This window comes from Pseudomonas sp. GM60, assembly GCF_000282415.1.
GTDB classification, from domain to species: Bacteria; Pseudomonadota; Gammaproteobacteria; order Pseudomonadales; family Pseudomonadaceae; genus Aquipseudomonas; species Aquipseudomonas migulae.
Genome location: NZ_AKJI01000086.1, coordinates 1 through 57,671 on the forward strand (window position 1 = coordinate 1; position 57,671 = coordinate 57,671).

The 57,671-nt window shown below is 54.7% G+C and carries 50 protein-coding genes and 7 pseudogenes (1 of these 57 running past the window's edge); 28 read left to right on the top strand and 29 right to left on the bottom strand.

The window, feature by feature from the left end; genetic code table 11:
- Positions 1–36 precede the first annotated feature (36 nt).
- Entirely contained in the window at positions 37–1,305 is a 1,269-nt protein-coding gene (locus PMI32_RS08760; RefSeq protein WP_008031942.1) for an OprD family porin, read from the top strand.
- 153 nt (positions 1,306–1,458) lie between these two features.
- Entirely contained in the window at positions 1,459–2,664 is a 1,206-nt protein-coding gene (gene pcaF, locus PMI32_RS08755) for a 3-oxoadipyl-CoA thiolase (RefSeq protein WP_008031944.1), read from the top strand.
- Between the two features lie 192 nt (positions 2,665–2,856).
- On the opposite strand, the gene PMI32_RS08750 is transcribed toward pcaF, so the two are convergent.
- From PMI32_RS08750 to PMI32_RS08740, 3 genes are read right to left on the bottom strand one after another with little or no spacing between them, the layout of a single operon-like run.
- The gene (locus tag PMI32_RS08750) at positions 2,857–3,753 is read right to left on the bottom strand and encodes an SDR family oxidoreductase (protein ID WP_008031946.1); all 897 of its coding nucleotides are present in this window, start codon (positions 3,751–3,753) and stop codon (positions 2,857–2,859) included.
- Between the two features lie 26 nt (positions 3,754–3,779).
- Positions 3,780–4,289: a DUF1097 domain-containing protein gene (locus tag PMI32_RS08745; protein WP_008031948.1), complete on the bottom strand. Its 510-nt coding sequence runs from the start codon at positions 4,287–4,289 to the stop codon at positions 3,780–3,782.
- Between the two features lie 41 nt (positions 4,290–4,330).
- Positions 4,331–5,071 carry an SDR family oxidoreductase gene (locus PMI32_RS08740; protein WP_008031949.1) on the bottom strand — a complete coding sequence of 247 codons (741 nt, stop codon included), beginning with the start codon at positions 5,069–5,071 and terminating at the stop codon, positions 4,331–4,333.
- A gap of 135 nt (positions 5,072–5,206) precedes the next feature.
- Between PMI32_RS08740 and PMI32_RS08735 the strand changes: the two genes are divergently transcribed.
- The gene (locus PMI32_RS08735) at positions 5,207–6,097 is read left to right on the top strand and encodes a LysR family transcriptional regulator (RefSeq protein ID WP_008031952.1); all 891 of its coding nucleotides are present in this window, start codon (positions 5,207–5,209) and stop codon (positions 6,095–6,097) included.
- A 169-nt stretch (positions 6,098–6,266) separates the two neighbouring features.
- Here the strand turns inward: PMI32_RS08735 and PMI32_RS08730 are convergent, their stop codons facing one another.
- From PMI32_RS08730 to PMI32_RS30900, 5 genes and pseudogenes are all read right to left on the bottom strand, one after another.
- Positions 6,267–7,301, bottom strand: coding sequence for a fimbria/pilus outer membrane usher protein (locus PMI32_RS08730; protein ID WP_008031954.1), 1,035 nt, complete (start codon positions 7,299–7,301; stop codon positions 6,267–6,269).
- Between the two features lie 41 nt (positions 7,302–7,342).
- Positions 7,343–8,041, bottom strand: coding sequence for a fimbrial biogenesis chaperone (locus PMI32_RS08725; RefSeq protein ID WP_008031956.1), 699 nt, complete (start codon positions 8,039–8,041; stop codon positions 7,343–7,345).
- 65 nt (positions 8,042–8,106) lie between these two features.
- The gene (locus PMI32_RS08720; RefSeq protein WP_008031957.1) at positions 8,107–8,676 is read right to left on the bottom strand and encodes a fimbrial protein; all 570 of its coding nucleotides are present in this window, start codon (positions 8,674–8,676) and stop codon (positions 8,107–8,109) included.
- 221 nt (positions 8,677–8,897) lie between these two features.
- Positions 8,898–9,077: pseudogene (locus PMI32_RS30705) on the bottom strand (site-specific integrase); the annotation flags it as partial.
- Positions 9,078–9,971: 894 nt separating this feature from the next.
- Positions 9,972–10,103: a hypothetical protein gene (locus PMI32_RS30900; RefSeq protein WP_274517651.1), complete on the bottom strand. Its 132-nt coding sequence runs from the start codon at positions 10,101–10,103 to the stop codon at positions 9,972–9,974.
- A gap of 265 nt (positions 10,104–10,368) precedes the next feature.
- On the opposite strand from PMI32_RS30900, the gene PMI32_RS08715 reads away from it, so the two are divergent.
- From PMI32_RS08715 to PMI32_RS30710, 3 genes are all read left to right on the top strand, one after another.
- On the top strand, positions 10,369–10,572 hold the full coding sequence (locus PMI32_RS08715) for a hypothetical protein (protein WP_008031961.1): 204 nt from the start codon (positions 10,369–10,371) through the stop codon (positions 10,570–10,572).
- Between the two features lie 77 nt (positions 10,573–10,649).
- The gene (locus PMI32_RS08710; protein ID WP_008031962.1) at positions 10,650–10,874 is read left to right on the top strand and encodes a hypothetical protein; all 225 of its coding nucleotides are present in this window, start codon (positions 10,650–10,652) and stop codon (positions 10,872–10,874) included.
- 357 nt (positions 10,875–11,231) lie between these two features.
- Positions 11,232–11,531: a hypothetical protein gene (locus PMI32_RS30710; RefSeq protein ID WP_081501783.1), complete on the top strand. Its 300-nt coding sequence runs from the start codon at positions 11,232–11,234 to the stop codon at positions 11,529–11,531.
- A 474-nt stretch (positions 11,532–12,005) separates the two neighbouring features.
- Here PMI32_RS30710 and PMI32_RS08705 read toward each other — a convergent pair.
- The 3 genes and pseudogenes from PMI32_RS08705 to PMI32_RS30330 form a co-directional block, all read right to left on the bottom strand.
- Positions 12,006–12,462: pseudogene (locus tag PMI32_RS08705) on the bottom strand (hypothetical protein); the annotation flags it as partial.
- Positions 12,463–12,703: 241 nt separating this feature from the next.
- Positions 12,704–13,606, bottom strand: a complete 903-nt coding sequence (locus PMI32_RS08700; protein WP_008031964.1) for a universal stress protein — start codon at positions 13,604–13,606, stop codon at positions 12,704–12,706.
- Between the two features lie 128 nt (positions 13,607–13,734).
- Positions 13,735–13,878 carry a hypothetical protein gene (locus PMI32_RS30330; RefSeq protein WP_157214374.1) on the bottom strand — a complete coding sequence of 48 codons (144 nt, stop codon included), beginning with the start codon at positions 13,876–13,878 and terminating at the stop codon, positions 13,735–13,737.
- Positions 13,879–13,993: 115 nt separating this feature from the next.
- Here PMI32_RS30330 and PMI32_RS0129005 point away from each other — a divergent pair, with 115 nt between their 5' ends.
- Positions 13,994–14,149 (top strand): hypothetical protein, encoded by a 156-nt coding sequence (locus tag PMI32_RS0129005; RefSeq protein ID WP_008031966.1) that lies wholly within the window; start codon positions 13,994–13,996, stop codon positions 14,147–14,149.
- Positions 14,146–15,120, top strand: coding sequence for a TerC family protein (locus PMI32_RS08695; RefSeq protein ID WP_008031970.1), 975 nt, complete (start codon positions 14,146–14,148; stop codon positions 15,118–15,120). Before PMI32_RS0129005 ends, PMI32_RS08695 begins: the two co-directional genes overlap by 4 nt.
- Before the next feature lie 264 nt (positions 15,121–15,384).
- Here PMI32_RS08695 and PMI32_RS08690 read toward each other — a convergent pair whose 3' ends face one another.
- Positions 15,385–16,839, bottom strand: a complete 1,455-nt coding sequence (locus tag PMI32_RS08690; RefSeq protein WP_008031973.1) for a TrkH family potassium uptake protein — start codon at positions 16,837–16,839, stop codon at positions 15,385–15,387.
- A gap of 369 nt (positions 16,840–17,208) precedes the next feature.
- Here PMI32_RS08690 and PMI32_RS0129010 point away from each other — a divergent pair, with 369 nt between their 5' ends.
- On the top strand, positions 17,209–17,733 hold the full coding sequence (locus PMI32_RS0129010) for a hypothetical protein (protein ID WP_157214375.1): 525 nt from the start codon (positions 17,209–17,211) through the stop codon (positions 17,731–17,733).
- A gap of 34 nt (positions 17,734–17,767) precedes the next feature.
- Positions 17,768–18,577 carry a GGDEF domain-containing protein gene (locus tag PMI32_RS08685; RefSeq protein WP_050550365.1) on the top strand — a complete coding sequence of 270 codons (810 nt, stop codon included), beginning with the start codon at positions 17,768–17,770 and terminating at the stop codon, positions 18,575–18,577.
- Positions 18,578–18,738: 161 nt separating this feature from the next.
- Here PMI32_RS08685 and PMI32_RS0129015 read toward each other — a convergent pair whose 3' ends face one another.
- Complete coding sequence (locus PMI32_RS0129015) at positions 18,739–19,485, bottom strand: LexA family protein (protein ID WP_081501785.1); 747 nt, start codon at positions 19,483–19,485, stop codon at positions 18,739–18,741.
- Positions 19,486–19,580: 95 nt separating this feature from the next.
- Between PMI32_RS0129015 and PMI32_RS30715 the strand changes: the two are divergent.
- The 5 genes and pseudogenes from PMI32_RS30715 to PMI32_RS08670 form a co-directional block, all read left to right on the top strand.
- A pseudogene (locus PMI32_RS30715) lies at positions 19,581–19,667 on the top strand (transcriptional regulator); the annotation flags it as partial.
- Positions 19,668–19,904: 237 nt separating this feature from the next.
- Entirely contained in the window at positions 19,905–20,540 is a 636-nt protein-coding gene (locus PMI32_RS0129020; RefSeq protein ID WP_050550366.1) for an HDOD domain-containing protein, read from the top strand.
- A 95-nt stretch (positions 20,541–20,635) separates the two neighbouring features.
- The gene (locus PMI32_RS08680) at positions 20,636–22,345 is read left to right on the top strand and encodes a two-component system response regulator (protein WP_008031984.1); all 1,710 of its coding nucleotides are present in this window, start codon (positions 20,636–20,638) and stop codon (positions 22,343–22,345) included.
- A gap of 69 nt (positions 22,346–22,414) precedes the next feature.
- Positions 22,415–26,965, top strand: a complete 4,551-nt coding sequence (locus PMI32_RS08675) for a PAS domain-containing hybrid sensor histidine kinase/response regulator (RefSeq protein WP_008031986.1) — start codon at positions 22,415–22,417, stop codon at positions 26,963–26,965.
- On the top strand, positions 26,965–27,912 hold the full coding sequence (locus PMI32_RS08670) for a diguanylate cyclase (RefSeq protein ID WP_008031987.1): 948 nt from the start codon (positions 26,965–26,967) through the stop codon (positions 27,910–27,912). The genes PMI32_RS08675 and PMI32_RS08670 overlap by 1 nt, the downstream gene beginning before the upstream one ends.
- A 337-nt stretch (positions 27,913–28,249) precedes the next feature.
- On the opposite strand, the gene PMI32_RS08665 is transcribed toward PMI32_RS08670, so the two are convergent.
- The 4 genes from PMI32_RS08665 to PMI32_RS29960 form a co-directional block, all read right to left on the bottom strand.
- Complete coding sequence (locus PMI32_RS08665) at positions 28,250–29,290, bottom strand: DUF1214 domain-containing protein (protein WP_008031989.1); 1,041 nt, start codon at positions 29,288–29,290, stop codon at positions 28,250–28,252.
- A gap of 206 nt (positions 29,291–29,496) precedes the next feature.
- The gene (locus PMI32_RS08660) at positions 29,497–30,996 is read right to left on the bottom strand and encodes an MltF family protein (protein ID WP_008031992.1); all 1,500 of its coding nucleotides are present in this window, start codon (positions 30,994–30,996) and stop codon (positions 29,497–29,499) included.
- Positions 30,997–31,393: 397 nt separating this feature from the next.
- Entirely contained in the window at positions 31,394–32,968 is a 1,575-nt protein-coding gene (locus tag PMI32_RS08655) for an arylsulfatase (protein WP_008031994.1), read from the bottom strand.
- Between the two features lie 412 nt (positions 32,969–33,380).
- The gene (locus PMI32_RS29960) at positions 33,381–34,112 is read right to left on the bottom strand and encodes a purine nucleoside phosphorylase YfiH/LACC1 family protein (protein ID WP_008031996.1); all 732 of its coding nucleotides are present in this window, start codon (positions 34,110–34,112) and stop codon (positions 33,381–33,383) included.
- 361 nt (positions 34,113–34,473) lie between these two features.
- Here PMI32_RS29960 and PMI32_RS08650 point away from each other — a divergent pair, with 361 nt between their 5' ends.
- From PMI32_RS08650 to PMI32_RS08625, 6 genes are all read left to right on the top strand, one after another.
- Positions 34,474–35,343: an AraC family transcriptional regulator gene (locus tag PMI32_RS08650; protein ID WP_008031998.1), complete on the top strand. Its 870-nt coding sequence runs from the start codon at positions 34,474–34,476 to the stop codon at positions 35,341–35,343.
- A gap of 253 nt (positions 35,344–35,596) precedes the next feature.
- Entirely contained in the window at positions 35,597–36,142 is a 546-nt protein-coding gene (locus PMI32_RS29965; protein WP_032828972.1) for a PAAR domain-containing protein, read from the top strand.
- Positions 36,143–36,152: 10 nt separating this feature from the next.
- Positions 36,153–36,935, top strand: a complete 783-nt coding sequence (locus tag PMI32_RS08640; RefSeq protein ID WP_008032002.1) for a hypothetical protein — start codon at positions 36,153–36,155, stop codon at positions 36,933–36,935.
- A complete protein-coding gene (locus PMI32_RS08635) occupies positions 36,920–37,276 on the top strand; it encodes a DUF7079 family protein (RefSeq protein WP_008032004.1) in 357 nt (118 codons plus the stop codon). The genes PMI32_RS08640 and PMI32_RS08635 overlap by 16 nt, the downstream gene beginning before the upstream one ends.
- Before the next feature lie 278 nt (positions 37,277–37,554).
- Positions 37,555–38,304, top strand: coding sequence for a hydroxypyruvate isomerase family protein (locus PMI32_RS08630; protein ID WP_008032007.1), 750 nt, complete (start codon positions 37,555–37,557; stop codon positions 38,302–38,304).
- Between the two features lie 320 nt (positions 38,305–38,624).
- Positions 38,625–40,133: a sensor domain-containing diguanylate cyclase gene (locus PMI32_RS08625; protein ID WP_008032009.1), complete on the top strand. Its 1,509-nt coding sequence runs from the start codon at positions 38,625–38,627 to the stop codon at positions 40,131–40,133.
- A 177-nt stretch (positions 40,134–40,310) separates the two neighbouring features.
- On the opposite strand, the pseudogene PMI32_RS0129025 reads toward PMI32_RS08625, so the two are convergent.
- The 8 genes and pseudogenes from PMI32_RS0129025 to PMI32_RS0129045 all read right to left on the bottom strand — a co-directional run bounded on the left by PMI32_RS0129025 (position 40,311) and on the right by PMI32_RS0129045 (position 44,582).
- Positions 40,311–40,930 (bottom strand): annotated as a pseudogene (locus PMI32_RS0129025) (tyrosine-type recombinase/integrase).
- Between the two features lie 102 nt (positions 40,931–41,032).
- Positions 41,033–41,365: pseudogene (locus tag PMI32_RS29975) on the bottom strand (LysR substrate-binding domain-containing protein); the annotation flags it as partial.
- A gap of 153 nt (positions 41,366–41,518) precedes the next feature.
- Positions 41,519–41,698 (bottom strand): annotated as a pseudogene (locus tag PMI32_RS0129030) (IS5/IS1182 family transposase); the annotation flags it as partial.
- A gap of 340 nt (positions 41,699–42,038) precedes the next feature.
- The gene (locus tag PMI32_RS08615; protein ID WP_008032017.1) at positions 42,039–42,395 is read right to left on the bottom strand and encodes a type II toxin-antitoxin system RelE/ParE family toxin; all 357 of its coding nucleotides are present in this window, start codon (positions 42,393–42,395) and stop codon (positions 42,039–42,041) included.
- Positions 42,396–42,397: 2 nt separating this feature from the next.
- Positions 42,398–42,688 (bottom strand): type II toxin-antitoxin system ParD family antitoxin, encoded by a 291-nt coding sequence (locus PMI32_RS08610; protein WP_008032019.1) that lies wholly within the window; start codon positions 42,686–42,688, stop codon positions 42,398–42,400.
- 210 nt (positions 42,689–42,898) lie between these two features.
- Positions 42,899–43,117 carry a hypothetical protein gene (locus PMI32_RS30725; RefSeq protein WP_008032021.1) on the bottom strand — a complete coding sequence of 73 codons (219 nt, stop codon included), beginning with the start codon at positions 43,115–43,117 and terminating at the stop codon, positions 42,899–42,901.
- Between the two features lie 319 nt (positions 43,118–43,436).
- Positions 43,437–43,943: pseudogene (locus PMI32_RS0129040) on the bottom strand (methyl-accepting chemotaxis protein); the annotation flags it as partial.
- 408 nt (positions 43,944–44,351) lie between these two features.
- On the bottom strand, positions 44,352–44,582 hold the full coding sequence (locus PMI32_RS0129045; protein WP_032828974.1) for a hypothetical protein: 231 nt from the start codon (positions 44,580–44,582) through the stop codon (positions 44,352–44,354).
- 175 nt (positions 44,583–44,757) lie between these two features.
- Between PMI32_RS0129045 and PMI32_RS08600 the strand changes: the two genes are divergently transcribed.
- A complete protein-coding gene (locus tag PMI32_RS08600; protein ID WP_008032031.1) occupies positions 44,758–46,419 on the top strand; it encodes a SulP family inorganic anion transporter in 1,662 nt (553 codons plus the stop codon).
- Positions 46,420–46,440: 21 nt separating this feature from the next.
- Here the strand turns inward: PMI32_RS08600 and PMI32_RS08595 are convergent, their stop codons facing one another.
- The 3 genes from PMI32_RS08595 to PMI32_RS29400 all read right to left on the bottom strand — a co-directional run bounded on the left by PMI32_RS08595 (position 46,441) and on the right by PMI32_RS29400 (position 49,886).
- Positions 46,441–46,629: a ribbon-helix-helix protein gene (locus tag PMI32_RS08595; RefSeq protein WP_008032032.1), complete on the bottom strand. Its 189-nt coding sequence runs from the start codon at positions 46,627–46,629 to the stop codon at positions 46,441–46,443.
- Positions 46,630–46,957: 328 nt separating this feature from the next.
- Positions 46,958–48,412, bottom strand: coding sequence for a tyrosine-type recombinase/integrase (locus PMI32_RS08590; RefSeq protein ID WP_008032034.1), 1,455 nt, complete (start codon positions 48,410–48,412; stop codon positions 46,958–46,960).
- Positions 48,413–48,857: 445 nt separating this feature from the next.
- A complete protein-coding gene (locus PMI32_RS29400) occupies positions 48,858–49,886 on the bottom strand; it encodes a helix-turn-helix transcriptional regulator (protein WP_008032037.1) in 1,029 nt (342 codons plus the stop codon).
- Positions 49,887–49,989: 103 nt separating this feature from the next.
- On the opposite strand from PMI32_RS29400, the gene PMI32_RS29405 reads away from it, so the two are divergent.
- The 4 genes from PMI32_RS29405 (at position 49,990) to PMI32_RS08580 (ending at position 54,185) form a co-directional block, all read left to right on the top strand.
- Positions 49,990–50,844, top strand: a complete 855-nt coding sequence (locus PMI32_RS29405) for a tetratricopeptide repeat protein (RefSeq protein WP_008032040.1) — start codon at positions 49,990–49,992, stop codon at positions 50,842–50,844.
- Between the two features lie 105 nt (positions 50,845–50,949).
- Positions 50,950–51,276: a hypothetical protein gene (locus tag PMI32_RS08585; protein WP_008032042.1), complete on the top strand. Its 327-nt coding sequence runs from the start codon at positions 50,950–50,952 to the stop codon at positions 51,274–51,276.
- A gap of 237 nt (positions 51,277–51,513) precedes the next feature.
- Positions 51,514–53,082: a BAR domain-containing protein gene (locus tag PMI32_RS0129070; RefSeq protein WP_008032044.1), complete on the top strand. Its 1,569-nt coding sequence runs from the start codon at positions 51,514–51,516 to the stop codon at positions 53,080–53,082.
- Positions 53,082–54,185 (top strand): hypothetical protein, encoded by a 1,104-nt coding sequence (locus PMI32_RS08580; protein ID WP_008032046.1) that lies wholly within the window; start codon positions 53,082–53,084, stop codon positions 54,183–54,185. The genes PMI32_RS0129070 and PMI32_RS08580 overlap by 1 nt, the downstream gene beginning before the upstream one ends.
- A gap of 103 nt (positions 54,186–54,288) precedes the next feature.
- Here PMI32_RS08580 and PMI32_RS08575 read toward each other — a convergent pair whose 3' ends face one another.
- A complete protein-coding gene (locus tag PMI32_RS08575) occupies positions 54,289–55,161 on the bottom strand; it encodes a BrxR family helix-turn-helix transcriptional regulator (RefSeq protein ID WP_008032047.1) in 873 nt (290 codons plus the stop codon).
- Between the two features lie 107 nt (positions 55,162–55,268).
- On the opposite strand from PMI32_RS08575, the gene PMI32_RS08570 reads away from it, so the two are divergent.
- Both PMI32_RS08570 and PMI32_RS08565 read left to right on the top strand, forming a co-directional pair.
- A complete protein-coding gene (locus tag PMI32_RS08570) occupies positions 55,269–55,526 on the top strand; it encodes a hypothetical protein (protein WP_008032049.1) in 258 nt (85 codons plus the stop codon).
- A gap of 100 nt (positions 55,527–55,626) precedes the next feature.
- Positions 55,627–57,671, top strand: the 5' portion of a protein-coding gene (locus PMI32_RS08565; protein WP_008032052.1) for a TM0106 family RecB-like putative nuclease. Its footprint extends 1,372 nt past the window's final position; 2,045 of the gene's 3,417 nt are visible here — the first part of the coding sequence; its start codon is at positions 55,627–55,629; its stop codon lies off the right edge, out of view.

The following is a 57,671-nucleotide window of genomic DNA, read 5'->3' on the forward strand; positions in this document are numbered from 1 at the left end:
GGCCCCGCCTGTGGCGGGTCGTATTCTGGAGCAGCGATGAATAACAATAAAAAGATCCTGAGCGGTTCTGTCGTGTTGGGAAATGGCTTGCTGACGTCGATGATGTTTGCCTCTGCGAGCCAGGCCGCCGGTTTTATCGACGATGCTCACGGGACTTTCCAGGCCAGCAATTTTTACTACAGTCGAGACTTTCGCGACGGCGCAGGACAGTCGAAACGAGAAGAGTGGGCACAGGGTTTCATGCTCGATCTGCGCTCCGGATATACCCAAGGCACCGTCGGTTTCGGTCTGGATGCACTGGGCATGCTGGGGGTTCGCCTGGACTCCAGTCCTGACCGGACAGGCTCCGGATTATTACCCGTCCATGATGACGGCAGGGCGGCTGGCGAATACAGCAAGCTGGGACTGACCGGGAAAATGAAGGTGTCGAGGTCCGAGCTGAAGGTCGGAACCTTGCAATTCAAAATGCCATTGTTGGTGGGCAACACCGGACGCATCTTGCCGCAGACTTTTCAGGGTGGGGTCATCGACTCCAAAGAGCTGGATCATTTCACCTTTACCGCAGGCTCGATCAACCGTGCCGTGGCACGGGATTCCACCGATAACGATGCGCTGACATTGACCAACCGCAATCGCCGTTTCGTCGCAACGCCGCAAGCCGATCACTTCCGTTTTGGCGGGGTGGATTATGCGTTCAGCCCGACGCTTAATCTGACGTACCAAGCGGCAGAACTGGAAGATATCTACCGGCAGCACTATCTGGGACTGGTGCACACCTTGCCGTTGGGGCCGGGAAAACTGAAAACCGATTTGCGTTACTTCATCAGTGACAAGAGTGGCGCAGCCAATGCGGGTGATATCGACAACCGATCCTTTAACGGCATTCTTACCTACAGTCTGCAAGGTCACGCGTTCGGTGTGTCCTACCAGAGTCTGACCGGTCGCACGGCGATGCCCTATGTAGGAGGGGCGGATGTGTACACCAGTCACTTCGCCCTGGTCGGCGATTTTGTCGAGCGCAACGAACGGACCTGGCAACTGCGTTATGACTTCGATTTCGCTACCGTCGGCCTTCCTGGGCTGACAGTGATGACCCGTTACATTGCTGGCAATGACGCAGACGTTTTGACCCATAACGGCAATGGCAGCGAGTGGGAGCGCAATAGCGAAATTGGCTATAGCGTCCAGAGCGGCGTACTAAAAAATGTCGGCGTCCGCTGGCGTAACAGTACTTACCGTTCCAACTTTACCCGGGGAGTCGATGAGAACCGGCTGATCATCAGCTACAGCCTGCCGTTGTTCTAGGAGCTGGATGAGTACACCGGTTCTTGCCGGGTTAAGGCAACTGATTCAAAGGGCAGTTGTTCCTACAACGTTCGAACTCAATCAATGCGAACTTTCACCTGTTGCTCAAGCCAGGGGAGAGTACTTCTACGTGCGCAAAAAAGAGGAAAAGGCATGAGTCGTGATGTGTATATCTGCGACGCCATTCGCACCCCTATCGGGCGTTTCGGTGGCAGTCTGGCGACGGTGCGGGCCGACGATCTGGCAGCGGTCACGCTAAAGGCGCTGGTCGCGCGAAACCCCAGGGTGGATTGGCTGCAACTCGATGAAGTGTTTCTCGGCTGCGCCAATCAGGCCGGCGAAGACAACCGCAACGTCGCGCGTATGGCGCTGTTGCTGGCGGGTCTGCCTGAGAGTGTGCCGGGGGTGACGATCAATCGCTTGTGTGCCTCGGGCATGGACGCGGTAGGCACGGCGTTCCGGGCGATTGCCAGTGGCGAAATGGAATTGGCCGTGGCGGGTGGCGTCGAGTCGATGTCACGGGCACCCTATGTTATGGGCAAGTCCGACAGTGCGTTTGGTCGCGGCCAGGCCATCGAAGACACCACCATTGGCTGGCGCTTCATCAACCCCTTGATGCAGGCGCAATATGGCGTAGACGCCATGCCGCAAACAGCAGACAACGTGGCCAATGAACAGCAGGTTTCTCGGGCTGACCAGGACGCGTTCGCCTGGCGCAGCCAGCAGCGCGCCATGCGTGCCCAGGACCTGGGGTTTTTCGCCGAGGAAATTGTCCCGGTACTGATCAGGGGCAAAAAGGGCGACCTAGTGGTGGATCAGGACGAACACCCTCGCCCGCAAACAACTCTGGAGGCACTGGCTCGGCTCAAGCCGGTCAATGGCGGTGATAACACGGTCACCGCGGGCAACGCTTCCGGGGTCAACGACGGCGCAGTGGCGCTCATCCTGGCCTCAGCCGTCGCGGTGCAACGACACGGGCTGACGCCGCGGGCCAAAGTCCTGGGCATGGCCAGTGCCGGCGTTGCCCCGCGAATCATGGGCATGGGACCGGTTCCGGCGGTGCGCCAGTTGCTGCAGCGCCTGGGCTTGGTCATCACCGATTTCGACACCATCGAGCTCAATGAGGCCTTCGCCAGCCAGAGCTTGGCGGTGCTCCGCCAACTCGGGCTGGCGGATGACGACATTCGGGTCAATCCCAACGGCGGTGCGATCGCCTTAGGTCATCCCCTCGGTGCATCGGGTGCGCGCCTGGTGATGACGGCGGTGCATCAACTGGAAAAGTGCACCGGGCATAAAGCTCTGGCAACGATGTGTGTCGGAGTAGGACAGGGAGTGGCGTTGGTGCTGGAGCGCGTTTAAGGTCGAATCCTCCCCTAACATCATGTATTTGGACATTACTGAGGCAGCGTAGAAATAACGGCTCACCGAGTCGACGAAATACTGCGTGGAGCGATTGGTCTGTTGCTTGAGCGTGTGTTGCTCGATCATCAATCTTTCGGGAACGAAGACGGCCCAAGGAATTTCTTGGACCGCTTTGTAGGGAGGACTGCCTCAGCGAATAGCCGCCTTGAGCAGGTCTTCCAGGCCAATGCGGCGGAACATCTCGGCCCGCACCCGGTCGGCCATGGCGTTGACGATTTCGGCACCGTCCTGGGACGGGTCGATATGACACCGGAACGGGCGGGTGCCGAAAGGCATGCCGACGATCTCGACGATGGCGTTGGCTACCTCACCGACATCGGCACCGGCCGGTTCCAGGGCTGCCAGCCCTTTGAGTGCCTGATCCGGCACGCCGGCGTAAGGGCCTTCGTTGTATTCGGCGGCGCGGGCCTGGTCGGCGGGCGAGCCGGAATGCACGAAGTGGTTGGTGCCCTTGGTGAACGCGCCCGGCACGATGATCGAGGTTTCCACGCCCCAGCGCGCCAACTCACTGGCATAGGACACCGCCAGCGAATCCATTGCCGCCTTGGCGGCAAAGTAGGGTGCCAGGTACGGCGGAGTGCCGCCGCGTGCGCTACTGGATGACACCCACAGCACCAGTCCTTTTCCCTGTTTGCGCAACTGCGGCAGTGCGGCGCGGTTGACCCGCTGGGTGCTCAATACGTTGATGTCGTAGAGCTGGGCGAACTGCTCGGGCGTAAAGGCCTCGGCGGGGCCGAAGGACATGTGCCCGGCGTTATGGATAATCACGTCCAGACGACCGCAATCCTCGATAATCTTCGCGACACCAGCCTCGACCGATTCGCTCGACGCGACGTCCAGTTCGACGCTGCGCAGGTCGACCTGATGTCGGTCGGCGTAGTGTTGCACTTGCGCCACCTGTGGCGCGTTGCGGCCCAGAGTTTCGCGCATGCTGGCGTAGACGGTGTGGCCGGCGTCGGCAAGGGCTCGGGCAGTGAGTGCGCCGAAACCACTAGAAGCACCGGTAATCAGAATGACGGATTTCATGAGATTAACCTCTGTAAGGGTGGGTTTCAGGCACGACGGGGAAGACGTTGTTGCACGGCGTGGGACAACCAGCCGGCGAAGGAGCCGAGAGTCCCGGCACCGCCCAGTTCAGCGAAGCTTCCCAAGGAAGGTTCCAGGTGCGCGGCGAAGTAGGCGATCAGGCCGAGGAAGTAGGCGACGATGTTGTTCATCACCGACAAGGCCCGCAGCGACACCACGATCATCGCCACCACAAACACCACGACCGGCAAGGCAAACATTCCAAGACTTGGGGTCAGCACACCGATGCTTAGCACCGCGCCCATACCGAACACGATGCCCATCAGCACACAGCCGAGGTTCACCAGGCCGTCACGCAGGGTTAGGCCGCGGCTGAAGAACGCCACCCAGCCGACAAACATCGCCCAGATCGGCAAGGTCAGCAGCAGGCTGGAGCCTGCTGCCAGTGCGGCGCTGGCAGCCGCCACCGCGGTGAACAGCGTGAACATCAGTTTCGATTGCCCGGTGCGGGCGGGGGTGTTGGCTGGATGGCTCATGATCAGATCTCCTTCAATCATGCTGCTTGGGGGGAAGCGGCTCAGACGAGGCCGCCGTTGACGCGCAGGATTTGCCCGTTGACCCAGGCCGAATCCGGGCCGACCAGGAAGGACACAACGCGGGAGATGTCTTCTGGCTGAGCCAGGCGTTCCAGCGGCGCCATCTTGGCGAAGGTCTGGATTTGTTCTTCGCTCTTGCCGTGCAGGAACAGGTCGGTGGCCACGGGACCAGGTGCCACGGCGTTGACGGTGATGTTGCGACCGCGCATTTCCTTGGCGAACACCTGGGTCAGGGACTCCACCGCCGCTTTGCTGGCGATGTACACCGCATAACCCGGCAGGTTCATGCCGACGGTGCTGCTGGAGAAGTTGATGATCCGGCCACCGCTGTTCAGGCGAGTGGCGGCTTCGCGCAGGGTGTTGAAGGTGCCGCGAGCGTGGATGTTGAAGTTCTGGTCGAACAGTTCATCACTGTGTTGCGCCAGTGGCAGCACCTTGAGAATGCCGGCGTTGTTCACCAGCACGTCGACCTTGCCCAGTTGCGCTTCGGTCTCATCGAACAGCCGGCGCACGTCCTCAGCGCTCGACACATCCGCCTTGATCGCTATGGCCTGGCGGCCGGCCTGATGCAGTTCAGCAACCAGCGCCGAGGCTTCGGTGGCGCTGTTGGCGTAGTTGACGGCGACGGCGAAACCCTGGTTGGCCAGTTGTTTGGCGATCACGGCGCCGATGCCGCGAGAGGCGCCGGTTACGATGGCAACTTTTGAGGTTTGAGTAGTCATGGCGGTGATTCCTTTTGAGTCGTGAGTTGTTGCTCGGTGTGAAGCCAGATTCACATGTTTACTCAATGCGATAAATGCGCGAAAGTTGCCTTGACTGTTCAATAATCGCCAACAATCGACCGCCAGGAAACCCGCGTGGATCAAGTCAAAGCGATGAAGGTTTTCGTGCGGATCTACGAGCGCAGCAGCTTCACGTTGGCTGCCGACGACCTGAACCTGCCGCGGGCGACGCTGACTCACACTCTGAATCAGTTCGAAGCCTGGCTCGGCACACGTTTATTGGAGCGAAGCACTCGCAAAGTGCGTCCTACGCTGGATGGCGAGGCGTACTACCAGCGTTGCGTGCAATTGCTGGCAGAGTTGGAAGAAGCCGAACTGGCATTTCGCGGCGTGGCGCCGAAAGGGCGGTTACGTGTCGATCTGCACGGCACGTTGGCCAAGCACTTCGTGATCCCGGCATTGCCGCAGTTTATGGCGCGCTACCCGGATATTGAGTTGTCCATCAGCGAGGCCGACCGCTTTGTCGACCTGATTGCCGAGGGCGTCGACTGCGTGCTGCGCGCCGGCATGCTAGGCGACTCCGCACTGATCGGCCGTCGCGTCGCCAACCTGCGCCAGATCACCTGCGCCAGTCCGGCTTACCTGCGCAAATATGGCGAGCCGAAGCATCTCGACGACCTGAAACATCATCGCGCGGTGAACTACGTCTCGCGCACCACTGCCAAGTTGTTTCCATTCGAATTCATGCTCGATGGCGAACTGAAGGAAGTCGCCATCAACGGCGCCGTCTCGGTCTTTGGCGCCGAGATCTATGCCGCGTCGGCCATTGCCGGACTTGGCCTGATCCAGTGCCCGCACTACCGAATGGAAGCGCAAATCGCCCAAGGACTGGTGAAGGAAATCCTCACCGACACACCGCCACCGCCCATGCCGGTGTCGGTGCTGTACCCGCATAACCGTCACATGTCGCCACGGGTTCGGGTGTTTGTGGACTGGTTGGGGGATGTATTCGCCAAAGCATCATGAGGTCAAGGCTGGAGCGCCAGAAGCGTAAACAAACTCGCCCCTACCGTGCTCTGCAATCGTGAAGGAACACCTCTGCATGGAGTTGTCATTCTCCGCATATCAACAGGTAACGCCACTTGTCCTGATTTTTACTGTGTATTCGGCGTGTCTATGAATCGCCCACGTTGCTTTAGGCAGCTTTGCACAGTGATTTGGTTTTGAGATCAACCCCTAAGCAAAAGCGCTCAGTGATGTACAGATCGGTCAGGGCAAACGGTCCCGACGGCACCCATTGCTCATGGATCACATAACCACGCTGGCGGATGATCACCCGCGAGCGGCCATTGGCGATGCCGCGAATCACCGGCGCAAACTCACGGGCCTGGTCCGGCAACATGTCCAGGTCCGAGGCGATGCCCAGCCCGCGATAGGGGATAGCATCGAACAGGTCGCCTTCGGTGGTGGCGTCGCCCAGCGTCGCAATCGCCATCATGTTGCCCATGTCGCGCTGAGCATAGGTTTCCAACGACTCCCAGCGCCCGGTGTTGCCCGTGCCTTTCTGCCAGGTGGAAAAGTTGCGTAGGCGCCAGGCACCGGCATTCACGCCGCTGCGCAAGCTGCCGAACTGATCCTGGCGTCGGCCTGTATCGGACTCCGCCGTACTGCCAGAAAACGCATAGTTGGTGAACGCCACCTGTTCGCCTTCGCTCCACTGCCGGCGCCGCACTTCAAACGCAATGCTGCCCAGGTAAGCCTGAGGAATTTCGATCGCCAGCACCTGGCGGTTAAAGTCGTAGTCGTAGCACACCCCAACCAACCCCTGGTCGAACGCCAGGCAAGTGGTATCGGCATCGGTGCGGTTTTTCAGGGCGCTGTCGGCCACCCCTTGGGCGCGGAAAAACTCGGCATCCAGGCACGGGAAAAGACCGGTGGCGGAACGGTCTGCCGTGCTGGTAGCGCGAATAAAGCGCACATCTTGTTGCTCGACGAAACGCTGGTTGACCGACACATCCACCCGGTAAATCCCCGGTAACTGGCCTTCGCTCATGGCGCTGACCTGTTGTTTCACTGCAGCCGAACTCTGCCCGCCGCCGATCTCCAGGAACGACGCGTCGAACTGGTAGCCGGCCTGTGCGGGTGCCAGGTGCAAGGCCACGGCAGCAGCAAGCGGGCAGCCGAAGGCCTTCACGGCGCGACAGCGTGTGAGTGGGCGTGAACGGGACATGGGTGTTCCTGGACGGGAGCTCTTGGGGTAGCTCTTGGGTATCAGTTAATGCGGATGGTCGGCGCCGTCACGGTGCTGCCGTAGTCATCGATGTAGCTCAGCAGCACTTCATCGCCGGCCTTGACTTGGATCGGCAGTTCCTGCTGTTGCCCGGGATGGAGCACATCCGGTGCCTGGGTGATCGGATGGCCGTTGAGCTTCAGCTCACTGACCACAACGTGATATTTGGAGGCGTTGTCGAACGTCAGTGCGCCCGCGCTGGCCTTCCAGCTCACCTGCGCTACCGCGTCCTTGAGTGAACCTTTCAGGCCGGCCGGGCGGTAGAACAGCTTGATGGTGGTTTTCAGGGCGATCTGCAGCACATTCTTGCCGCGTTGTTCATCGCTCATGGCCGGGATGGCCTTGACGTTCATCAGGAATAGGCTTTCCCGATTCTGAGGTACGTCGGCGCCGCCGGCAAAGATCACGCGCAGGATGTTTTCGTGGTTGGCATCGAGCCTGAACAGCGGCGGTGTGACGATAAAGTTATCGACGCTTTCGTCGTTGGCGCTACCGAAGCGGCTGACCCAGGACTGCACCAGGTACGGCGAGTCGTCTTCGCGATTGCTAATGGTGAGGTTGGCTTCATTCGAGGCACCGTCGTAGATCAGCCGCGTGGCGCCAACGGTGACGGCGGCGTTCGCTGCCCCGCTATGCCAGAGCGGCAACAGGGCGAGAAAAAAACAAAGTTTCAAACGCATGATGGGGAACCTTTGAAGTCCGTGGGCCAGCGCTACAGCGCCAGGCCCACGGTATTGACGAGCAATTACTTGTAGGTGACGTCGAAGCTGGCCAGGGCGTAGACCTGACCGGTACCGATACCGGATGCAGTCACTTCACCTTCTTCATTCTTGGTGTCGGCGATGGTACGAACGTAGGCGGCGGTGAAGTCAAAGGTGTTGGACTGCGGACGCAGGTCGTAGTCGGCGGTCGGCGAGTTCAGTGGCAGCTTGTTGCCGGTGCGGGCGTCGGCGATCTGAATGGCGATACCACGCACCTGGTTTTCACCGGTCAGGCCCAGCAGGCTCGAGTCGGTACCGTCTTGCTGGCCGCTGAAGGTGATCGCGACGTTCTTGCGGGTCGCGGTGCTGCAGTTGTCCAGGCTGATGGAGAACGCTTTCGCCTTGGCGGCGGCACCAACGGTTGGCCCGAAGTCGGAGATTTGTACCGGGTCAAGGGTGACGGACTTGTTCACGTCACCGGTGGTGATGGTGCAAGCGTTGTCGGTCACTGATCCGGTGAATTCGATCTGCCCGTCCGCAGCCTGTGCAGCGGTGCTGGCCAGCAGCCAGGAAGCGCCGCAGGCGAGAGTGTATTTGCTCAATTTATTCAGCATTGCAATGCCCCTTTTGAGAGATTGATGGTTGTGTGCCTATCCCGTGGGTAAGCCAATCAATGGTGCATTGCTGCCTTTGAGAGGCACATGAGACGGATCTTAAAAAGGGCGACTAGGCTTTTTATCTACACATTTATTTTCTATTTTTTATGGCGGCCACCCCTTGCGAATGAGGTTTTTCAGGTCTTGACTCCCCAATGCCTTGAGATTTTTTGCAGATTTTCCAACAACTCAGCGGGCGAAAGAGTCCGGCTTCTTTCGGCCTCGTAGTCAGCAGGAATCAATGGGGTGATGACGACCAGTTCCGTAGGATCGCCCTCGACCGGTAAAGCCCGCCAAGGCTGGCGCTTTCTGGCCCAGCCGAACATCTGGGTGAGGTCGGCGAAGAAACTGATGGCTTGCTCGTCAGGCCGACAGAGCCTTCTCGCGTACCGGTAGTTCTACTTGGCTATACCCGGATCGAATAGCCATTGGGAGCCGCGCAGGCCGCAGAGTCCTTCTGCTTTCTGAGGAGTGCGTGTATAGGCGTCAAAGCTATCCACAAAAGGCGTGGGTATATCTGTGGATAATGACCCAGGTACTGCGGAATACAGGGCTCGCAATGTGCGGGTCATTAATTGAGCAGGTTTTGTGTGCAGCTGACGTTGGCGAGCAGGCCTAGGGGCGCAAAGTCGCTATCGCTCGGCTTGGATCTGCAGTTTTACGTCACGCCTGCACTCGTCAGCCAATCAGGCCTCAATACCTAATGCCGTAAGTGGATCAAGACCAGCAGACTAGATCCCACCCGGCCCTTCCATACTTACCTTGCGCCACCCGCTGCGCACCTCCAAGGCTTCGGCCTCAGTGGATTGCCTGTCCGGTGGCCGGCTAGTGTTGGTCGTGGAGTTGGAGGGCCGGGTCGTGGAGTTCATGCAACTCTCTTCCTGCGAAATGTTCGGTGTGACCGATCTTGATATCGGGGAATAGCTGATGTACGAGAAAGTCTCACTCGGATAAGGTTCAGCCGTTCGCCCCTCCAGCTGTTTCAGAGAATCGCTGAGTGGCCGCAGCTGGCGGGGTGGACACTATCGCCACGGCCCTTCGTAGATAATCCATTTCATGTAGAGCGGCGCTGCTATTGAGATGATCATGTGGCTACCCCTACGACAGAGGTGATGATGGCGCCCAAGCCGCCGACGGTGATTGCTTTCAGGAGCATGGCGTCACCTCAAGTCGAGCCCACCAGTAAACTGGGCCGTCGTCAGTGTCATTTATGGATAAGCCAAAGCAGCCTTCATCCTCAGATTTTTTGGCTTTCAGTAGTTGCAACCAGGGTTGCCGGATTCGCTGTAGCGATTCGCGATTGTGTCGTCGGCGAATGCAAGGCTGACCATTCCTACGGTCAGGCCCTGATCGGCGATCCTCTGCTTGCTTTTGCTCCGTTGCATTCCTCCAATTCAGGGAACTCTGGGTGCCAGAACATGCCGTACTCATCGCGAACGACCTTGGCTGGATCAATACGATTTCTTCGGGCATGACTTCGTCCTTGCCGCGATAGCGGCTGGCTTTTAGGGGGGAGGGAGTTATTTACCGACGGTCAGGCCACCGGGAATTACTGTCCCGAGCAGCACTCCACCTATTGAGGAATGCAACAATTCTCGATGGCGGTGATTGCTGTTCGAGATTATTTCAATCTGTCTCGGGAGAAGTCCCATGAATCGACGGAAAGAGATTTTGGAAAAAGCGTTAGCGTTTCATCATGAATACAAAGACGCGACATCAGACATACAGGCAATGATGCGTGATAACAGGGCTGTCGGTCCCTTGTGGGATGTTGCCGTAGCGCGACAGATAGCAGCCCTTGATGCATGGATGGAATTGCCCCTTGAGTATGAAGATCTCAGCGCAGAAGACTAAATCCTCGTAACTGGAATCGGGCGCCCAAACCTAGTCAAACCCAGACGGTGTGTCCGGTATGCTGGAAGGAGGCGGGAATGAGCTACAAAACCAGAGTCGTCTTCACCGTTAAAGAGGTGGACGACGTCGACCCCTTTCTGATGATGGAGTTTCATGACGACATACCGGGGCTCCCGGTAGATCCGCCAGTTTTCAGTCTAATGGTGGGCGCAACCAAGGAAGAGGCAGAATTAGTTGCAACCTTTCTGAACGCCAAAATTTTGTATTATCGCCCCTTCCCATTGGTTCCAAAGAATGAGTAGGTTCCGCCATCCGGTCCAAGCTGGGCTGGCATAGCAATGGATGAGAGCGGGTCAGGTGGTCTGATTGGCCGCCTGTGAATGGTGGTCTCATGGCGGAGAGCGATCATGGCCACCGGCGGGACATGGTGAAACACGTCCATCTGCGCCGCGCCGTCGAGCCAGGCCATACGGGCGATGACAAAAATAGGTATGACTTCGTCGTTGCCGCCATAGCGGCTGAAAGTTGTACGAGAAATTGGAACCCGTACAGCTGTTTCTACCAGTTGTCCGATACCGTTTCGACGAGGTTGGACTTCGTTTGCAGAGGTCTAGTTTTGGACACTACTGACCATCACAGGGAATGGGCAGGAGGGATCTATGAGACTTCGAGGCAACATATTCTGGGAGTGGTCAGACCCCGAGCTCCATTGCAGAACACATGATGAAACTCTTAATGATGGGAGTCACATCGACGTACAAGTCAGGCTTTCGCGCACCGGCGAAACGCAAATGTTCATCGGAATTTATGCCCCCGATGGCATGGCTTTGCATAAAGTGGCGGTTGACTCACACCCTGGCGAATCGATGACCAGAGTTTTGGCTTGGGGTGTCGGTCGAGCTCAGCAGTTGGCTACTGCTGGTGGTCCGGGTATTCGTAAATCAGCGTCCTCGAAATAGCGGTCAACCTTGAAGGGTGCAGGAGCGGTAAGTGGCGCGAATAGAACGGTTCGAAAAATTTGGCTTGGAACTCAATCTCCAGCAACCGGCTGTCTGCCCGTTCGCAATGAGATACGGAGTACTCTCACACTGATGTCATGTGGTGCGGGAACGATCCCGCACCACTTACCAAACTATAAGTGTGACGTCATGCCTTCGATTGATGATTTTCGCTTCACCGCCCACCATCTTTTGCTCGATCTCGATGCAACTACCAATCACCTTATGATGCTAGTCGTTTCAAGCGAGGTTTCGGGGAGCCGATGGGATGAAGCGGTGTCCCGACACAAGAATGCATATGCTGCTTGGGCTTCCATCGTAACCGGCGTTCAAACGGATCCGATGCCTGCTCTAGATGGTCGACCGGCCGATGGAAATACACCCTCGGCGGACTAACGATCAATGCAGGTTCTTTCGTCGATCGAGGGCCATGCGTTACGAAGCAATGTAGGTGTATATGCCAGCGTTCCGTCGAGGATCGCGTCTTTGATAGCCTCGAACTCCCATGTGTAATACCGGGATTCGACATCTACGCGTATTGCGCCGTACGTTGTGCAGCATTCGCAGACTGATATCGGCGATCACGTACAACGTGCCCCTTGATCGTCATGGTGACCAGTCCCAGGCGATCTTTGGTGGTGATCGTCGGTGCTGGTTCGCTGGTGCCGCTCACGTTCTCGGTACCGTAATAGCTGATCAGAAATGCCGCGACCTGCAGTGCACCAGCTTCAACCTCTGGTGAAAGCTGAAATTCAACCAGCGAGCTTTTGCTGGCGCCACCGGCGGTGATGGTTGGCAGGGGCTCGTCCATTGCTGGGCCAACGCTGGCACCAAACTGGCGCTTCATGAAAGCAGTGCCTCGTCCGTGGTGAGTGCCGCCAGCGCTGATGGTGCATCAAAAAGGATGCAGCAGCGTTCGATCCATGTCGACGAAATTATTACATCCAAAACACGTGTAGGCATTGATGCGGTTTTGATCCAGGTTACCGGAAATCGTTGACCTACCTGAATACTCGGTAATCGATGGTCTTATGCGTGTCTTCATAGACCGCCTATGGGTCAGCTGAAGTCAGCAGCTTGGGTCAAAACCACATCAGCACCAACAGCCGGCTGCGATAGTGGCGGTTTTTCGTTCATTGATTCGCTGCTCCCTTGATGGCCAAAACGCTGCAAGGCACCTGATACAGAACATACTCCGTTGTACTGCCAACCAGCTTGTCCACCCCTTTGTGATGGGTATTTCCCATTACGAAGACATCCGCTCGAGTATGAGTCGCAAAGTCGACCATCGCTTTGGTTGGCGGCCCTGCAATGAAGTGTTGTCGCTCAGCTGACACGTCGTAGCGTCCAGCCAAGGCAACGAAGCACTTTTCAAGAGACCGGCGCACGTCGTTGCTGAAGCCTGGCATCGTCACGGCGCCAGCACCTGCATCAGAGAAATGTGTGTGTGTCAGTTCATAGGCATACAGCATGTGCAACTCAGCATCACATTGCGCCGCCAGTTCGTTCGCCGCCTGAATGACGCTGTCGTTGATTCCGCTGATCTGACCCTCTGGATGCGATGGATCAACCGCCGCCACAATCACCCGAGGAAGCGGACACCTGACTTCGCTGACCAGATGTATGGGGGGCGGACATTCGCGCAACAACTGCCAATCCAAAGGCGTGGCGAATACGCGTTTGAGCGCTGATTCATGATGTACGTCCTTGATAATCAGGTCCGGCTGCATTTCAGCCACATGCTTAAGGATCTCTTGCAGCGGGTCTCGGGTCAAAGCAACTTCGGTGGTCACATTGATGCCCTTTCTGCGCATGAGTTCGGCCTCATCAGTCAACCACTGCAGGTTCTCCTGCCGGCAACTCTCACGAAGTTGTTCACTGTTGCTCATTAACCGCATTAGGTCGAAGTCTTCGATGAACACCGCGATATGCAGCGCTGCTCCTGTGGCATCGGCAAGTGCGATTGCCCGCTCCATCGCCGGCGAGTGACGCATGGTTGGACCTGCTATCAGAAAGAGTCGTTGATACTGCCTCATGTGGCACCTCCAAACGTTCTGGGTTATCCGCTAGCGCCCCCAGCACTCTCGCTTGTCCCACCATTGGCGATCTCTTACCGCCTCAACTACCTGGATCGACACTATCAATATACGCCAGCATTACCGGCTTACAGTTTCCAGACCTTTCGAAGGCTGTAGCAGATCGTTTCATCGAGATCGAGTAGGAGGCGGGAAGAACTGGCGCGCGCCATGCTCCTCGCCTGGGCCACGCACCAGAAGTCATGCAACTGCCGGTAGTTGAACATTTGCATCAATACTTCGTTAGCAACGAACAATTCGGGAAAAATAAACGATTTTTATTGATACAACCTGCCCGTTAGCATGACCTCTTCCAGCCCCTTGCTGCTTCATACGGAGGTCATGCAGATGGCGATCCAATGCCGCGGTTTCGAGCTAACCCAGGGTTTGCACGAATACTTCAGTAAGCGTCTGGACTACACCTTAAGTCATGGCCCCGCCCGCATTGGACGGGTGATCGTGCGGCGCTACATGAGCATCGGCCAACCTTGGATAATGAAATGACCGCCATAAGCGTCGGCCAACCCTGGATGTGGGCCGCCTTCATTGGCTTCGTCCTTGCCATGCTGGCGCTGGATCTGTTCGTCTTCGGCGGGCGCAAGGCGCATCGTGTTTTGGTCCGCGAAGCGCTGGCCTGGGTCATTGCCTGGATCAGCTTGGCGTTGGTCTTCGCCGCCCTGCTCTGGTGGCATCTGCACAGCATGTTCGGTGCCGAAGTGGCCCAGCGTAAAACGCTCGAATTTATCACGGGCTATCTGATCGAGCAGTCGCTGTCGATCGACAACATGTTCGTTTTCGTGATGATCTTCGGCTACTTCGCCGTGCCGCCAGAGTTGCAGCGCCGTGTCCTGCTCTATGGCGTGCTCGGCGCCATGGTCATGCGTGCCGGTATGATTTTCGCCGGTGTCTGGCTGGTGCAGGAGTTCGCCTGGCTGCTCTATGTCTTTGGCGCCTTCCTCGTCATCACAGGCATCAAAATGCTGATCTTCGCCGAGCAGCAGCCTGACCTAGAAAAAACCCCCTTGCTGCGCTGGCTGCGTTGCCATCTGCGCATCACCGACGGTTTTCACGGCGAGCGCTTCTTCGTGCGCCAGAACGGCCTGCGCTGGGCCACGCCGATGTTCCTGGTGCTGGTACTGATCGAGGCCAGTGACCTGGTGTTCGCGGTTGACAGCATCCCGGCCATCTTCGCCGTCACCACCGACCCCTTCATCGTGTTCACCTCCAACATTTTTGCCATCATGGGCCTGCGCGCACTGTATTTTCTGCTTGCCGACATGGCCGACCGCTTCCACTTGCTGAAATATGGTCTGGCCATCGTACTGGTGTTCATCGGCTGCAAGATGTTGGTCGCGCCGTGGTGGCACATGCCGATCCAATGGTCGCTGGCCACGGTCGGCGGCATCATCTTGATTTCGGTCCTGTTGAGCCTGACTTTGACGAAGAGCAAAACACGGGGTAGGGGAGAACAATAATGAATCAGAGATGTTGGCGCTGATGCGGTTTTGACCCAGGCTACCGGAAATCAATGACCTATCCGAATACTTGATAATCGATGGTCTTATGCGTGTCTTCACAGACCGCCTAAGGGGAAGCTGAAGTCAGCAGCTTGGGTTAAAACCGCACCAGCACCAACAGTCTACGAAACTAGGTGCGATTCACTCACCTGCCCCATGCACCTTATTAAACTGGCCTCAGAGCCCGACAAAGTCGGTGATCCAGTTCCATTACAGTAAAGGTCAATATCTCCAGAAAACAGGAGTTACGAGTACCAACACCGTCAGGATTTCCAGCCTTCCTAGAAGCATTCCCACGGTCAGTAGCCATTTGGCGGCATCCGGTAATGTTGAGAAATTACCTGCCGGCCCAATGATCGTGCCGAGCCCTGGCCCGACGTTACACACCGCAGTAGCGGCGCCGCTCAATGCTGTTGTCCAATCAAGTCCAATGAGAGCCAGGCCCAAGGCGATGACAGCAATGGTGACGGTGAAGAAAAACGAGAAGGTCAACAGCGAGCGCACGATCTCCTCGTCGATGGGATGACCGTTGTACTTCTTCTGAATCACGGCTCGAGGATGGATCAACTGCTTCAAACTACTGACCAGTAGGGCGGCAGCCACCTGAAAACGGAAGATTTTAAGACCACCTGCCGTTGAGCCTGAACATCCACCAACAAAAGTCAGATAGAAAAAAAGCAAGACAGCGAAGCTGCCCCATAACGTATAGTCGCCAACCGCAATACCGGTGGTCGTGACGACCGAGGTCACATTGACTGCCACGATACGAAACGCATCCCACCATCCGTAATCGCTGTGAAAACACAACCAAGTACCCACAGCCAGCGATGTGACGAGCAAGAACCCAAGAAATCCGCGTACCTGGTGATCCTTGATCAGCGCACGCCGATTGCCCCGCAATGTCGCAACGTACAAGGTAAAGGGCAGGCTGCCCAGAATCATGATGACCACGGCGACCCAGTGAATCACTGGCTGCGCCCAATGCCCAAGTGAGGCGTCCGAAGTGGAGAATCCTCCAGTAGAGATCAACGACATTGCGTGGTTGATCGCTTCAAAAGGTGTCATCCCAGCGATCCAAAGCGCCAGGGCTCCGAAGCCAGTAAGTCCCAGATAGAGCAGCAGGATGTACTTAGCTGCCACATGGGAACGCGGCGTCACTTTCTCTGACCAATCTGAGGACTCCGTCTGGAACAGGCGCATGCCGCCTACGCGCAGCAGTGGAAGGATCGCCACAGCCATGCCGATAAAGCCGATGCCTCCCAACCAATGCAGCATGGAGCGCCAGATCAACAAGCCGGGAGATGCGGTATCCAAACCGGTGAGTACCGTTGACCCCGTCGTTGTGATGCCAGACATCGTTTCAAAGAACGCGTCGGTGTAGCTGATATCGCTGATGAACACCATTGGCAACGCGGCGAAGGTGCACACAACTACCCAGCTTGCGGTAGTCAGCAGGTACATATCCCTGGGACGAAGCTGGCCAGTATCCGGGCGCCCCCGCACGATCAACAGGAGGCCACAGATGAAGGTAATCAAACTCGACCAGAGAAAGGCCGACAGATCGTCGCTACGCTCATAGGCCACCAGTGTGATCATGGGAATTGCCATGCTTATGGCCAGCGTGATCAGAAAAATGCCTAAGATGAAACCGATAAGCCGCATTGCTGCGAGGGACATAAAAGTAGCCTGCCAAATTAGCACCGCGCAGTATCGGATGCTCAACCTCAAAGCCCCGTAAATTTTACGTAAAATTTCTACGGGCAATTAGTCAGTCTGCGTACGTCCAAGGGTTTTCATTGAGTAACAGAGTCACAGAGGAGCAACAGTACTCAATGCGTGCCATCATAGTGATGGCTTTTAATAATGCATTAACGGAGACGACGATGAGGCTAGAGCACGAAGTCAGCCAGGTAAAAAGGCTGCGTCAGATTCTTAATCTATGCCCGATCGGCCGCCTTCACTGTGACGGTAGTCGGTATATGTGTGCTGGCGGGCTGGCTGCTTGATGTGCCCATGCTAAGAACAGTGCTTCCTGGCTGGACTGCGATGATGGTCAATACCGCCAGTACGTTCACTGTCCTCGGAGTGGGACTGTGGTGTGCTACGTTCAGAGCGTCTCTGGCCGGAAGCTTGATCATGCGGTTTTGCGCAGTATTGGCAATACTGGTTGGTGGTTTGACCCTCATTGAATATGTCCTGTCGGTTGATCTAACGCTTGATTTGCTACTTCCTTTCGAGCTTCAACGCAGCCAACCCGTTACTTTTCCAGGGCGAATGGCTCCCGCTACGGCCCTGTGCCTTCTGCTTTCTGGCTTTGGCCTGATGTTTGAGGGCAGGCCGTCACTGCCGCAATATTTTGCGTCTTCAACACTATTTATAAGCCTGATAGCACTTGCTGGTTATTTGTTCGATGTCAGCGCTCTCTACTCGGTCGGCCTGTATAGCTCAATGGCCATCCATACGGCTATTGCGCTGATTCTGTTCAATACCGGACTGCTGGCTATCCAACAGCGCTCGGAATTCGTCGAGTTGCTGACAAGCGATACTGCGGGTGGCGAGGTAGCGAGGTAGCGAGGTAGCGAGAAGCTTACTGGCTAGTATCCCAGTGGTAATTCTCAGCATCGGAGGCGCGCTACTGGCCGGAGAAAAGCTGGGCTACTACGACGATCGGTTCAGCTTAGCGTGGATGGCGACTTTGAGCATCGCCACGCTTGTTGCGGTAATACTGAGAACTGCTAGGCATCTCCAGCAGATCGATAGGTCGAGAGGGAATGCCGAGGCGGAACTGGCAGCCCTGAATGCGGCACTTGAATTGCGGGTGGTTGAGCGAACCAGTGAGCTAGAAACGGTGAACAGAACGCTGATGGGGGAAATATCGCAGCGACAAAAGGTCGAAGATGAGGTGCGCCGACTGTCGCTGACGGATGAACTGACTGGCTTGCACAATCGCCGTAGTTTTTTTCTTTTGGCTGACCAGCTAATGCGCTCAGCTCGTCGTAATGATCAATTCTGCTTGCTGTTTTTTATTGATCTCGACGGTCTGAAAAAACTTAATGATGTTCACGGCCATGAGGCGGGCGACTTGGCGATCATCGCTGCTGCGCAGGTGCTCACAGCCGCGTTTAGGCAAAGCGATGTTGTGGCTCGGATCGGCGGTGATGAGTTCGTTGTTCTGGCTGTCGACGCGGGGGAGCCGTCGGATGCCCTCTCTGCTCGTGTGCAAGCACTGGTCGATGAATTCAATGGCAGTGAACGCTGTCGTTATCCCATTGGGTTAAGCACTGGCGCTGCTGGGTGTTCGCCAAAGGAGCTTAAGCCTCTGGGTGAGCTACTTGCTTGTGCCGATGCTTCTATGTATGTAAACAAGCAGAGTCGTCGTCAGCAAAACGCAAAATGGGTTCAAGCCTGCGTTTGAGTGCTGACTCCGAGCAGGCGCATTCGACTGTGGATTCAACCGGTCGCATATCAGACTGTGGTTAAACTAGCTCTGCGACAAGTTCATGTGCGGGGGAGCTTTCGTGACGGCGGCCAATTGCCATGTGGTGTGGCCATACATCTCTTTTTGTACATTCACCATCAATAGCGACGAGTACGCCTTACGTGGCCGCGTCGGAACATAGCGAACTTAAATCCTCCAGCCGTGGTGGCCAAGGGTTTAGATCTGATCAGAGGGGACTCACTACTGGAGAAATTCGTCATGCTGATCCGGCAATGCTCGTCAAACGGTTCAATCGGGTAGCCAGGGTTCAGTGGCTTTAAGAACAGTCTCCCGCCATCGCTGACGAGCTTTTTGAACGTTGCCTCATTGCTCTCTGGCAGTTTGGCGATCACAAGTTTTCCAGGCGCGGCCTTTGCTTCTGTGTCCACCAGGATCAGCGTGCCTTCAGTGATGCTATGCCCGGCTGGGGATGTCATCGAGTCGCCTTTGACCTCCAGCCAAAACGCCGCACCCTCTGAGTCGTACTCGGAAAACTCATATCGATCTGAGAAGCCGGCCGGGTAGGGCGCCACTGCTTCGGCCCATGCGCCAGCGGCGACCCAACTGATCACCGGGTAGCGGTAGGACTCAGCTTGCTGGCGCACATCGCCGACATTCGAATCGGACTTCGCTGTGGCGGTCATTGGACCAATATTCTCAGACAGCCAGATTGCGCTTACGCCGCACGCATGCGCGATTTTCGGTAGATGCGCGCTTTGAAGGTTCTTTCCAGTCTCCAACTGCGAAATCACTGGCTGCTCGACCCCTGCCTTTAGAGCGAGAGCCTTTTGCGTCAGCTTGGCGTGAATTCGTGCGGATTTGATTCTTTCAGCGAGTGTGCTCATCCGCTGGAATTTATAAGTTTCCTTATTGGCCTGCAAATAAGGGTACTTCTATATTGGGTATAAGCAGGCTTATCGTCAGGGGCTCATATGAATCCATCGAAAGGCTCGTCGACTACTTCCGCGGGCAGACCAAAACAACTCTGGCTCTCGGCGTATCTCAGGCTGCGGTTTCGTACTGGGTGCCTTCTAGGTTGGAAAGCCTACTTCGTGCTGTCGCAAACGCCGACGGTCTGGCGCCACCAAGCCATTTCAGGTTTTGAGCGTTGTCCAATGCCTGGAAACGCTTCTTCCTCCTGATGAGCCCAACCGAACTGCCACTATCATTTCTAAAGACCTGATCAGCTATCTCAGTGGTTTGTCTGCGGGTGAGTTGGGCTTGCCCTTACTCGCGTCGGTAAAGGAAAAACTCCAGCTTGGATATGGGGGGGCTGGACTTTCCAGAAGTCACCAATGATTGGCAGCATGATCCGGCGCTGTGTGCCCATCTGATCGCAGCAGCCAACAGTGCTGGTTATCTTGGGTACTGCCAACCGTGCACGAATTTGGACGGCGCTCTTACACGGTTAGGAGGGCTTGCCAGTGTGAATTTGGCGATTAGCCAGGCCTTACGACAGACTAATACTCAACTTAACGCCATACTAATGACTTTCGTCCAGGCTCATTTAGATGATGCTGAGCGTTTAGCTGAAAGGTTTGTTCTCTTGGCACAACAATGCGGTTTGGATCCCGCGCCACTACAAAGTGCGGCCCTGTTGCACCGTATGGACGAACTCTGTGTGCTGTACCAAACTCAGAAATGGGAGAACCAGGGGAATACCGTAAACGAAGAAGTGCTCCTGCATGCTGTCCGTGATTTCGCAGCCCCTTTTGCAGTTCGCTTGAAAGCGCGCTGGGGACTGCCTATGGCACTGCGTGAATTGATAGGTGCTATCTACTCCTTGCCTCCCATGCAGGTGCGCCGCGAACAAGTGGTCATCCGCCTTGCCGCAGCCATGAACAATGGCGAACCCGAAGCAGACCTTGAAAGACTTCAACGGTTAGCGGGCCTGGCTTGAACATATTCGGGACTTGCAGGTCGGGCATCCCACCGAAGAAAAGCTGGTCTAGGATTGCTTGTTATTAATGCAAGGGATTTGCAAGGAGCAATGGAATGCGCGACAAGACGTTTGGCCTCAAACCAGTCCTCCTGATAGTCGATGATCAGGTCACTGACCTAAGAGTTCTGAGCATCGCAGTGCGAGATTTAGCCGAGGTCTATGTCGCCAAAAGTGGTCAGGAGGCGCTAGAGATTGCTCGTCAATGCAGGCCCGATGTAGTTTTGCTCGACATAGAAATGCCAGGAATGAACGGCTTCGAGGTCTGCCGGGCGCTGAAATCCGATCCGGAGCTTTTGGACGCAGCGGTCATTTTTGTAAGCTCTCATACGCATACAGACAATGAACTTCGCGCTCTTGAGTGCGGCGGAGTGGACTTTATTCAAAAGCCGCTGAATATTCCAGTTGCCAGAGCTCATATCAAGGCTCATATCGCCTTGCGAAATGAGGCCAAGAGGCTCGCCAATCACGATGCATTAACTGGACTACCCAACCGAATACTGTTGCAGGATCGTACCGAGCAGGCTTTACAAAAGGCCCGTCGAAACCATAGCCGTGTGGCGATGCTACTGCTTGATCTGGACAACTTCAAAGTAATCAACGATTCGATGGGCCACTCTGTCGGCGACTTGGTGTTACAAGAGGTTGCATTGCGATTATCGCGATCTTTGCGCGTAGTGGATACCGTTAGCAGGCAAGGAGGAGACGAGTTCATCCTCCTCCTGCCAGAGGTGATAGGTTTCGACGCCGTGGGCGACTTCGCTGAAAGGGTACTCGCAACAATCTCCAGTCCATTTTCAATCCAGGCGAACCGATACGACCTTTCCGCAAGCATCGGTATTAGTGTGTTCCCTGAGGATAGCGACGATCTGGAGTCACTTTACCGGCATGCCGACTCGGCCATGTACCAGGCGAAACTTTCAGGTCGCAATCGCTATTGTTTTTTTTCTCTGCTTATCGAGAGCAGCATGCGTGCCAGGCACCTGCTTGAGCGCCATATGCGCTCTGCTTTGGAAGATGGCGTTTTTGAGGTCTTTTACCAGGCGAAGGTCGATGCCCGGCAGAACCAGATTATTGGGATAGAGGCGCTGATCCGGTGGCGCAATCATGACGGTATTTTGGTTTCGCCTGCCGATTTCATTCCACTGGCGGAAGAAACAGGGCTGATCATTCCGATTGGCAAATACGTTCTGCTCCAGGCCTGTAACGATGCGCGAGTGCTTCGTGAACTGGGTCATGATATTTCCATTAGCGTGAACATCTCCGTCGTGCAATTTCGCGAGGAGTCCTTCCTGGACATGGTGAAAGGCGTCTTGGTCGAATCTGGACTAGAAGCAGAATCCCTGGAGTTGGAGATTACCGAAGGGGTGCTGGCAAGAGATATTGATAACGCCCGAGAAACCCTTTTTCATCTCAAGGCGTTAGGGGTTCGCATTTCTATCGACGATTTTGGCACAGGTTATTCGAGCTTGGCTTATCTCAAGCGGTTTCCAATTGATGTTCTGAAAATAGATCAGGGCTTTGTACGAGATATGCTCACCGATAAAAGCGATTCGGCGATCATTGAAGCGATCATAAAGTTAGGCCAGGCGCTAGGCCTTGAGTTGGTGGCCGAAGGCGTAGAGACTCAGGAACAAGCCAATGCGCTTCTGAGGCAAGGCTGCCAGATCATGCAAGGTTATCTTTATTGCCATCCTATCCCCTTCGTTCAAATATGCTCATTTTTATCCTCGGGGCTCAAGGTTAATGTGATGCATACGAACTAAGTTGCAGACGTCCCCCAACAGGGTTCGAACTTTAATCTTGAAGGCTTCAAGGCCTTCTGCGATGGGACAATGCGGGTGAGAAAACATAAGTTTTTTGCATTGAGCTGGGGCGTAGCTATCACCCTGGTGGTGGGGTTAGGGGCAAGCATTCTGGGTGGCTGGATCCTCCAACGCATCAACGAGCAGCAGGCTCAAGAAGCGATCGCCGCCGCCACCGAGGAAGCCGCCGAGTTGGTTTTAACTCGCCTCGATCTTTACCAGTACGGATTGCGTGGCGCTCGTGGAGCGGTGCTGACAGCGGGTGAACATGGCATCAGTCGCGAAGTTTTTGACCAATATCACCAAACGCGCGACCTCGCTGCCGAGTTCCCTGGCGCGAGCGCCTTGGGTTTTATTAGGCGTGTACCGGAACGGGATGAAAGCGAGTTTCTCAAGCACGCTCGGGCCGACGGCAAAGCCGATTTCTCCATTCGTCAATTCGCACCGCATTCAGGCGAGCGTTACGTTGTTCAGTATGTCGAACCGGTTGAGGGAAACCAGCCTGCAATTGGCTTGGACATAGCGTCGGAAATATCACGGCGAGAGGCTGCCCAATCCTCGATGCAAAGCGGTATGGCACGGATTACCGGGCCCATCACTCTGATAACGAGCACAGCGAAACCGCAGCAGTCTTTTCTGGTGTTGATGCCTATCTTTCGCGGCGGCGTGACTCCGGCGACCGCTGCTGAACGAGAGACAGCAGCGTTTGGCTGGATCTATGTCGTGTTGCAGACAGAGCAGGTACTCAGAGGCCTGCGCATAGAAAATGAGACGGTGCATCTGCGATTACGGGATATCACTGTCCCTGGGCAAGAGAAGCTGTTTTATGAAAGCACCGACGACTCGGCCAGCCATGAAACGCTAATGACCCACCAGGTGGAGCGCGAGGTATACGGGAGGCGATGGCAAGTTGAACTCGGCGCGCATCCGTTGTTCATCCAGCGCCTGCATCAGGTTTCACCAACGGTGGTTCTGTTGATGGGTGGTTTGCTCACTCTACTTCTGGCTACTCTGGCGGGTGTAGTGAGTGTCAGCCGTCAACGCCGGCGGCAGATATTCGCCGAGCAGGCAAGGCTGGCCGCCATCGTTGAAAGTTCGGCCGATGGCATTATCGGAAAAACACTCGATGGCATCGTGACCAACTGGAATAAGGGCGCCGAACACCTTTTTGGCTATACCGCCGAGGAAGCTGTGGGCCAGACGCTGGTCAGTCTGGTTGTTCCTGAGGAGTTTGTAGCTGAAGAAGCCCATATCCTTGCGCGCATAAGGGCGGGGGAGCGTATCACCGGCTTTGATACCCAGCGTCGCTGCAAAGATAGTCGGCTGATCGATGTCTCCGCCAGCATCTCACCCATTTATGGCGAGGGGGGGCGCGTCGTTGGAGCCTCCAAGACGTTAAGGGATATCTCGGCGAAAAAAGCAGCAGAGGCCCAAATTCTCGAACTCAATTCCAATCTGGAAGAGCAGGTTGCGCAGCGAACGTCCGAGTTGCGGCATCTCAATCTGTTGTTGGGTACTGTACTGCGCTCGGCCACTGAGGTCTCGATCATTGCGACAGATCTCGATGGTGTTATCCGTGTGTTCAACAAAGGCGCCGAGCATTTGTTGGGTTATGACGCCGATGAGTTACTGGGAAAACACACACCAGCGCTGATCCATGTACCCGAAGAAGTCGCTGCTCGTGGCGTAGAACTGAGCGAGGAGTACGCTCAGGCGATCGACGGTTTCCATGTGTTTACCCATAAACCTGAGCTTGAAGGCGCAGAAACACGTGAGTGGACTTACATACGTAAGGACGGCTCGCGGTTTCCTGTCACACTGGTGGTCACTTCCATGCGCGATGACGATGGGGAATTGAGCGGATACCTGGGTATCGCGGTAGACATCACCGAACGGAAAGCGGCAGAAAAGGAGCTGGCTGCGAGCCTGGAGACGACGCAGAATCAACGTAGTGAACTGATGGCGGTGCACGACCAGTTAGTGATGGCTGCTGAGGTAGCCGAACTGGGCATTTGGTCCTGGACGTTGGCGGACAATAACTTACAGTGGAATGACCGCATGTTCGAGTTCTACGGTCAGCCACTGACGTTGCGCAATAGTGGTCTGAGTTATAAACACTGGTACGCGCGTATTCACCCCGAGGATGCTGTGGCGGCGGCTGCAAAGCTGAATGCCGCCGTCGAGGGGAATGGTGTGTACGACACAGTTTTCCGTGTCGTTCACCCGGACGGCCAGATCCGCTTCATACAGGCAGGCGCGCAGGTCGAACGCAGTCCCAACGGTACGCCCCTGCGCGTGACGGGTATCAATCGGGACATCACCTCCCAGCGCGAGCTGGAATCACATCTGCTGTACGCCAAGGAACAGGCCGATACCGCGAGTGCGGCAAAATCATCGTTCCTGGCCAACATGAGCCACGAAATACGCACGCCGATGAACGCCGTGCTGGGCATGTTGCAGTTGGTGCAGAACACTGACCTGAATGGTCGTCAACTTGACTATGTGACCAAAGCGCAGGCCGCTGCGAAGTCACTGCTGGGTTTGCTCAATGACATCCTTGATTACTCCAAAATTGAGGCCGGCAAGCTTCAGCTGGATGTGCACCCGTTCGAACTCGAACCGCTCATGCGTGATCTCGCCGTTGTGCTGGCAGGTAATCAGGGCCAGAAAGAGGTCGAGGTCATGTTCGATCTGGACTCCAATCTACCCAACGACCTGATAGGCGATAGCCTGCGGCTGCAACAGGTGCTGATCAACCTGGCGGGTAACGCCCTCAAGTTCACGATGGAAGGCCAGATCGTGGTCAGCGTCGAGCAACTGATGCGCACGGAAAACTCTTTGAAATTGCGCATCGCCGTTTCTGATACCGGTATCGGTATCAGCCCGGAGCAACTTCAGCACATTTTTGAAGGCTTCACTCAGGCCGAGGCTTCAACCACCCGCCGCTTTGGCGGTACCGGTCTGGGCTTGGTGATCTGTAAGCGGTTGGTCAGCTTGATGGGCGGTGAACTTCAGGTGGAGAGCCAGCAGGGTGTGGGAAGTCGCTTCTGGTTCGATATCACGCTGGATGTAGCGCCGAATTCGCTGCTGAGATCTGACAGCTCTGGAGTCGATGCGTCCATACGGATACTGGTCGTCGACGACAACGCCATGGCGGGTGAATTGCTGTTGCGAACGGTTCATGCATTGGGGTGGAAGGCCGACCACGTGAGTGGCGGCACGCAAGCAGTGGAATGGGTGAAGAACGCCCAAGCGAGAGGCGAAGCCTACGACGTGGTACTGATGGACTGGCGGATGTCCGATATGGATGGGCTGAGCGCTGCGCAATTGATTCGTCAGCAGGGCAACGGCGTACCTCCTCCAATGGTCATTATGATTACCGCTTACGGCCGTGAAGTGCTGGCTGACGCAAACGAGATGGGAGACGCTCCCTTCGTGGGGTTTCTCACCAAGCCTGTCACTCCCAAGCAGTTAGCCGACGCTGTTCAGCGAGCACTCAACGGCAAAGGCCTTCCGCAGTCACTCCCGTCCAAGTCAACTGTTGACAGGCCGCAGCGTCTGGCCGGGCTGCGGCTATTGGTGGTGGAAGACAACATGCTTAATCGGCAGGTTGCCGATGAGTTACTGACAGGGGAAGGCGCTCAGGTGACGCTGGCTGAAGGTGGGCTGGAAGGGGTGAGCAGGGTGATGGCTGAAAATGTGTCCTTCGACGCGGTGTTGATGGATATCCAGATGCCGGATATTGATGGCTTGGAGGCGACCCGTCGCATTCGATCGAATCCACGTTTTGCAGCGCTGCCGATCGTGGCGATGACCGCAAATGCTTCCAGTACCGACCGTGACGCCTGTCTTGCTGCGGGAATGAATGAGCATGTCGGCAAGCCCATAGATCTGGAACAACTCGTCGTAACATTGCTTTTTCAAGTGGGCCTTGAGGATCGCCAAGCATCTCTAGCCCTGGGCCAAGCCAATACAGGAGAAGGCGTCATCGAGCCTCGTGCATCGATCATTAGCCGCTTTGGTGGTGACCTCGATTTGATCCGCAGCGTGCTGCGTAACTTTGGCCCCGAGCTAGAAAAACAGCTTGTCCGGTTGCACGATCAGATCCAGCGGCAAGACGGATCGGGGGCAGCCTTCGTGCTTCATACAATTAAAGGCAGCAGCGGGACCATGGGTGCCAAGGCGCTCTCGCTGCTGGCCGGTGACCTGGAGCACACGCTAAAACACGGCGATGCAGAGTCTGTAGCGAGCATCTTTGCTGACGCAACATGGTTTGACGAATTGAGCAGGTTACTGCAACAAAGCCTTGGGCAGATGAATGTCGACTTTGGTCAGAGTCCGAGCACACAGGTCTGTGTTGACTCCGAATGGATGGCGCTCGCGCAATGGCGAGAATCCCTTGAGGAAATTTTGCTCTTGCTGGAAGCGGGCAATCTTCAAGCCATAGAGCTGGCAGACGCATTGGCGTCAAAAACGCCGCAATCCCTGCGCCCACAGTTCGACGAACTGGTTGTCATGGTGCAGTCACTAGACTTTTCCGCTGCGATGCCGATTGGTCGTGAACTGTTGAGATCTGCTTGATGGAACAATCGATGGAAACCTGGTTACCACATCCCTATAACCGTCCAAAACTACTCATTGTCGACGACCAACCGATTAATATCCGGGTACTCCATGAGTTGTTTCGTGAGGACTGTGATGTGTTCATGGCCACCAGCGGTGAGCAGGCGATCACGGTGTGCCAGACCCAACTACCCGATCTGATTCTGCTGGACGTGGTCATGGAGGGTATGGACGGGCATGAAGTATGTCGTCGATTCAAGGCTGACCCTGCGACCCAGGACATCCCCATCATATTCATTACCGCACAGCAGCAGGAGTCGGATGAGGTACTAGGTCTGGAACTTGGTGCGGTGGACTTCATCAGCAAGCCCATCAATCCCACCATTGTTAGGGCACGTGTGCGAACACACCTGACCCTGAAACTACAGAACGATCTGCTGCGCTCTATGGCGTTGATGGACGGCCTTACGGGAGTGGCCAATCGACGCAAATTCGATGAGGATATCTCGGCGGATTGGCGCCAGTGCTTTCGAGAGCAAAAGCCGCTGTCGCTCATTATGGTGGATGTCGACTTTTTTAAACGCTACAACGACCGATACGGGCACCAGGCTGGAGATGGCTGCTTGAAATCCGTTGCCCAAGTGTTGTTTGAAACGGTTAGACGCCCCTACGACCTGGTCGCTCGGTATGGTGGCGAAGAGTTTGCCTGCGTTCTGCCCAATACAGGTCTTTCTGGAGCGGTCGAAATTGCAGAAAATATGCAAGAGCGTGTCCGGGCGCTGGGCATTGAACATTCGGCTTCTGATGTAGATCGTGTGGTGACTATTTCTCTGGGCGTCGCAACATTGACGCCCTCTTGCGATCTTGAATTCCAGGCTTTGATAGAGGCTGCGGACAAGCAACTTTATGAAGCGAAGAAAGCTGGGAGGGCTCGGGCATGTTCATCTGCAATGTCGTCCAGTTAAAGGTTTTTCCCTTTGCAGACTGCATTTTCGAATGGATCTCATGGGCAAGCATTGAATCAAGAACTTGCGCCAATCGAAAGCGCCCAGTAACTATCCGCAGTTTCCGAAAGCCCCCTAGGGACACGCGACTGCCTAGCCCCCGTGCTGACTTTCCCTCCTCGCGGGCTAGCGATTTGAAATGTGAGTTTTTGCCCTGCGGGGGACCGGATGGTTACTGTCCAGTGACCTTTTGGCCGTTTTCTGCCCGTCGCGAGAGGCAGAAAACGACCCATAGCTGCCCTTCGGTAAGACCGCTGATGGTCTCGGCGATCACTCGCCACCGGTCTTGGATGAGAGTTCAGTTAACCGGTTTGGCGTCGGGGAACTTCCACGCGCCACTTAGAATCTCCGCCTTAGGCCTATACAACCGCACGGTGTAATTCCAACCTTTCATGGTAGGCAGACAATTAATGGTCTTTGAGTTACAGCTGCCGAACTGAATCGTGATTGAGCCGTCATCCGATTTTTTCGCCGTCAGATTGTTCAGCGTATACGCATTGGCAGCATTCTTTTCGAAGTAACCTTCAGCGTTGTAGAGGCTGACCGACCAGAAGCCATCGACGGGAACATCTTTGACCGTGAGGCGATACACGGTTTGCCCATCGTTGTCGGCAGGAGTCACGTTCAGGTAGGTCGCATCCTTGTCTGGATTGCCACCCCAGGCGGCGGCAGAACCCAACAAATGGCGGATGGGGTCAACGTCGGCTTGAGTGCCAAACGCCTTCCTGAAGTCGGGAATGGTTGAAGACAGCACTAGCAATGCGTCGCGCACTCTCTTCTGGCTGGCCGAATCCCATAGCGGAAGCTCCAGCGCGCCGGAGTTCTTTTGGCTCACGCTGACAGCGTCCTGAAGTGCGTGAACTTGTTTTATGTCCTCCGTATTATTTGGATCGACCAGTGTACGGATGGCGGTGACCACATAACGGGTGCCAACGTTTTCACGGGTAAGGGTATGCGTGCCCGCATCATAGAAAACATTGGGGGTGTAGTGGTCTTCGTTAATGATTTGCAGCGCCATGAAGCGCTTGCCGGGATCGGGTAGTTTGAAGGTGACCGGGCCCGCATCGAGGTCGAAAACTCCCGAGCTGTAAAGCGTGTCTCGATTGAGCCGTATAACGGTCTGGTGCTCGATGTCGGCTGCTTCACGGCGATGAAGCAGCTTGCCGAGGCCTCCCTGTTTTGCCAGTGAGCCGATGTACAGATCTGACTCCGCCCGTACGAAATTATCAACCGTAACTGGGGTCGCACCTGGTTTGGACGATGCATCATCGGCATATGCGCCGGCCATGAATGAGAAGGTGGTGCACACGAGAATATTGAAAATAGTTTTCTGCTTCATACGAATCCATTCAGTTTGCAGAGGGGGTTTCTCGAAAAGGTTATTGGCTTCGACACTATAGTAGTTTGGGCGACTTGATGGATTTCCGTTTCTGGTTGGATAGGTGGTGCATGGCCTGTCTTGGATCGATAGGGCTGTCCCCAATGGCGCTGTTTAGCCTTTACTATGTTGCCAAAGACCGCGAATGACCATGTATTTATCATCCGTTAGGGAGCAATTTTAACCGCGTTGGATGCTCTTTTTTCCTCTACAAGTTTGTAAGCCACGTAGTATTTATAGATATTCCCGACATAATCTACGGTTTCACGGCCGACCACTTGCGCCGCCGCTTGCTCGACATTGCCAAACCATATGTTTTTGTCCCGCCCGGATTTTTCCGCCAGCGCCCGGAACTTACGCAGGTTGCCGGGGCCGGCGTTATAGGCAGCAAAGGTCATCAGCGTTTTGTTCATCTGCGTCAGTTGCGGATCGTTCAGGTATTTGTCCGCGAGCAGGCGCATGTATTTGCTACCGGCTTCGATGTTTTTGTCGGCACTCTTGTCGATACCGCCGATCGCGACGGTCGGGTCGTTGGCGGTAGTAGGCAGCAGTTGCATCACGCCGACCGCGCCTCTAGGGCTACGCGCCTTCTGATCGAGTTGCGACTCCTGAAAACCCTGGGCTATGAGCATAAGGTGATCGAAGCCGTAGGTATCGGCATGCCGATTGAAGATCTCGACCATCTCCTGGAACTTCTTCATCTCGGCTTCGGAGGTGGCGTTGAGTATTCGTTTACTGCTGTTGGTAACGTATTTGGTCCTCAGGCTGTTGCCGAATGTTGTGCCGACCTTGTGGGTTTTGACGAACGCTGCCAACTGGCTTTTAAGTTGCGGACTATCTTTGCGAATAGCCCAGGCAAACTCGGAATTGTTGTGCAGCGCAATCTCTTCGTGAATCTTCATGTCGGTGTACAGCGGTGCCCAGATCTTCGCGATATAGCGATCAACTACCGTGGCGTTGAGCAACCCGGCGTTGACCATTTGCAGCAGGTCTTCGGACTCCAGGTTTTCATCAGCTACCTTGAGGTCAATGGGCGCCAAGCCTTGTTCTTTGAATGAGGTGTTTAAGGCTTGAAGGTGCTCGTAGTAGCTGCTGGACGCCCTGACGGTAATTTCCTGGCCGGACAGGTCTTCAAGTTTCTCAAAGGGTTTGCTGCCAGGACGGGCCACCAGAATTTCCGGGATGTTCACCGCAAACGGATCGGCGAAATCCACGTCCTTGAGGCGGCCTTCAGTGACAGTGAGACCGCCAGCGGCGATGTCGCCCACGCCTTGCATCAGTTTGGGCATCAGTTCGTTGCGGGCGGTGGGGATGAACATGACCCGCCATTGCATAGACTTTTTGCCGTAGGGCTGGGTCTTGTTCAACCAGGCTTCCAGCCCCTTGCCAAGTTCGTAGCTGAGTCCACGCTGACGACCACGATCAAGCTCGAAAAAAGTCTTACTGTAGGGCACCAGCACCCGGATCAAACGCCGTTCGCGCATACCTTCGAAATCACCGACCCAATCCGGTAGAACCGGCAACACCATTTTTTGCACTTCGGCTTCTTCGACGGGTGTCAGTTCAACGGCAGGCAGGTCGGGTTGTGTTGCTGCCAGGGTGCTGTTGAGCCAGCACAGCATGATCAGCAAGGCCAATTTATGACAGCTACTCCGTACGTTGTTCATGTTCACTCACCGATAGGTGGGGATTCGTGTTGCATTTCAGTATGGCTAATAGTTGCACTTTTACCGCTTCGTACAACGGAAAATCCAATGCTTACGTCTGATCGAGCGGAGCAGGTGTCATGAGTAGATAGAAGTCGGTCGAGGCGGCACTACCCTGTGGAATTCATGGGCTATAATCATGTTGAGCACTTGCAGCTCCTTACTTACAACCCGCCTTGCGCGGGTTTTTTTTGGAAATTATCCACGGTACGTAGATTTCTCCGCCGCTGACGCCGACATTACGGCCTTCAGCAATGCTCGGCTGATGACAGTTTCAGAGATGAGTTTGAGTGAGTGTGGCTGATCGCGAAGAAGGAAAATGCGTCCGCCCACTGGCGGACGCAAGGGAGTGCTTTTACTATTTTTTCTGCTTCATCTTTTCATCAATTTCTTTGTCTACGTCGGCGCGAATCTGATCGATGCTGAAGCTCGCCGGACGCTGGCTTGGCGGGTATTCGACAAACGTCTTCAAGAAGGCTGCTGCTCTTTGGGTGCCGTCAAATATCAGGTAGTCGTTCTTGGTGAGCCAATCATAGTATTGGTCAGACACGACGTCGGCACGCTCGTAGGGGTCCATGCGCAAGTTGAAGAGTTTGGGGACGCGCAGGCAGGTAAAGGGTTCGCTCCAGACCTTTAATCCACCTGGGGCACGCTGCTCACAGAAGACGATCTTCCAATTGTCGTAACGCATGCCCACCAGATCACCGTCATCGCTGAAATAGTAGAATTCATTACGAGCACTTTGGTTGGTCTTGCCGGTCAGGTAGTCGAGTTGGTTGAAGCCATCCAGGTGAACTTTGAAGTTTTTTCCTCCGACATCAGTGCCTTTGAGCAGACGTTCCTTGATATCGGTGTCCCCCGCTGCGGCCAAAAGTGTGGGAAACCAGTCCAACCCGGAAAACATTTGCGTAGAAACCGTTCCGGGTTTTACTTTTCCGGGCCAGCGGATTATCGCAGGAACTCGGTAAGCGCCTTCCCAGTTGGAGTTTTTTTCGTTGCGAAACGGGGTAGTCGCCGCATCCGGCCAAGACCATTGGTTAGGGCCGTTGTCGGTGGTGTAGATCACGATGGTATTGTCCGCAAGCTTGAGGTCGTCGATGCTCTTGAGCAGCTTGCCCACGTCACCGTCATGCTCCAGCATACCATCGGCATATTCATTGCCCGGCATGCCGCTTTGGCCTTTCATCGAGTCACGTACATGGGTGAACGCGTGCATGCGTGTGGTGTTCATCCAGACGAAGAAGGGTTTGTCAGCCTTGGCCTGCTTTTCAATGAAACCGATGGCGGCCTGGGTGGTCTCGTCATCGATGGTCTCCATGCGTTTGCTGGTTAGCGCCCCGGTGTCTTCGATCTTGCCATCGGCGTAACTGTGGATCACCCCACGCGGCGAGGCTGCCTTGACGAAGGCTGCGTTGTCCTTCGGCCAATATGGGCGCTCTGGCTCCTCCTCGGCATTGAGGTGGTAGAGGTTACCGAAAAACTCGTCGAAGCCATGATTGGTGGGAAGGTACTCGTCCTTGTCACCCAAGTGGTTTTTGCCAAACTGCCCCGTCGCATACCCGTGGGCCTTGAGCGCCTGAGCAATCGTTACATCCCTTGCCTGCAAACCGACTGGCACGCCTGGCATGCCCACTTTGGAGAGCCCCGTGCGCAGTGGCGACTGCCCGGTGATGAATGTCGAGCGTCCGGCCGTGCAACTGTTCTCCGCGTAATAATCGGTGAATTTCATGCCCTCCTTGGCAATCCGGTCGATGTTCGGAGTTTCATAACCCACCACGCCATCAGCGTAGGCACTGATGTTGGTCTGACCGATATCGTCGCCGAAGATCACCAGAATGTTGGGTTTATCGGCCGCTATGGCGGTTCCAGATAACGTAATGAGTGAGGTCGCCACAAGGGCGAACTTGGGTAACCACTTGCGTATGCGAGTCATATGACTTGCTCCTTTGCCGGTGGGTCGCAGGTGCGACTGCTGTTGAGTATGTTCCTGCCTCCGCTTCAGAAGTTGCCGCTCTCGACTACGCCCGATCTAGATGTGTACGGCACCATTCGGCAACCCTATCGACGATAGTCTAGCCATAGGGTTCACTGAGCTTTACGGGTTGCCAAAATACGCAAAAACGACCGACGGTCTGTTGTGATTTGTGCAGAGTTGTGGCTCATGAGGCGCCCGGTAGGCGTTAAAAATTCGAGCTATGGTATTCACCCGGTTTTAACGAGTTTGACTGTCCGTTCTTGCCGAGTACTGTCCGTGGCGAAGGGCTCTCCCGAGAGCATATTTCGGAGATAAGCGAACGTCTGCTCATGGCCGATTTCCGCCTGTCGCGACCTGCTGAAATCGCCATTCAACAAACTGGATCCCGATAACGTCTTATCCAGGAATACTGGAAGGATTTAGGCGCGACTTGATGGCTCCGCCGCCGATAGCTGCCCAGATCAGCGCTGTGGCAATAAGTACAATGTTCAAGCACCTGAATCTGTTCAATACTCACACCACTCGCCACCAAGTGGTGCAGCGCATATTTTCGTAGATCGAACCAGGCTTCATTATGTGTGACCTCAGGTTCGACCCAAGGCGCACTTGCGGGTGGCACTCGGTGGGGCGTCCACGGCGGAGAATCGTTTTGCCAAAGATGGCTGTCGGCATGTTCAATACCTTCGACAAACTTCCTGTTCACCTCATAACAACAGGGGCCGATAGATGGGCCTATCGCTATTCGCAATCCAGCAAGAGAAGCACCTTCTTTCTCTAACCGGCCCATCGAATTACCGAGGATGCCTGCTTTCAGACCCTGCCATCCGGCATGGATTGCCGCTACAAATGGTTGATCAGCCGACGCAACCAGAACCGGCAAGCAATCGGCAGTGATGACCGCTACCGCACCCCGGACTCCTCTCGAGAACAGTGCATCGGCGACAGGACGTTCATCTCGCCTTTCCACGTCAGCATCGATGATGTGCGTACCGTGAGCCTGAGCACAGTAACGTGTTCCTTCCGGCAGCGTTAAATTTCCAGAAGTCTCGAAACCATGATCCACGCCGGGGATCTCGAGCAGCAACGAAGACAGGTAGGTCATAGAGCAGGTCCTGTCGATGGCAATCCCGGGTACCGGCATATCATCCGTAAGAGGGATGGGTCAAGCTCGCAGAGAGCCCTGCTGGGCGTTTACGCTCACAGCCTAAAGCTGCTTGATTTGACCGTCCGCTCCTGGCCGGTTTCTGCCCGTCGCCACCGGCAGAAATCAACCCAAACCTGTCGGTCGTACAGGATTTACAATCGGAGGCTCGGATGACCTGCCCGGTAGCCTTCAAGACAGTGCATCCAAGTCGGCCATGTCGAACAGGCAATTCATCGCGATCTGAGCAAGCACGGCTAGGCGCGGGCACGCCGGTATAGTCGAATCTGTTGCCTACCGTATTTCCCGGAGTCTCCATCCAGTGTCTGACTTGCTGAGCAACGCCGCCTACACAAAACGCTTCGACCTGGTACTCGCCTACATCGACGCCAATCTCGAAGGTGACTTGTCCGTGAAGACGTTGAGCCAAGTCGCGAATTTTTCGGCGTTTCACTTCCATCGACAATTCACCGCGTTCGTGGGCGTGCCTGTCTCACGTTATGTACAACTGATGCGACTACGGCGCGCGGCGCATTGCTTGTCTTCCCTGGCGGATCATTCGGTGCTGGACGCCGCTTTCGGTGCGGGTTTCGAAAGCCCCGAAGCATTTTCCAGGGCGTTCAGGCGGGCGCTCGGTATGACGCCGAGCGCATTCAGGAAGCAACCGAATTGGCGGGTCTGGAGTGCGGTGTTCACCATCCCTCATTTTTCCAGGAGCATCATCATGCAGATACGAATTGTGGAGTTTCGCGAAGTCAGGGTTGCAGCATTAGAGCATTGCGGAGAGCCCGGGCTCATTGATGAGAGCGTGCTTAAATTTATCGAGTGGCGCATGCAGAGCGGACAGTCGCCGGTGGCATCAAGTCGCAGCTTTGGCATTCCTTTCGGCAACCCCGATACGACCCCGGCCGAAGAGTTCCGGTTTGCAATCTGCGGCGAGATTCACGAGGCGGTAGCAGCGAATGAGTTCGGCGTAACCGAGAGGGTTATCCCTGGCGGGCGCTGCGTCGTGGTGCGTCATGTGGGCTCGCCGGATCACATCGGTGAATCGATCTATCCGATCTATCGCGACTGGCTCCCTACCAGCGGCGAGGAGCTTCGAGACCAGCCGCTGTTCTTCGATTATCTGAGCATTTCCCCCGAGACACCGCAGGATCAATGGCAGACCGATATTTATGTGCCTTTGCAATAGCGGACAGGTCGCTGCAGGTTTGAAACGATCGCCGTTGAGCTGATCGTTGTAAGCGGCCGCTCGCCAAGGGGCAGCTTTTGGCCGATGCCTGCCTGTCATGACTGGCAGGAGTTGCCGATTTTTGCCCTTGACCTTCGCTATCAAATGCCGACTTTTTTCCCACCACAGCGAATTCTTGGGCCACGAGATATCTAATGGCCAATCTGATCTGGTAGGTTACGACGCTCACAAGGATTTTTGACAGGAGGTCATGGTGGCTAAGCCACCAGCGCGGAAAAGTGATCCATACAGTTGCCCTCTGCCGGGGCACGGTACCAACCCTATAGCATCAGGATCCTCTGACGTATTCTTCGACGGTCTTCCCGCAGCGCGTCAGGGCGACGCCTGCACTTGCGGTAGTGCGCTCTCTTCAGGGCTGTCTGCGACTGTGTTCATTAACGGCAAGAATGCGGCGACCATCGATACCGGAGGCACCCACGGCGGTATCGTGATTGGTGGTTCGAGTACAGTCATAATTGGCGATACACATACACCCTGCGAGTTTGTTCCTCCTACGCCGTTAACGGGTTTCGCGAGCTGGATCGGCTTCAGAATTCCTGCTGATGAAAGCTATGAAGGCTTATCGTGCTCCGCGCATTTTGAGGATGGGTCATCACTGCCAGGTGTATTCAATAAAGACAACGCCATTAAGTTCTCGAATCCGTCCGGCCAGACTTGCGTAATGCTTAAGTTTGAAGAGCAAGCATCCGCAGAAGCTCCCTCTCTCACCGAGAGCCTATTGAACAAAATTTTAGGATAAGGACCATCCTATGACAGAGCCGTACATTGTCACCGGCAGCTATGTCGTCCAGCGTGAGCACGCCTTGCAAGACTCACCCCTCGACAGGGCGTTAGAACTGTTGGAGGGTTCTGCGCTGAGATTTTCACTGGATGCAATCTCTGATGAAAAGATCAGATCGAGCTATACCAAGAATATCAAACGCATGTCTCAGCAAGTCCGAGATGACGTGAAAGCGGGAAGGGTTTCGGCGCAAGAAGGGGTGAAGTTCAGTCATGAGATGCGAAACAAAATCATGATGGAGCATCGCAAATTCACTTCAGCGCAGGGTCTGGCGATAGTTCAGAGGAAGAAAAAAGAGGGGAAGGGACTCAAAACTCTTTTGGATATACATTCTGAAAACTTGTTTCAGAAGGGTTACGACAGCCTTTCAGAAGTAGAAAAGAACAAAGTTCACTACGCTATCCTGGAATCTTCCGGCCGTGATAATGCGAAATTCACAACCGGCACCAAAAAAATGCTGATCATGGGCAAGCTTGGTGTTCTCGTGACGGCGGCTCTTGCAACCTATCAAATATTGAATGCTGACAACAAACCCAAAGAAGCAGCTCGCCAGGGCATCATTGTCGGTGCTGGTGCGGTCGGCGGTATCCTTGCGGGGATGGGCGTTAGCGCATTGTGCGGCCCTGCCGCCCCCATTTGTGCAATAGCAGTTGTCTTGGCAGGGACGATCGCCGGTGGTGTCGCAGGTGAAGCGGTGGCGAGCTCACTGGACGAAGAGTTAGAGGAGCTCACAAATTGGGACATCTTCTGACTGAACCACTACTGACAAAAGTCAGAGCCGCACTTTCCGAGCCATTCAATGATTTTCCCGTCGAATATGACTATTTGGCGAGTAAGGTGAGAGGCGTCGCCCCTGAAATCCTTTACACGATCCTCTATTCAGAGGTCGCGCCGGTGTGCTTCACCAATCTCGTAGCAGCCGTGCCTCCGGTATGGACTGGGTTCGACCCCGACATACTCCGAGAATCAATAGAAGAAAGGCTGGCAGCTAGAGAACGTAGCTGGTTTCGTCGGCAGTTCGATAAAGTGCTGGTTCGCTGGCTGGAATACAACTACGCCTACATCTGGAAGGAAATCGCCAGTAGGCTTTGAACCCAAAAAGCACAATGGACTGGCGACTCGCGAACATTAGGAAACCCTGTGACCACTTCTGGCTGTTTCTGCTTATATTGATTGGCAGCTTTTGGCCGACTGCTGCCCGTCGAAGCCTGCGATCTGATTTGTTATGCCCAGTTTCCAATGATGAGCGCCGCAGGGTAAGTACAGGCTCGCTCTGGTCCGTCTGTATGGACCACTTCCGATAGTGTAGTGTTGGAGTTACAAAGGATGTTCCAGGCTTTTCGTTTCTTCCCAGGATGGATGTTTACCCAATGCTCAAGTTCAATGCTCATCTCGGTTTTCAATTCAATGAGTTGCCTTTTCTTCAACGCATCGAAGCCGCCGACGCTGCTGGATTTCGGGCGGTAGAGTTTCCGTCACCCTATGAATTCGACGCCAGTCTCCTGGCTGACCACTTGGCTCAATACGCTCTTCCTCTGATTCAGTTCGCCGCACCTGCGGGTGTCACCAAAGGCATTGCTGCCCTGCAAGGCAAGAAAGAAGAGTTTCGCGCTGGCCTGGTCCAGGCCGCCAGTTATGCAAAAGTGCTGGCTTGTTCGGATGTCCACATCATGTCTGGCATTACGACTCAGGATGAGGCTGCGCTTATCTTCGGCAGCAACCTGGAGTATGCAGTCAAGTACTTCGAAGATCAGGGGTTACGGCCCCTTATCGAAGTGATCAGTTCGAAGGAGATGCCGGGCTATTACATGTCTGACTTCAGCAAGGCGCAACAGGTGCTGGAGACTTTCCCGAGTGTTGGGCTGATTCTCGATCTTTACCATGCCCAGCTTTTGACCGGAGACGCAGCAGATGTTCTGGCTCGATTTCATGACCGAACCGTCCATGTGCAAATTGCTGACTGTCCGGGTCGTCACGAACCGGGAACGGGGAGCATCAACTTTGCTGCCTTGTTCGCGGCGCTGGAGCAGCGTGGCTACCCTGGATGGATCGGGTGTGAATACCGTCCTTCCGGCTCTACCGTTGCGAGCCTTGATTGGATTAAGCAGCTAAGTGCTTAGCGCTTGCGGGCACGAGTTACCCTGATGCACCCTCAGGGTGGAGAAATTTGAAAGGCGCTTGATGGCCAATACCCGTCGGTCGTTGAGGTCCGCGATGCGATGGTCCGTACCGACGGCAATTGATCCATTGCTAGTCGTGGCTCTGATTATGAGAAAACACTTTTTGAATGCCCGGCAATAGACTGGGTTTTGCGATGAGTGTGCTGCAACTATGCGTAACTACTTGTATCCTTATTCAAGTAGAGCACAAACAGCTGCCGTTATGGCCTTGGTCCAATAGTAGCTGGAACGGAAAACTGGACTTTCCATAAGGTAGTGACGTGAGGCGTGATACCCACCTGGTTGTGCTTTTGCTGTTGTTTATCGGCTGTTCCCTGGCGTCACTGACTGTCTGGAGGATGCTGGCCTCCCGAGATCGAGCGTTGGAGGAAGTGAACGTCCACGGGTTGAACCTTACCCAGGCGCTCGCTACCTACTCCGAAGGCATTGTCCGCCAAAGCTCCTTGCTCTTGCTCGGGCTTGTCGAACGTCTGGAAACTGAAGGTAGTGGCCCCGTACAGATTCAGCGGCTAAGTGCGCTGGTCAATCGCCAGCAGCCCCTGATGCCACAGCTCAGTGGTATCACCATCTACGATAATCAGGGACGCTGGTTGATGTCCTCTAATCGGCCGATTCCAGTCGGAGCGAACAGCAGTGATCGTGCCTATTTCATTCATCATCGCGACGATCCGTCCCGTGAGACCTTTATCGGTCCGCCAATCCAAAGCCGCTCCAATCAGGAATGGGTGATCACCGTCAGCCGGCGCTTCAATGATGCTCGCGGAGAGTTTGCCGGGGTGGTGGCGGTAACTTTGGGGATAGAAAACTTCCTGCGGCTGTTTGGAACGATCGACGTAGGGCAGGAGGGGGCCATCGGGTTGTCCTATACCGATGGTACGTTGTTAGTTCGCTATCCTTTCCGCGAGCAGGACATGGGGCGCAACTTTTCGAAGTCGCCGATCTATGCGAAACATCTTGTGGACCGATCTGTCGGCACTGCGTCGTTTACCTCTAGCCTAGACGGCGTGGAGCGGCTCTATGCGTTCCGAAAGAGTGACAAGCTGCCGCTGATAACTACCGTCGCTCTTGGGAAGCGTGAAGCGCTTGCTGCGTGGCGAATGGAGGCACTGCTGTCGGCAGTAGTGGTGACTGGTCTACTGGGGCTCACGGGGCTCATCGGTTGGTTTTTGATCCTGGATATCCGTCGCCGAACCAAGGTAGAAGGTCAGTTGAGGGGCACTCAGCAGCAATTGCTCTCATCGAATCGGCAACTGGAGCTACTGGCGATGAAGGATGCCCTAACCGGTTTGGCAAATCGGCGCCTCTTTGATGAGACATTGGCCATGGAGGCGCGACGAGCACAGCGGGAGGGGACGTCTTTGGCACTACTGATGATTGACATCGACTATTTCAAACTGTTCAACGATTCCCATGGGCATGTTGCTGGCGATTTCTGTCTGCAGAGCGTTGGTAAGGTCGTGGAGGAGTGCGTACGCCGACCATCGGATCTAGTGGCGCGGTATGGTGGTGAAGAGATGGGCGTAATCATGCCAAATACGGACATTGATGGTGCGGAGGTTGTGGCGCAACTGATCCTGGGCCGGTTGAAACAAGAGAGCATTTCCCACGAAGCCAGCCCATTGGGTCGAGTGAGTGTAAGTATAGGAATTGCCGCTGCCGCTGGCTCCCGATTAGACCAACTGCAAGGTTTAATCGAAGCCGCAGATCAGGCGCTGTATAGCGCCAAGGCACTTGGACGAAACCAGTTTGTGAAGCACTGTAAAGGATGAGGGTTCGCAACTGGAATCGCCTATCAAATTGAATCGCGGATTATTTGTTCCGCAATTTTCCGTTCTGTTTGATTCATCGCCCATATCAACCTAGATTACCGACGGTTATAGGGATGCCTTGAAATTCCGCTTCTGGCCGGACACAGACGGTCTAGTATCAACTGTCGCGGTTAGTGGTCAAACTTCCGTTTGTTCCGCCATTTCCAAGGCATCATCGACCTCGATTCCCAGGTATCTGACAGTGCTTTCAAGCTTCGTATGACCAAGCAGGAGTTGCACCGCTCTAAGGTTCTTCGTCCTGCGATAGATCAACGAGGCCTTGGTTCGCCGGAGCGTGTGAGTACCGTACATGGTGGGGTCCAGGCCAATGGCTGTCACCCACGCTTTGACTATTCGAGCGTATTGCCTGGTGGAGAGATGGTCTGAGCCGTGCAACCGGGGCGGAAACAAGAAGTCCTCGCTGCGGAGGCGGGCCTGATGCATCCAAGCCTCCAGATCCGTTCGTGTTTGCTCAGTGATTTCAAATTGCACTGGATGGTTGGTTTTCTGCTGCATTACGATGGCCCGTGACAATGCATGTTCCCCATGGGCGATGTCTCGGACTCGCCGCTTGGTTAAGTCACAGGCCCGCAGCTTGCTGTCGATGGCCAAGTTGAAGAGCGCCAGATCCCGTATCCTCTCCGCGAGCTGGAGTCTGACCCGGATGGCCCAGATATCTCTGACTCGGAGCGGGGCTTCTGCCCGACAAGCTTTCCCTTGTTCCAAGGCTGATGGCTGTATGTAGCAAAAGTGTTCATGGCTTGTCCTCCACGTTGAGGGAGGACAAGGCTGGATCAGTCAGGGTGCGAGGTCGCTATCCGACCCATAGCAGACGTTGCAGCACGTCGAATACAGAAAGCTCAGCGTCTATATTTCAGCGCCTCGACCAATGCAGAAAAGGCGGGAGACGCCTGGCGTCTGTTGGGATAATACAAATGGTAACCCTGAAACACAGGACACCAGTCGGCCAGGACTTCTTTGAGTCGGCCGTCGGCCAGATACGGTGCGACCAATTCCTCTGGTACGTACGCCAGACCTACGCCATCAACGGCGGCATTGAGAACATGCATGATGCTGTTGAAAACGAGTTGCCCATCTGCCTTGACCGTAAACGCCTGGCCATCTCGTTCAAACTCCCAGGCGTAAATCGCCCCTGATGGCCTGTGTCGAATATTGACGCAGTCATGGGCAGTCTGTTGACGCCGATGCCGAATTGCCCCACGTGCCGACGCAAGACTGACCCATCTTCAAATCCGCACAAATCCAGCACAGGTATTGGTTCGCGAGGAATCAGACTGGGTCAGTGACATCTCGGTAACTGGTTCAATTCAGCGTCGGCGCCAACAGGTGTTGGCTTTGGTGACGTGCGAACGCTCATTTTTGAAGGCTCGCCATTCGCTGCGCAATGCATTGCCGGCTGGGCAGCGGTATTCCTCGGCCTCTTCATTCCAGTGGAAATCATTACTCGAAAAGCTGTCGTTCTTGCGCTCAGTTTTGTCCCACACCGGCACATGTGGCTCGATGTCTGATGATGCCAGTGCCGAATTGACCCACGTGCTGACGCCAGGGTGACCCACTTCCAAATCTGCACAAGTCCAGCAAAGGCAATGGTTTGCTAGGATCAGACTGGGTCAGTGATATCTCGGCATTGGATCAATTTGGCATCGGCGTCAACAGGCACTGGCAGCTAGGGCTCCGGCGATAAAGCCGGTGTAGTTCTCGGTGTACCAGCCATGGCGCAAGAGGGTGAATTCAATCCCCGACGCTTTAAGTTCGGCTTCCGTTTGGCGGGGCTCCTCGGCGAGTCTCAACGACGAGGTATCTGCATGCAAAAGACTCGTGTAAGCCTCTGGGGCAGGTCGGTGATCAGTCATTAGGCAAGTGCAACTGCACTTCCATGGCGTCATGAAGGAGTCTGACGACCTCGATCACGTCGTCGTTTGCCACACGATAGAACACTATATGGCGTGGGCTTTTGACCGTCCCATGCGGGTGTTTGGCCTGCTGGCGTGAACAGGTGAGGTGATAGCTGCGAAGGCCCGGTGCAAGCTCATCGCGGTCGTGGCTGCCAATGCGATAAGGCGTGCCGGCAAGAGTTTGCAGCGCCGCGAGGATCAGCGCCTGATAACGCTGGCGTGCTTGATCGCCGAACTGCGTCTGGGAGAGCCTGAGGATGTCGACAATGTCGGCGCGCGCTGCGTTGGAAATCCGATACTGCGGCATGCTCAGTGTTTCTCTCTCGCGGGGAGGGTTGCCTCCAGGCTCAAGCCCTCAAGGTAGTGCTCCAGATCCCCTTCGTTCCGCTGAGTAAAGCGCCCGTGCTCAAGGTCCATGATGCCGATCGAGGTCGCCTGACGCAGGGCCTCAATTTTGGCGGTGTCTTCGGCGACGCGCTGTTCCAATAGACGTAAACCTTCTCGCATCACTTCGCTGGCATTCTGATAACGGCCGGACTGCACCAGGTCATGAATAACCTGTTCCTGGTGAGGGGTGAGCACAACGTTTCGCGTCGCCATAATTAGCTCCAGCTCTGGGCAAACAGGTTCTTTCGAACATTGGCATATTATGCCATTTTGCCGGCGAACACATAGTTTGGGATTTGTATCTGACGAACTGTGTCGTACGGGGGGGCATCCTTCGCGCGCGAACAGCGCGTGCTGGCTCCGGATTGCATGTGCACAGAGTCCAAAAAAGGGTGTTGCAGGCGGACGTCGGGGACAGCTTGATTAGTGTGGGCCTTGGGCCCTTAGCTTGGCCAAGCCCTGCTTGATGTGTCCGGCGTTCTCACCGATCGTGTGAAGCGCGCCGCGGACATTGTCGCCAGTATCCGTCGCACCTTGGCGCTCGACCCTCAAGGTCAACTCCATCACGGCCGCCTCTAAGGCCAGCTGGTTTTGGTATAGACGTTCGAGGACATCCGGTAGTGAGTATTCGGGGGAGGGCATAGCTTCGACTCCATTCGAGAGAGTGGAGAGCTTAGCAGCCGGAATGTCTGACAACAAAAAAACCGCGTATGGCGGGCTCTCTGTATGGGGTCAAATCCTTTTGTTCGTTCAATCTGCGCTCCGTTCTGTGAGCACTTCGTGAAAAGCATGTTGCTGGAACGAAAAAACCCGACACTTAGTCGGGCTCCCTGTCGATGGGGCCAAATCCTTTTGGCTGACCGCATCGTGCTTGGTGGGTGTGACGAAGGCATGACAGGGCGGATACGAAAGCGCGGGCAAAAGCCCGCGTAAGGCGGGCCTCTCCATGAGGATTGATCGGTTATCGGTTAAACCGCTCAACCAATGAGTATTGCGTGGACGCGGTCTTGGTCAGTTCCTTATTCAGATCTGCCGATTGGTGCGCCTGTTCCGAGGTTTGATCGGCCAAGTGGGCGATCGTGGTGATGTTTCGGCTGATTTCCTCGGCGACGGCAGTTTGCTCTTCAGTGGCCGCGGCAATCTGGGTGGTCATGTCGGTGATGTGGGAGACCGCTTCGCTGATGCCCACCAATGCCTTGTCTGCCTCAAGTACCCAGATCACGCCTTCTTGGGCCTGACGATGACCGCTCTCTATGGTCTGCACGGCATTGTTGGACGACGTCTGGAGCTTGGTGATCAGGTCATGGATCTGGGTGGTGGATTACGAGGTGCGTTGGGTCAGTTGGCGAACCTCATCGGCCACGACAGCGAAACCCCTGCCCATGTCGCCGGCGCGCGCTGCTTCGATGGCGGCATTCAGTGCCAGCAGATTGGTCTGATTGGCGATGCCTTTGATCACGTCAACGACTGTCCCTATTTCGTTGCTGTCCCTGGCCAGCTGTGCAACTGTCAGACTTGTCTCGCCGACAACGGCGGAGAGGCGCTCGATAGCCTCTCGGGTGTCTCGGGCCACATCGCGGCCGCGACTGGTCAGCAGGTTAGCTTGTTGGGTGGCATCAGCCGTACGCTGGACGTGGCTGAGGCTCAATCTGCCTGTACCGATCAACTATGATTTTTCGCTGGAGGATCACGTTGAGGGTAAACATGCGGAGCCTCGATTCTCTCCTTGAGCTTGGCAGCAAAGTCGTGAGCATTCTGTTCATGCCGGAACTGAACTCGTCTGATGCCAAACATACAGGCCAAAGAGCTTCGCTTTGACTGGACAGGTGCTCGATTTTCACTGACCTGATCATGTCTCCAGGGCGCGATCCAAGGGTTAAAAGTGGATTTCAGCAGTCTTGAGGCCCAGGTCTCGAAGCTCGGCGATCAGGTCATCCAGATGCCCGAAAGACTCGACTTCCTCGTTGTCATCAACCAAGAAATAGCTTCTCCCGGCGTCCTTCTTGAAAAACACGATCCACTCCTTGGGGTTGGTCGGGTTTGCGATCACATGGGTGTCAAAGGTCACGCCTTCGGCGTGTTTGCTTTTCACAGCTTTACGATTCATGTCAGTCACCACGCTACACGCGCTCTCAAGATTCTCTATTTGCAGTGCATGCCCGCCCAGCTCCATCTGAACTTTCTCTATACACATCTCCAGCCGCCCGAAGCAGTGGATCAAGGGCATTTCAATTATCACTGTATGTTAATATTATGCACATGCATCCACTGAGGAGCTAGCCATGATTGCGATAGGTGAGGCATGGAAGGCGGGGTTGTTGGGGAGAGAGCACTGGCTCCGCAACTTGGTGTCTGGCGTGATCGTCGGGGTCGTGGCGCTCCCTCTGGCAATGGCGTTTGCCATTGCATCTGGCGTCAAACCTGAGCAAGGGATCTACACCGCAATCATCGGTGGTCTGCTGGTTTCACTCTTTGGCGGAAGCCGCTTGCAGATTGCCGGACCGACAGGTGCGTTCATCGTGATTCTGGCGGGGGTCACGGCCAAGCATGGTGTTGACGGTCTGCAAATCGCTACGATGATGGCGGGGGCCATGTTGTTATTGCTGGGAATGGCCCGCCTCGGTGCAATCATCAAGTTTATCCCCGACCCGGTGATTGTCGGATTCACTGCGGGCATCGGCGTGATCATCTGGGTTGGACAGTGGAAATACTTTTTCGGTTTACCGAAGATCAGTGGAGAACATTTCCATGAAAAGCTCTGGCATTTGCTCCAGGCACTCCCGGATCTTCACATGGCCACGACCCAGCTGGCGGTACTTAGTCTTTTCTTGGTCATCACCGCGTCCAAGTTTCCCGGACTCAAACGGGTACCTGGCCCATTAGTCGCAATGGCAGTAGCTACGGCGATACAGTCAACCTTTCATTTCGAGGGGGTAGCCACGATTGGCAGCGCATTTGGGGGCATACCTCAAGGCCTTCCAACGTTGAGCCTGCCTGAAATCACGTTGTCTCGCGTTATCGATTTGATTGGTCCGGCGTTCACTATTGCCATGCTTGGAGCAATCGAATCACTGCTGTCCGCAATGGTGGCCGATGGCATGGCGGGCACTAAGCACGATTCCAATCAGGAGCTGATCGGTCAGGGAGTGGCTAATCTGGTCACGCCATTGTTTGGCGGTTTCGCCGCTACTGGAGCCATTGCCCGTACTGCAACCAATATACGTAACGGCGGCACGAGCCCGCTGGCTGGCATTACGCACGCGGTTACGTTGGTACTTATTATTCTGTTTCTGGTGCCTCTGGCCTCAAACATCCCACTGTGCGCCCTGGCCGCCATTCTTTTCGTGGTCGCGTACAACATGAGCGAGTTGAAGCACTTCAAACGCATGGTCCAGCGGGCCCCACGCGCAGACGTAGCTATTCTGCTCATCACTTTCAGCCTCACCGTGTTCAGTGACTTGGTGATCGCCGTGAATATCGGCGTGATTCTTGCGATGCTGCACTTCATGCGCCGCATGGCCTCATCTGTGGAGGTGCAACAGGTAATCGAGCACGAGCTTGAAGAAGAGCTGAGGGCCAATGGGCACACTTGCCTGCCGCCAGGGACATTGATTTATACGATTGAAGGGCCATTGTTCTTTGGCGCGGCTGAGACCTTCGAGCGCGTCTTGGCACAGACCCATACCGATCCACGTCTTCTGATTATTCGCTTGAAACGTGTACCGTTTATGGATATCACTGGCTTGCAGGTGCTGGAGGAGGTCATTCAGCAACTGCACAAGCGCAATATCGTGGTGAAACTCTGCGAAGCGAACACGAAGGTGCTCAACAAGCTCGATAGGGTGGGAATCTTGCAAGAAATCGGCCCGGAGCATTACCACGCCGACTTCAACACCGCGCTGGCTAAAGCGGTCAGTCTTGCAGAGGGTCCGTCGACCCTCTAGAGGCTTACCGCCCGTGTCAGGTTATGACTTGGTACTGGCGGCATGCTTACTCTTGGTCGAATAGCTGGCGCCGTGGGTGTTCAGGTAGTCACGAATCAGTTGACGGACCACCTGAGAAGGTGTCAGGTCTTGTGCTGCACAGAGTTCCTCGAAGGCTTTTTTCTTGACGGGATCAATGAGCACAGTGAGGCGCGCAGTCTTGCTTTCCATGGGGTATTCAATCGCTCAAGTCGCTAGATGTTAATCAAATTGTAATTGCCTTGTTCTGTGCTGTCACTGTACAGGCAGCGTGTTGCTCGGTACCTCGACTTTACTCATAAGAAAAGATTGGGTTCTCCCGGTGGGGGATGAGCCGGATCTGCTTCGACTCAGCGTGGATAATCCCCATCCGCGAGGAAGTGAGCAAATTTATTCTAAGCTAGCCGACTGACTGCAACGGGTAGACTGTGGTCAATCACGAGCGACCGAATTCTGCCGCTCATGAACGTGCTCGGCGATGTTTGCGCAACTATGAGGACTCAACACTAAAGACACCGACTTAAGAGGGCGGTAAAAAAACAGTCGCAGTACACGCAGGAAAAGACATCATCGATTCTGCTGGCGGATGCTCGTAGGTGGAGGACAACACGGCGCTGAGTCGATCGCCCAACAGATTCCAGGCACACTTCTTCTCTTCGGCATAGTCGTGATGCAGGTAATGGCGCCTGACACGAGAACCCGCCAGCACATGGTTTTGGCAGCGATCGATGACGTCCAGGCTGACCCCCAAAGCCTGCATCATGGTCGCGCCGGTGCGGCGCAGATCATGTGGCGTCCAGTCACCGTTCTGGCCGTCGGCAAGCACCAGCGTGTCGTCGTGACGCCGTCTTGAGAGGGCCTTGCGGTTTTTGAACCGGGCCTGGCGATCGCCGACCTGTTTACTCACTACCTTTAAGTCCACATGCCCATCATCCTGCTTGTTTGGAAAGCACCACTGGGAGTCTCCCGTGAGGGTCTTGAGTTCCTGAAAGAAATGCAGGGCGAAGGGGGAGAGGAAGACATGGTGGTCCTGTTTCTTGCCGCGTGTGCCTTTGACGTTTTCACTGGGTAGGAACCAGGTCTGTCGGTCCAGATCGACATTTTTCCATTCGGCCTGCAGCAACTCGCCAATTCGGCACAAGGTGCCCAGGCTGATCCACAGCGCGAGTTGAGTTTCTTTTTTCAACGGCCGAATGCCATCGTATTTTTGACCAGCGGGGAGGGCGTTGTACTCGAAGGTCATTTGTTGGAAGCGGTTGTGCAATTCCAACAGCTCCGCCGGCGAAAGGATGCGGCTTCTTTCTGCCTCGTAGTCGGCAGGGATCAACGGGGAGATGTCGACCAGTTCAGTCGGATCACCCTCAACCAGTAACACCCGCCAAGGTTGGCGCTTTCTAGCCCAGTTAAACATCTGAGTGAGGTCGGCGAAGAAACTGATGGCTTGTCGGTGAGCGCCGCGGTTGACCACGGAACGGATAAGCGCCCGAACATCGTGTTCGGAGACGCTGCTCACTGCGGTCCTGCCGAGTGCTGGCAAAAGGTCCTTGTTAAAGCGTCGTTGCAACTCGGCATTGCCGTCTTTACGCGCGACGCCATCCAGCAGCCACGCCCTGGCCAGATCCCGGACGGTCAGCGTTTGCACCTTCGTCGTTTTTACTTGTTCGGCCTCTGCGTTAGCCGCGGCGTATGCCTGTGCCTTGGCGGTTTTCTTATGCTCGTTGGGATTGATCTGCTCATCGATGAGCGCGCGGGCTTGGTTACGCGCCTTGCGGATGTCCGTCAGGGATTTGCGCGGCCAGGTTCCACAGGCGTACTCTTTATTTTGGTCGCCCCAGCGATAGCGATAGAAAAAGCTGACCGAAATACCGTCCTTGCGGACTGAGATTCGCCCGGCGAGATTGCCATCCTCCCGGAGGATCCTGCCGGCATCATTGACGGTCAGTGACTCGAGTTCTTTGATGGTAATTTTGGCCATGAAATGGACTCCCCCTACTTTTACCCCCACAAAAACGTCGGCTCTTGATGGACGTTACTGGACTCTTGTAGAGCAGAACATCGCTGGAGCTCAAGTAAATACTAGCTTAGAAAAATCCAGAGTAAAATTGTGGAAGCTTTCAAGAAGTATAAAAAAGGAGATGGGGTGCTAGGGGTCGAGTGTTCGAATCACTCCGTCCCGACCATATATTTCAATGACTTAGCCCAATCTGAAAGGTTGGGCTTTTTCATGTCTAAAAATATTCCCGCATTTTGTGAGTTCACGCCGCTATTGGCCCTTTTCGCGTTGCCTTTGGCACCAATCCTGTCTGATGTTTCTCTCCCTTTTTCGGCTTTTTCGCATGTCAGATTGCCTTGCAAAACGCCCTGTTTTCGAGCGATTTTTCTCCATATGCCGGCCCTTGATTTGGATGAGCCAGACAGCGCTAGGAATGTGGGCCTTGCGCTCTATACCGAGCTGTCATCTTTTCTATTTCAGCATGGATTTCATGTCTGAGTCCTACAGGTTTGAGGACTTCTATGCTTGAGCCTTGACTCAAAATCCAGAGGCGTAAGCCTTGGCTCAAGTGCAGTTCGCAACTCAGATGCCAGCGTTCGGAATCATGGGGGCACAGTTGTTGATTTGGGCTGAGCGAGTTTTCGCTTAGGCGCTGAAACATCTTTTCATCGACCAGCAACTCAAGCTGGATGGGCTGTTCGTCCTCCAGCCCAATCAAGCTTTTCAATGAACGGGTATTGCGGATGTCGTAATCAGCGGGCACTTGAGCAGGCTCAAACCCAGCGGCTTTAGCGGATTTGAAACGGTGTACCGGCCAAGCATAAGGTGCGACCGGGTCTCTGCCGTCAACGACGAGCGATAGGTATATGTTGGCGTCCTGAAAGGACAGTCCTAAAGGAGTCAACCGGTAAGGCTTGGGGTGCAGTGCGCCGCGTGGTTGGTACAGCACATCCAGCATGCTCCCTTCCAGCAAAGCTTCCTGGATAGTTTGAAAGACCTGAGGTTCTACCAGGCCCGGTTGTAAATTCAAGAAGCGAGTGTTGCTGACTACTTTCTTGGTCCAGTCATACATCCGGTGGGAATGTTTGTTCAAAATCGCCTGAGCGTGCTCGTACAACTCCTGAAGATTACCGCCCAGCGTGCGACTGGTGTAGGGGCGGGCGTGGTCGATGACCATGATCAAGTTCATTGCGTCGCTGGGTTTTAGCACAAACCTCGACAATTCCTTGTCGGCCCAGTAGACGTATTCCCGGCCTTCTTTTTTTCGCTTGATACCGTAGCGCTTATCGTCAAGCAGCGCTTTGAGGTTGCGTTGAATGGTCCGGTCATCGACCTCTATCGCCTGGGCTCGAAGTCTTTCTTGGAACTGTGCCACGCGCAGGCCCGACACCGTCGCTGTGCCGCTCAGCGTAGGGATCATGGCGAGGAGTAGATCCAGGCGAAACTTTTCTTCCAAACGCTTTCCTGACATTTGAACTACCCATAGATGGCGACACAACTTGTCGTTCAGAGGGTGGATGATTCGTCTTGAGAATTCAATGCGAAGTCGGAGTCGAGAAATGGCGATGGTCAAGCCAGCTAATGTCGTCAACATACTTGAAGCTTTTTTGCCCGAGCCTGAGGTGCTTGAGTTCCGAGAACCCAGTGAGCGTGACGGTCTGGGGGCAGGATTGGGAATGCCGACCCTGAGAATTATGGAGATGTATGCGTGTCATGGGGCTGCGTCATACGCTGAGGTGAAGGCCATCAATCCTTTAAAAGCGGCCTTGGCGCGAGAACCTTTTTTAATGTTGTACGCGCAGCTTCGACAAGCCGCACTCGAACATGATGCAGATGCTCTGAATGACCTCGGCTGGTTATGGCTGGATGGGCAGATGTTGATCGCGAATCCATCGATTGCATTGCACCTCTTCCGGCTAGCGGCAGCGGACGATCTGCCAGAAGCTTTTTTCAATCTAGGGCAGCTATATACCTACGGGATAGGCGTCGACATGGATGAGAAACTGGCCCAGCGGTGGCTGAAAAAGGCATTTAAAGGAGGGATCCGCGAGGCTGCTCTTGAAGTCGCGTGGCTTTATGACGCGCGGGATCGAGAGGGCAATTGTGTAGCTTCACGGGTTGAGGCCGATAACCGGAAGGCATTTCGCTGGTATCGAAAAGCCGCTCGTGCAGGCGACACTGCGGCGTATGCACGCCTTGGGAAGAGTTATCTGGAGGGTAATGGCGTATCGCGTCAGGTCTCAAAGGGGCTTTTTTGGTTGCAGCGAGCGGCGCTCGGTGGTGATGCAGCAGCTGCTGATGCCTTGGAGTATTTTTACGAGGATGCGATGTACATGCCGGATCCTCAGGGGCGTATGCGTTTGTTCTGGGCATCGTATGCCGAAGATCTGCGAGAACCTTTTGAGAGTCTATAGCGTTGATTTAGGGCAAGTGAGGGGGCTTCGATTGTTTGGCCTGGATATCCAGTGATGGTCCCCAGTTTTCTACTGTGTATTGGATAAAAAAATTAAGGAAGCGTGATGATTACGTTGAGAGACGGCGGCTCATTCAGCATTGATGCTCTGGTTTCAAAAGTTGAGGCCTTGGGTGGTTCCATGGTGTTGGGTCCCGTCAAGGCAGGGTTGACCGATCACAAGAAGCCGGACTCGTTGGATTACTGGATCAGAACCAATGGAGCTCATCAAAAAAACCAGATGCAAGCGGAAACGCAAGTGGTCGACCAGTTGGTCGCCACGGGCCGTTTTGACCGCGTAAAAATGAACTGTCCATCAACCGGGCATCGTTGCAAGGGACTGACTGTGGTTTCTAAGTCTCCCCCCGAGACCATGACAGCACCGACGATTTAGCGACCTGTGCATACCATTAGATAAACACTGTTTGAGACGAGCTCACTGTCTTGAGTGAAGGTAAGAAAAGTACACCCAGTATCTGGTTCAGTTGGTGATTTGAAGGTCAGGCCGGTGGCAGGCTCGGTTTTGTGATTGATGTCATTCGCAGGATGCTCAAAACGACCAAGAACAGTGCTAGACACCAGGACGATCCTTTGACTATCGTTACGTATATGGCATTTTGAGATCATTGCAATGCAGAACGGCACTCAAGAAATGATTATCGAAATCGATGCGGATATTGAGGCATTGATTCGGGACATAAATGCCACACCGGGTGGGCAGCAGCAAACAGACTTCATCGATTCGTTTCAAAAGATGATGATCGATCAGTTGATGGGGCCTTTCGGTTTGACCGGAGCCATGTTCGAGGATCGTGACGGGGGAGCCATTACGTCGCTGCATAATTTCGAAAAGGGCGTCGTCGCCAACGACGCAGACGAAAAGCGTTATGAGAATTGGCAGGACGCCCAAAAGGAACCATTTCAGCGCAAGGACTATGATGCAGCGATGAACGCTGCCCACTCAGACATGAGTAGCGCCGACGGCAATTTTTACGACGCCTACAAGAAGCCCGAGACGGAGTTTGCCGAAGGTCCAAGAATGACCGCCCGGGATCACGTCACAAGTGCCAGCGAAGTCGAAAGATCTGCGCGTGGTCATCTTGCACAAACGCGTGAGGAACGTGTGGCGACGGCAACGCAAGAAGAAAACGTTGTCCTGACGTCTTTCAATATGAACTCTTCAAAACAAGAGTCCGATCTGAAAGAGTGGGCCTCCGGAAAAAACAGTCAGGACTCGACCAAAACCAACGCCGAATATTACGAATTGGATCAACAGGCGATAGACACAGCCTACGAAAAATCCAAGAAAGCAGTGGACGGTGTACAAAAAAAGGCAGTCTTCGACAAGCAAGTGGGTGAATTGCTAGTCGAAGGTAGCGCCGCCGCCGGAAAGCTTGTCCTTCGGCAAATCCTGGGCTTGTTGCTCAAAGACCTTATCGAGGGCTTGATTCAGGACGTGCGTTATCTGGTTAAGGAAGGTTTTGATGGGGCCAAATCGCTGCTGACTCTGGCTGAAGAGCGAATCAAGTCGACCTACGAAAGAATCAAGTTGAAATGGGCCGAATACTTGAAAGAAGGCGTTAGCGCGGGTCTAACAGGCTTTCTCTCTAACCTGATCACATTAATCATTAACTCATTTGTCACAACGGCAAAAAATGTTGTACGCATGCTCCGAGAGGCGATCCTTTCAATTGTTCGGGCGATTAAGGTAATTGTTTCCCCTCCGGTGGGCATGGCTCGTGGTGATGTAGCAATGGAGGTGCTAAAAATTCTCTCAGGCACAGTCGCGTTGTGTCTAGGAATCGCGCTTGAGGAAGTGATCCAGAAGGCGCTGGAAGCCGTACCGTTATTGTTGCCCTTTGCTTCGACTATGGCCCCAGTGATTACCGGTGTGATTACCGGCGCCCTGACGCTTTTCACCGTGCTGGCCTTTGACCGGTTAAAAAGTGGTATCGCCTTTCGTAACAAGGAAGTCGCCGATATCCATCGAGGTCAAAGCGTGAGCCTTCTGAGAGTCAAACAAACGGTATTGATGATCGATGGGGCCTACAGCCACATGATCGTCTCGACTCAATTCATGCGGGCGCAATTCGAAAACGACTGGCTCGAAGTACAAGACGCCAAAGTGGTAACGCAAAAACGTTTAGACGACTACCGCAGTTCTGTAAACAGCCTGGATGATTTACTGGAGTTATTTTAATGAGCATGCAAGAGCTGATCACCAAGGAAGATCTGACCCCAGTCAATATCGCTTCAGGTCTTCTAGACGTTATCAAAGACATTGAGTTAAGCATCGAAAACGCCAGCGATCATGTCAGCGTTATTGAAAATCGAGGCTGGTTCAAAAGTACCTTCTCCAGCGCTAAAACCGATTTGGTGAGCATTTCCAAGTCTCAAAACAAAATCAACGACCTCATGCTGGGCTTGATTCAAGAAGTCATCACCCTCAACACAATGAGCTATTCGTTCCTTGCAGCGGTGATCTGCGAACTGGAAGAACGCGCCAAAAAGGGCTGGACTGACGGTGAAGGCCGTTTCCAGGAGCTTTCGGAAACTGGCCAGAGTTTTGCGGACAAAGCCCAATCCATTTTCCGCAAAATCGCTGAAGGCTCGAAATCTACCCAAGATCGTATTGAGCTCAATAAACATAATATCGATGAGGTCAAAAGTGCCCTATCGATGAAGGACGCTCTGGATGCACAGCAAAGTCAAGACATCGACAGAATCAAGACCGCGCTTGAACTCAAGACCGAACGCCTGGCCAGCATCGACGCTTTGCTAAACCAAAAAAGCGCCCTTGACGAGCGACAAAATCACACTATCCAAACCATTCTGCTGGAGTTGCAGGAAAACGGTCGTGTCGATCTGGAACGGGCACAAATCATTGAGCGCAACAGCAATGATATCGAAGCGATACAGTCCGCTTTGTCGGCCAAGGCAGAGGTCATCTCACGCCAGGAGTTGCATCTGGGGGCGGTCGATACATCATTGACCCAAAATGCTGAGCAACTGGCCTGCGTGAGCGGGCAGCTCAGTGAGCAAAAAATGCTTGGCGAGAAACGAGACAACGCGATTCGAGCCATCCTGGAGAACTTACAAACAAGCAGCCGTAGTGATCAGGCACGCGATCAGGCCATTGGGGTCTTGGAGCAGGAGTTGTTGGTGTTCAAGGAGCGGCTGGCGGTTCAGGAAAACAGCTTTGCTCGATACTCATCGCGCACTAATCGCCTCCTGGCGACCCTTGCCGGCTCTACCCTGGTACTGGCTACGACGCTGGTTCTCAGAGGGCTAAGCGTGATTTGACGTTCAGCAGTAGGTCTCGCAGACCTCTACGTTACCGCACGCTCGTGCAGCAAGCGTGGGTACCGAAGGAGCTGCGGGTCCTGCGTAGAATGCGTTTTACTCATCAGGCGTAAAGCCAGTGCCCAAGCTCTTCTAGATTTGCCACCACTATCTGTTGTGCCGCTGCTTTGGCCTGTATTTTCGTGGGGTCAATCTGGTAGCGCTGCAAGATGTACTGCACCAACGCCCCTCTGGTACGTATCACCAGTTGACCGTTTTGCATACCGTAGTCCGCCTCAATAATTAGTTTTTGCTCAGGCTTTAACCTTCGATCAGGCTCAAAAATAACATCTATTTCGGCCATCCAATCCGCATCGTCTTCCCGTTTTTTTTCGGACGCATGAATCAGATCCGGGTCGCCGCGAAAGCGACTAAGGACAAAGTCTCGGTAGTGACCGTTCTTCTCGCAGTAAGCGCGCACGTGCCAGCGCATCCCAGTAAATACCAGCGTATGCGGCACGATTACGCGTGTCTCCGGATTGGGGTTGGCCAAGGACACGTAGTCGGTTTCAAGGCGTAGACCTTCACGACAGGCTTGTAATATCGGTCGAAGGATTTCGGGGCGAATGCTGCGATCTGGGATGAGGAGCAATTCAGTATGCGCATAAGCCAAGGCCAGTCCTTCGATATGCGCAGCACGTTCACGATTCTGGTTGAGTAAGTGCAGGTAAGCACTGGCACTGCCATCAATAAATAGCGGTTTGAAGACTTTGCTTGGCTTGTAGCCTTTCAGGTGCTTGTCATATGTAAGGTTTTTAGGCGCATGTTCGGTCAAGTAGGTGTTGATGTCTTTCGAGGCTTGCTGCCGACTGATGCCAAAGCTTTGCATCAGGTGACCAGTAGTCAGGCGGCCTTCCCACCAGGCGATGGTCTCGATGAGTCGGTAGCGTAATGCCAGATCCCAGCGAATTTGATTAAGCTGCTGCTTGCGTTTCATCGGGTGGGTACCTGTTCCATTTGTTTACCTGTACAGGCAAACATTATCGACGTGTCATAAAAGGCTACATATCTTGTTGTTGTCGAACAAGCGAAGGAAGTCACAAAATGAATGCGATGAGCTTGTACTGGCTGAGCATGGGAGGTGCCATGCTCGTGGTGGTGATCATGGCGTTATTGCTGTGGTTGCAATGGCAGCATGTCGACGTGCAAAAGCGGGAGTTGACGGTGCTGCGCAACCTCTTGGACAACGTCGGCTCAGTCATTCGACAGCTGGAGTTGGAAAGGAAGGAATTGACCTCGGGATTACGGGCTGAACGAGCCCATGTCGAGCAACTCCAGAGAAAACTATCGCTTGTGCAGTAATTCCCTCACCAGGTTTTGTAGATGGGGTTGTAGCCTTCTGGCACTCCATACGATGGGCGCCTCGCCATGCAGGGGCAGTTCGTTGCAAGGGAAAGTGTGTATGCAAATCGTCGATGGTGTTCGGCTTTACTCAGCTTCTGATCTCTGTGGTTTTCTGGAGTGCGAGCACCTGACGGCTCTCGATATGGCCCACCTGGTATCGCCAATGGAGAGGGCACCAGAAACTGAAGAAAATCGCCTGATTCAGGAAAAGGGCCTTGAGCATGAGGCGGCCTATCTTGAATGGTTGAAGCTCGAGTATCCCGTCGTTGTCGATATCGCTGCGAGTGGCGCGCGGTCTATCTCAAGGAAAGTCGAGTTGACACGGGAAGCGATGCAGGCCGGTGCCGATATCATTTTCCAGGCGACGTTACAGGAAGGTGTTTTTGTCGGCCATGCCGACTTTTTCCGAAAGGTATCACTGCCCTCAGCTCTTGGTGATCACAGCTACGAAGTGATAGATACCAAACTGGCTAAAACACCAAAAGCGAAGTTCATTGTCCAGTTAGCGCTGTACTCACAGATGCTGGTTCCATTGCAAGGCGTTCGTCCTCATTTCATGCATGTTGTGCTCGGTGATGCAGCGCGTAGCGAACGGCCATTTCGCGTGGCAGATTACTCGGATTATCTTGATCAGGTTCTTCGGCGCTTCGACGCTTTCGTCTCTGCTCCACAACCGTCAACCACGTATCCTGACCCTTGTGACCATTGCCGCTTTTGCGGATGGCGCGACCGATGTGCCATTCAACGCGAGCAAGATGATCATTTGTCGGCGGTCGCTAATATCAGCAAGTCCCAGATCAAAAAACTGCAAAGCGCCGGTGTCCAGACCTTGGAACAATTGGCCAACTCTGCGGAACGTAATTCAGTTCCCAAGCTTAACGCAGAGTCCTTAAATAAATTGAGGCATCAAGCCCGTTTGCAACACCGGGGCCGTCATAGCGATACACCTATTTATGAACTGTTGCCTCCGCAGGCTGGGCTGCGTGGATTCGGCCGTATGCCTGAGCCAGCGGAAGGCGATCTGTTTTTTGATATGGAGGGTGATCCGCTCGAAGAAGGTGGTTTGGAGTATTTGTTTGGCTTGTACATTGATGAGTCAGGGAGTCAACGCTTCCTGCCATTTTGGGGGCACTCTCGTAAGGAAGAGAAACAAGCGTTCGAGGCCTTCATCGACTTTTTGATGACGCATTTGGCGCGTTATCCGCAAGCGTATATCTATCACTACGCCAGCTACGAAGAGACGGCGATCAAACGCTTGATGAGCCAGCATGGCACTCGTGAGGTTCAAGTCGACTGGTTGCTGCGTAACGGCAAGTTGATCGATCTGTATAAGGTGGTGCGGGAGGCGGTACGCGTTTCCGAACCGAGCTACTCGATCAAGTACATCGAGCATTTCTACATGGAAAAACGGGTTGGCGAGGTGACCAGCGCCGGCGCGAGCATTGTGTTTTATGAGCGTTGGAAGCAGAGCGGTGATCCAGAGCTGTTGGAAACCATTGAGCGCTACAACGAGGATGATGTGCGCTCCACTTACTTGCTGCGAAACTGGTTGCTTGCGATCAAGCCCGCTGGCGGCGGTTTTGACGCGACGATTGTGCGAGCCGTCGAGGCTGAAAATGATCCTCTTGCCGTAGGGGCCAGCGAACAGGAGATACGCCTGGAAAATTATCGTCAGCGCCTTGTTGGTCAGTTTCCGGAGGATGGATCTCAGTGGGATAACGAGGCGGCTGTCAGAGGGTTGGTTTTCCAGTTGCTTGATTTTCATCGGCGCACAGAGAAGCCTGTGTGGTGGGATATGTTCAAGCGTCAGGACATGGCGAGTGAAGAGCTTCTTGAGGACATTGAGAGCCTGGCTGGACTGGCGCGCACGGCGCAACCACCCGTACCGGAAAAGCGTTCGTTTCTTTATCAATACCGTTTTCCCGAGCAGGAGACCAAGTTGCATGCGGGGTCTCAGGGGAGGGTGGTCGAAACGCTGAACACGATTACGCTACATGAATTGGACATGGAAAACCTATTGGCGACCTTCAAGGCCACGGTCGAGAGTCAGCCTCCCGTAGCGTTCGATATGGGGCCCGGTGGGCCAGTTAATACCAAGGTTAT

Coding starts and splice junctions, on each gene's coding strand:
- PMI32_RS08760 (WP_008031942.1), top strand. CDS start 37: ATGAATAACAATAAAAAGATCCTGAGCGGTTCTGTCGTGTTGGGAAAT.
- pcaF (WP_008031944.1), top strand. CDS start 1,459: ATGAGTCGTGATGTGTATATCTGCGACGCCATTCGCACCCCTATCGGG.
- PMI32_RS08750 (WP_008031946.1), bottom strand. CDS start 3,753: ATGAAATCCGTCATTCTGATTACCGGTGCTTCTAGTGGTTTCGGCGCA.
- PMI32_RS08745 (WP_008031948.1), bottom strand. CDS start 4,289: ATGAGCCATCCAGCCAACACCCCCGCCCGCACCGGGCAATCGAAACTG.
- PMI32_RS08740 (WP_008031949.1), bottom strand. CDS start 5,071: ATGACTACTCAAACCTCAAAAGTTGCCATCGTAACCGGCGCCTCTCGC.
- PMI32_RS08730 (WP_008031954.1), bottom strand. CDS start 7,301: ATGTCCCGTTCACGCCCACTCACACGCTGTCGCGCCGTGAAGGCCTTC.
- PMI32_RS08725 (WP_008031956.1), bottom strand. CDS start 8,041: ATGCGTTTGAAACTTTGTTTTTTTCTCGCCCTGTTGCCGCTCTGGCAT.
- PMI32_RS08720 (WP_008031957.1), bottom strand. CDS start 8,676: ATGCTGAATAAATTGAGCAAATACACTCTCGCCTGCGGCGCTTCCTGG.
- PMI32_RS30900 (WP_274517651.1), bottom strand. CDS start 10,103: ATGCAACGGAGCAAAAGCAAGCAGAGGATCGCCGATCAGGGCCTGACC.
- PMI32_RS08715 (WP_008031961.1), top strand. CDS start 10,369: ATGAATCGACGGAAAGAGATTTTGGAAAAAGCGTTAGCGTTTCATCAT.
- PMI32_RS08710 (WP_008031962.1), top strand. CDS start 10,650: ATGAGCTACAAAACCAGAGTCGTCTTCACCGTTAAAGAGGTGGACGAC.
- PMI32_RS30710 (WP_081501783.1), top strand. CDS start 11,232: ATGAGACTTCGAGGCAACATATTCTGGGAGTGGTCAGACCCCGAGCTC.
- PMI32_RS08700 (WP_008031964.1), bottom strand. CDS start 13,606: ATGAGGCAGTATCAACGACTCTTTCTGATAGCAGGTCCAACCATGCGT.
- PMI32_RS30330 (WP_157214374.1), bottom strand. CDS start 13,878: ATGCAAATGTTCAACTACCGGCAGTTGCATGACTTCTGGTGCGTGGCC.
- PMI32_RS0129005 (WP_008031966.1), top strand. CDS start 13,994: ATGGCGATCCAATGCCGCGGTTTCGAGCTAACCCAGGGTTTGCACGAA.
- PMI32_RS08695 (WP_008031970.1), top strand. CDS start 14,146: ATGACCGCCATAAGCGTCGGCCAACCCTGGATGTGGGCCGCCTTCATT.
- PMI32_RS08690 (WP_008031973.1), bottom strand. CDS start 16,839: ATGTCCCTCGCAGCAATGCGGCTTATCGGTTTCATCTTAGGCATTTTT.
- PMI32_RS0129010 (WP_157214375.1), top strand. CDS start 17,209: ATGATGGTCAATACCGCCAGTACGTTCACTGTCCTCGGAGTGGGACTG.
- PMI32_RS0129015 (WP_081501785.1), bottom strand. CDS start 19,485: ATGAGCACACTCGCTGAAAGAATCAAATCCGCACGAATTCACGCCAAG.
- PMI32_RS0129020 (WP_050550366.1), top strand. CDS start 19,905: ATGGGGGGGCTGGACTTTCCAGAAGTCACCAATGATTGGCAGCATGAT.
- PMI32_RS08680 (WP_008031984.1), top strand. CDS start 20,636: ATGCGCGACAAGACGTTTGGCCTCAAACCAGTCCTCCTGATAGTCGAT.
- PMI32_RS08675 (WP_008031986.1), top strand. CDS start 22,415: ATGCGGGTGAGAAAACATAAGTTTTTTGCATTGAGCTGGGGCGTAGCT.
- PMI32_RS08670 (WP_008031987.1), top strand. CDS start 26,965: ATGGAACAATCGATGGAAACCTGGTTACCACATCCCTATAACCGTCCA.
- PMI32_RS08665 (WP_008031989.1), bottom strand. CDS start 29,290: ATGAAGCAGAAAACTATTTTCAATATTCTCGTGTGCACCACCTTCTCA.
- PMI32_RS08660 (WP_008031992.1), bottom strand. CDS start 30,996: ATGAACAACGTACGGAGTAGCTGTCATAAATTGGCCTTGCTGATCATG.
- PMI32_RS08655 (WP_008031994.1), bottom strand. CDS start 32,968: ATGACTCGCATACGCAAGTGGTTACCCAAGTTCGCCCTTGTGGCGACC.
- PMI32_RS29960 (WP_008031996.1), bottom strand. CDS start 34,112: ATGACCTACCTGTCTTCGTTGCTGCTCGAGATCCCCGGCGTGGATCAT.
- PMI32_RS08640 (WP_008032002.1), top strand. CDS start 36,153: ATGACAGAGCCGTACATTGTCACCGGCAGCTATGTCGTCCAGCGTGAG.
- PMI32_RS08630 (WP_008032007.1), top strand. CDS start 37,555: ATGCTCAAGTTCAATGCTCATCTCGGTTTTCAATTCAATGAGTTGCCT.
- PMI32_RS08615 (WP_008032017.1), bottom strand. CDS start 42,395: ATGCCGCAGTATCGGATTTCCAACGCAGCGCGCGCCGACATTGTCGAC.
- PMI32_RS08610 (WP_008032019.1), bottom strand. CDS start 42,688: ATGGCGACGCGAAACGTTGTGCTCACCCCTCACCAGGAACAGGTTATT.
- PMI32_RS30725 (WP_008032021.1), bottom strand. CDS start 43,117: ATGCCCTCCCCCGAATACTCACTACCGGATGTCCTCGAACGTCTATAC.
- PMI32_RS0129045 (WP_032828974.1), bottom strand. CDS start 44,582: ATGAATCGTAAAGCTGTGAAAAGCAAACACGCCGAAGGCGTGACCTTT.
- PMI32_RS08600 (WP_008032031.1), top strand. CDS start 44,758: ATGATTGCGATAGGTGAGGCATGGAAGGCGGGGTTGTTGGGGAGAGAG.
- PMI32_RS08595 (WP_008032032.1), bottom strand. CDS start 46,629: ATGGAAAGCAAGACTGCGCGCCTCACTGTGCTCATTGATCCCGTCAAG.
- PMI32_RS08590 (WP_008032034.1), bottom strand. CDS start 48,412: ATGGCCAAAATTACCATCAAAGAACTCGAGTCACTGACCGTCAATGAT.
- PMI32_RS29405 (WP_008032040.1), top strand. CDS start 49,990: ATGGCGATGGTCAAGCCAGCTAATGTCGTCAACATACTTGAAGCTTTT.
- PMI32_RS08585 (WP_008032042.1), top strand. CDS start 50,950: ATGATTACGTTGAGAGACGGCGGCTCATTCAGCATTGATGCTCTGGTT.
- PMI32_RS0129070 (WP_008032044.1), top strand. CDS start 51,514: ATGCAGAACGGCACTCAAGAAATGATTATCGAAATCGATGCGGATATT.
- PMI32_RS08580 (WP_008032046.1), top strand. CDS start 53,082: ATGAGCATGCAAGAGCTGATCACCAAGGAAGATCTGACCCCAGTCAAT.
- PMI32_RS08575 (WP_008032047.1), bottom strand. CDS start 55,161: ATGAAACGCAAGCAGCAGCTTAATCAAATTCGCTGGGATCTGGCATTA.
- PMI32_RS08570 (WP_008032049.1), top strand. CDS start 55,269: ATGAATGCGATGAGCTTGTACTGGCTGAGCATGGGAGGTGCCATGCTC.